At 73.4% G+C, this 56,651-nt stretch carries 47 protein-coding genes and 3 pseudogenes; 30 read left to right on the forward strand and 20 right to left on the reverse strand.

Features of this window, described 5'->3' with window-relative positions; all coding sequences use genetic code 11:
* The first annotated feature begins 125 nt into the window (after positions 1-125).
* The gene (locus tag ACZ5DC_RS35335) at positions 126-1,079 is read left to right on the forward strand and encodes an ROK family protein (protein ID WP_468659710.1); all 954 of its coding nucleotides are present in this window, start codon (positions 126-128) and stop codon (positions 1,077-1,079) included.
* Between the two features lie 664 nt (positions 1,080-1,743).
* Here ACZ5DC_RS35335 and ACZ5DC_RS35340 read toward each other — a convergent pair.
* A complete protein-coding gene (locus ACZ5DC_RS35340; RefSeq protein WP_468659712.1) occupies positions 1,744-3,774 on the reverse strand; it encodes an NPCBM/NEW2 domain-containing protein in 2,031 nt (676 codons plus the stop codon).
* Between the two features lie 197 nt (positions 3,775-3,971).
* Between ACZ5DC_RS35340 and ACZ5DC_RS35345 the strand changes: the two genes are divergently transcribed.
* The gene (locus ACZ5DC_RS35345) at positions 3,972-4,163 is read left to right on the forward strand and encodes a hypothetical protein (protein WP_366751560.1); all 192 of its coding nucleotides are present in this window, start codon (positions 3,972-3,974) and stop codon (positions 4,161-4,163) included.
* A gap of 154 nt (positions 4,164-4,317) precedes the next feature.
* Positions 4,318-5,361: an NUDIX hydrolase gene (locus ACZ5DC_RS35350; protein ID WP_468659714.1), complete on the forward strand. Its 1,044-nt coding sequence runs from the start codon at positions 4,318-4,320 to the stop codon at positions 5,359-5,361.
* Here ACZ5DC_RS35350 and ACZ5DC_RS35355 read toward each other — a convergent pair.
* Together ACZ5DC_RS35355 and ACZ5DC_RS35360 are read right to left on the reverse strand one after the other, a co-directional pair.
* A complete protein-coding gene (locus ACZ5DC_RS35355) occupies positions 5,331-6,065 on the reverse strand; it encodes an MBL fold metallo-hydrolase (protein ID WP_468659715.1) in 735 nt (244 codons plus the stop codon). The genes ACZ5DC_RS35350 and ACZ5DC_RS35355 overlap by 31 nt on opposite strands.
* A 61-nt stretch (positions 6,066-6,126) precedes the next feature.
* The gene (locus tag ACZ5DC_RS35360) at positions 6,127-7,482 is read right to left on the reverse strand and encodes a M20/M25/M40 family metallo-hydrolase (RefSeq protein ID WP_468659717.1); all 1,356 of its coding nucleotides are present in this window, start codon (positions 7,480-7,482) and stop codon (positions 6,127-6,129) included.
* A gap of 127 nt (positions 7,483-7,609) precedes the next feature.
* Between ACZ5DC_RS35360 and ACZ5DC_RS35365 the strand changes: the two genes are divergently transcribed.
* On the forward strand, positions 7,610-8,851 hold the full coding sequence (locus ACZ5DC_RS35365) for a geranylgeranyl reductase family protein (RefSeq protein WP_468659719.1): 1,242 nt from the start codon (positions 7,610-7,612) through the stop codon (positions 8,849-8,851).
* Here ACZ5DC_RS35365 and ACZ5DC_RS35370 read toward each other — a convergent pair.
* A complete protein-coding gene (locus ACZ5DC_RS35370) occupies positions 8,841-9,290 on the reverse strand; it encodes a nitroreductase family deazaflavin-dependent oxidoreductase (RefSeq protein WP_366751555.1) in 450 nt (149 codons plus the stop codon). The two genes, ACZ5DC_RS35365 and ACZ5DC_RS35370, sit on opposite strands and share 11 nt — an antisense overlap.
* 147 nt (positions 9,291-9,437) lie before the next feature.
* Between ACZ5DC_RS35370 and ACZ5DC_RS35375 the strand changes: the two genes are divergently transcribed.
* Both ACZ5DC_RS35375 and ACZ5DC_RS35380 read left to right on the forward strand, forming a co-directional pair.
* The gene (locus tag ACZ5DC_RS35375) at positions 9,438-10,130 is read left to right on the forward strand and encodes a TetR/AcrR family transcriptional regulator (protein WP_468659721.1); all 693 of its coding nucleotides are present in this window, start codon (positions 9,438-9,440) and stop codon (positions 10,128-10,130) included.
* 115 nt (positions 10,131-10,245) lie between these two features.
* A pseudogene (locus tag ACZ5DC_RS35380) lies at positions 10,246-10,646 on the forward strand (LuxR C-terminal-related transcriptional regulator); the annotation flags it as partial.
* Here the strand turns inward: ACZ5DC_RS35380 and ACZ5DC_RS35385 are convergent.
* The gene (locus tag ACZ5DC_RS35385) at positions 10,607-10,891 is read right to left on the reverse strand and encodes a DUF6332 family protein (RefSeq protein WP_468659723.1); all 285 of its coding nucleotides are present in this window, start codon (positions 10,889-10,891) and stop codon (positions 10,607-10,609) included. The pseudogene ACZ5DC_RS35380 and the gene ACZ5DC_RS35385 sit on opposite strands and share 40 nt — an antisense overlap.
* An 87-nt stretch (positions 10,892-10,978) precedes the next feature.
* Positions 10,979-12,505 (reverse strand): MFS transporter, encoded by a 1,527-nt coding sequence (locus ACZ5DC_RS35390; RefSeq protein ID WP_468659725.1) that lies wholly within the window; start codon positions 12,503-12,505, stop codon positions 10,979-10,981.
* A gap of 86 nt (positions 12,506-12,591) precedes the next feature.
* Between ACZ5DC_RS35390 and ACZ5DC_RS35395 the strand changes: the two genes are divergently transcribed.
* Entirely contained in the window at positions 12,592-12,993 is a 402-nt protein-coding gene (locus ACZ5DC_RS35395) for a MarR family winged helix-turn-helix transcriptional regulator (RefSeq protein WP_468659727.1), read from the forward strand.
* Between the two features lie 240 nt (positions 12,994-13,233).
* Here ACZ5DC_RS35395 and ACZ5DC_RS35400 read toward each other — a convergent pair whose 3' ends face one another.
* Complete coding sequence (locus ACZ5DC_RS35400; protein WP_468659729.1) at positions 13,234-14,595, reverse strand: C1 family peptidase; 1,362 nt, start codon at positions 14,593-14,595, stop codon at positions 13,234-13,236.
* Between the two features lie 230 nt (positions 14,596-14,825).
* Between ACZ5DC_RS35400 and ACZ5DC_RS35405 the strand changes: the two genes are divergently transcribed.
* The gene (locus ACZ5DC_RS35405; RefSeq protein WP_468659731.1) at positions 14,826-15,221 is read left to right on the forward strand and encodes a luciferase domain-containing protein; all 396 of its coding nucleotides are present in this window, start codon (positions 14,826-14,828) and stop codon (positions 15,219-15,221) included.
* A gap of 35 nt (positions 15,222-15,256) precedes the next feature.
* Here the strand turns inward: ACZ5DC_RS35405 and ACZ5DC_RS35410 are convergent, their stop codons facing one another.
* Positions 15,257-16,036 (reverse strand): DeoR/GlpR family DNA-binding transcription regulator, encoded by a 780-nt coding sequence (locus tag ACZ5DC_RS35410; RefSeq protein ID WP_468659733.1) that lies wholly within the window; start codon positions 16,034-16,036, stop codon positions 15,257-15,259.
* Positions 16,037-16,160: 124 nt separating this feature from the next.
* On the opposite strand from ACZ5DC_RS35410, the gene ACZ5DC_RS35415 reads away from it, so the two are divergent.
* Together ACZ5DC_RS35415 and ACZ5DC_RS35420 are read left to right on the forward strand one after the other, a co-directional pair.
* On the forward strand, positions 16,161-17,042 hold the full coding sequence (locus ACZ5DC_RS35415) for an SIS domain-containing protein (RefSeq protein WP_468659735.1): 882 nt from the start codon (positions 16,161-16,163) through the stop codon (positions 17,040-17,042).
* A gap of 34 nt (positions 17,043-17,076) precedes the next feature.
* Positions 17,077-17,937 (forward strand): class II fructose-bisphosphate aldolase, encoded by an 861-nt coding sequence (locus ACZ5DC_RS35420; protein ID WP_468659737.1) that lies wholly within the window; start codon positions 17,077-17,079, stop codon positions 17,935-17,937.
* A gap of 24 nt (positions 17,938-17,961) precedes the next feature.
* Here the strand turns inward: ACZ5DC_RS35420 and ACZ5DC_RS35425 are convergent, their stop codons facing one another.
* Positions 17,962-19,095: a methyltransferase gene (locus tag ACZ5DC_RS35425; RefSeq protein WP_468659739.1), complete on the reverse strand. Its 1,134-nt coding sequence runs from the start codon at positions 19,093-19,095 to the stop codon at positions 17,962-17,964.
* Positions 19,096-19,162: 67 nt separating this feature from the next.
* Here ACZ5DC_RS35425 and ACZ5DC_RS35430 point away from each other — a divergent pair, with 67 nt between their 5' ends.
* The 3 genes from ACZ5DC_RS35430 to ACZ5DC_RS35440 all read left to right on the forward strand — a co-directional run bounded on the left by ACZ5DC_RS35430 (position 19,163) and on the right by ACZ5DC_RS35440 (position 23,345).
* Positions 19,163-19,813, forward strand: a complete 651-nt coding sequence (locus tag ACZ5DC_RS35430; protein ID WP_468659741.1) for an alpha-ketoglutarate-dependent dioxygenase AlkB family protein — start codon at positions 19,163-19,165, stop codon at positions 19,811-19,813.
* 49 nt (positions 19,814-19,862) lie between these two features.
* The gene (locus ACZ5DC_RS35435; protein ID WP_468659743.1) at positions 19,863-21,110 is read left to right on the forward strand and encodes an ROK family protein; all 1,248 of its coding nucleotides are present in this window, start codon (positions 19,863-19,865) and stop codon (positions 21,108-21,110) included.
* Positions 21,111-21,368: 258 nt separating this feature from the next.
* A complete protein-coding gene (locus ACZ5DC_RS35440) occupies positions 21,369-23,345 on the forward strand; it encodes a lamin tail domain-containing protein (protein ID WP_468659745.1) in 1,977 nt (658 codons plus the stop codon).
* Between the two features lie 547 nt (positions 23,346-23,892).
* Here the strand turns inward: ACZ5DC_RS35440 and ACZ5DC_RS35445 are convergent.
* Both ACZ5DC_RS35445 and ACZ5DC_RS35450 read right to left on the reverse strand, forming a co-directional pair.
* Positions 23,893-24,423 (reverse strand): annotated as a pseudogene (locus tag ACZ5DC_RS35445) (ATP-binding protein); the annotation flags it as partial.
* A gap of 275 nt (positions 24,424-24,698) precedes the next feature.
* Positions 24,699-25,022: a hypothetical protein gene (locus ACZ5DC_RS35450; RefSeq protein WP_103816157.1), complete on the reverse strand. Its 324-nt coding sequence runs from the start codon at positions 25,020-25,022 to the stop codon at positions 24,699-24,701.
* Positions 25,023-25,327: 305 nt separating this feature from the next.
* On the opposite strand from ACZ5DC_RS35450, the gene cds1 reads away from it, so the two are divergent.
* The 8 genes from cds1 to ACZ5DC_RS35490 all read left to right on the forward strand — a co-directional run bounded on the left by cds1 (position 25,328) and on the right by ACZ5DC_RS35490 (position 33,019).
* Positions 25,328-26,452 (forward strand): L-cysteine desulfhydrase Cds1, encoded by a 1,125-nt coding sequence (gene cds1, locus ACZ5DC_RS35455; RefSeq protein WP_468659747.1) that lies wholly within the window; start codon positions 25,328-25,330, stop codon positions 26,450-26,452.
* A 250-nt stretch (positions 26,453-26,702) separates the two neighbouring features.
* The gene (locus tag ACZ5DC_RS35460) at positions 26,703-27,908 is read left to right on the forward strand and encodes an ATP-binding protein (RefSeq protein WP_468659749.1); all 1,206 of its coding nucleotides are present in this window, start codon (positions 26,703-26,705) and stop codon (positions 27,906-27,908) included.
* A complete protein-coding gene (locus ACZ5DC_RS35465) occupies positions 27,905-28,306 on the forward strand; it encodes a roadblock/LC7 domain-containing protein (protein ID WP_366751537.1) in 402 nt (133 codons plus the stop codon). The genes ACZ5DC_RS35460 and ACZ5DC_RS35465 overlap by 4 nt, the downstream gene beginning before the upstream one ends.
* Positions 28,303-28,677: a DUF742 domain-containing protein gene (locus tag ACZ5DC_RS35470; RefSeq protein WP_366751536.1), complete on the forward strand. Its 375-nt coding sequence runs from the start codon at positions 28,303-28,305 to the stop codon at positions 28,675-28,677. Before ACZ5DC_RS35465 ends, ACZ5DC_RS35470 begins: the two co-directional genes overlap by 4 nt.
* A complete protein-coding gene (locus ACZ5DC_RS35475) occupies positions 28,652-29,254 on the forward strand; it encodes a GTP-binding protein (protein ID WP_468659751.1) in 603 nt (200 codons plus the stop codon). Before ACZ5DC_RS35470 ends, ACZ5DC_RS35475 begins: the two co-directional genes overlap by 26 nt.
* Positions 29,255-29,429: 175 nt before the next feature.
* On the forward strand, positions 29,430-30,788 hold the full coding sequence (locus ACZ5DC_RS35480; protein ID WP_468659753.1) for a cytochrome P450 family protein: 1,359 nt from the start codon (positions 29,430-29,432) through the stop codon (positions 30,786-30,788).
* Positions 30,789-30,889: 101 nt separating this feature from the next.
* On the forward strand, positions 30,890-32,152 hold the full coding sequence (locus ACZ5DC_RS35485) for a cytochrome P450 (protein WP_468659755.1): 1,263 nt from the start codon (positions 30,890-30,892) through the stop codon (positions 32,150-32,152).
* Between the two features lie 81 nt (positions 32,153-32,233).
* The gene (locus ACZ5DC_RS35490; RefSeq protein WP_468659757.1) at positions 32,234-33,019 is read left to right on the forward strand and encodes an enoyl-CoA hydratase/isomerase family protein; all 786 of its coding nucleotides are present in this window, start codon (positions 32,234-32,236) and stop codon (positions 33,017-33,019) included.
* Here the strand turns inward: ACZ5DC_RS35490 and ACZ5DC_RS35495 are convergent, their stop codons facing one another.
* A complete protein-coding gene (locus ACZ5DC_RS35495; RefSeq protein WP_468659759.1) occupies positions 33,020-33,493 on the reverse strand; it encodes an SRPBCC family protein in 474 nt (157 codons plus the stop codon).
* A gap of 85 nt (positions 33,494-33,578) precedes the next feature.
* The gene (locus ACZ5DC_RS35500; RefSeq protein WP_468659761.1) at positions 33,579-34,412 is read right to left on the reverse strand and encodes a DeoR/GlpR family DNA-binding transcription regulator; all 834 of its coding nucleotides are present in this window, start codon (positions 34,410-34,412) and stop codon (positions 33,579-33,581) included.
* A gap of 261 nt (positions 34,413-34,673) precedes the next feature.
* On the opposite strand from ACZ5DC_RS35500, the gene ACZ5DC_RS35505 reads away from it, so the two are divergent.
* Positions 34,674-37,157, forward strand: coding sequence for a hypothetical protein (locus tag ACZ5DC_RS35505; RefSeq protein WP_468659763.1), 2,484 nt, complete (start codon positions 34,674-34,676; stop codon positions 37,155-37,157).
* Between the two features lie 21 nt (positions 37,158-37,178).
* On the opposite strand, the gene ACZ5DC_RS35510 is transcribed toward ACZ5DC_RS35505, so the two are convergent.
* From ACZ5DC_RS35510 to ACZ5DC_RS35525, 4 genes are all read right to left on the reverse strand, one after another.
* A complete protein-coding gene (locus ACZ5DC_RS35510) occupies positions 37,179-39,617 on the reverse strand; it encodes a right-handed parallel beta-helix repeat-containing protein (protein ID WP_468659765.1) in 2,439 nt (812 codons plus the stop codon).
* A gap of 230 nt (positions 39,618-39,847) precedes the next feature.
* Positions 39,848-40,453, reverse strand: coding sequence for an Rv1733c family protein (locus ACZ5DC_RS35515; protein WP_468659767.1), 606 nt, complete (start codon positions 40,451-40,453; stop codon positions 39,848-39,850).
* A 201-nt stretch (positions 40,454-40,654) separates the two neighbouring features.
* Positions 40,655-41,479: an MOSC domain-containing protein gene (locus tag ACZ5DC_RS35520; protein ID WP_468659769.1), complete on the reverse strand. Its 825-nt coding sequence runs from the start codon at positions 41,477-41,479 to the stop codon at positions 40,655-40,657.
* Positions 41,480-41,524: 45 nt separating this feature from the next.
* Entirely contained in the window at positions 41,525-41,968 is a 444-nt protein-coding gene (locus tag ACZ5DC_RS35525) for a DUF6643 family protein (protein ID WP_468659771.1), read from the reverse strand.
* 293 nt (positions 41,969-42,261) lie between these two features.
* Between ACZ5DC_RS35525 and ACZ5DC_RS35530 the strand changes: the two genes are divergently transcribed.
* Positions 42,262-43,494, forward strand: coding sequence for a TerD family protein (locus tag ACZ5DC_RS35530; protein WP_468659816.1), 1,233 nt, complete (start codon positions 42,262-42,264; stop codon positions 43,492-43,494).
* A 6-nt stretch (positions 43,495-43,500) separates the two neighbouring features.
* Here ACZ5DC_RS35530 and ACZ5DC_RS35535 read toward each other — a convergent pair whose 3' ends face one another.
* Positions 43,501-44,694 (reverse strand): glycosyltransferase, encoded by a 1,194-nt coding sequence (locus tag ACZ5DC_RS35535; RefSeq protein WP_468659773.1) that lies wholly within the window; start codon positions 44,692-44,694, stop codon positions 43,501-43,503.
* A gap of 39 nt (positions 44,695-44,733) precedes the next feature.
* Here ACZ5DC_RS35535 and ACZ5DC_RS35540 point away from each other — a divergent pair, with 39 nt between their 5' ends.
* The 3 genes from ACZ5DC_RS35540 (at position 44,734) to lnt (ending at position 47,983) form a co-directional block, all read left to right on the forward strand.
* A complete protein-coding gene (locus ACZ5DC_RS35540; RefSeq protein ID WP_468659775.1) occupies positions 44,734-45,519 on the forward strand; it encodes a glutamate racemase in 786 nt (261 codons plus the stop codon).
* A 105-nt stretch (positions 45,520-45,624) separates the two neighbouring features.
* Positions 45,625-46,170, forward strand: a complete 546-nt coding sequence (locus ACZ5DC_RS35545) for a hypothetical protein (RefSeq protein ID WP_468659777.1) — start codon at positions 45,625-45,627, stop codon at positions 46,168-46,170.
* A gap of 205 nt (positions 46,171-46,375) precedes the next feature.
* Positions 46,376-47,983, forward strand: a complete 1,608-nt coding sequence (gene lnt, locus ACZ5DC_RS35550) for an apolipoprotein N-acyltransferase (RefSeq protein WP_468659779.1) — start codon at positions 46,376-46,378, stop codon at positions 47,981-47,983.
* Between the two features lie 135 nt (positions 47,984-48,118).
* Here lnt and ACZ5DC_RS35555 read toward each other — a convergent pair.
* Positions 48,119-48,614, reverse strand: a pseudogene (locus tag ACZ5DC_RS35555) (IS5 family transposase); the annotation flags it as partial.
* A 77-nt stretch (positions 48,615-48,691) separates the two neighbouring features.
* Here ACZ5DC_RS35555 and ACZ5DC_RS35560 point away from each other — a divergent pair.
* From ACZ5DC_RS35560 to ACZ5DC_RS35570, 3 genes are all read left to right on the forward strand, one after another.
* Positions 48,692-49,171 carry an NUDIX hydrolase gene (locus tag ACZ5DC_RS35560; protein ID WP_468659781.1) on the forward strand — a complete coding sequence of 160 codons (480 nt, stop codon included), beginning with the start codon at positions 48,692-48,694 and terminating at the stop codon, positions 49,169-49,171.
* A gap of 54 nt (positions 49,172-49,225) precedes the next feature.
* Positions 49,226-50,047 (forward strand): 3-hydroxybutyrate dehydrogenase, encoded by an 822-nt coding sequence (locus ACZ5DC_RS35565; protein WP_468659783.1) that lies wholly within the window; start codon positions 49,226-49,228, stop codon positions 50,045-50,047.
* Positions 50,048-50,135: 88 nt separating this feature from the next.
* Positions 50,136-52,055: a helix-turn-helix domain-containing protein gene (locus tag ACZ5DC_RS35570; protein WP_468659785.1), complete on the forward strand. Its 1,920-nt coding sequence runs from the start codon at positions 50,136-50,138 to the stop codon at positions 52,053-52,055.
* Between the two features lie 87 nt (positions 52,056-52,142).
* Here ACZ5DC_RS35570 and ACZ5DC_RS35575 read toward each other — a convergent pair whose 3' ends face one another.
* Positions 52,143-53,522, reverse strand: a complete 1,380-nt coding sequence (locus ACZ5DC_RS35575; protein ID WP_468659787.1) for an MFS transporter — start codon at positions 53,520-53,522, stop codon at positions 52,143-52,145.
* 250 nt (positions 53,523-53,772) lie between these two features.
* Between ACZ5DC_RS35575 and ACZ5DC_RS35580 the strand changes: the two genes are divergently transcribed.
* The gene (locus ACZ5DC_RS35580; protein WP_468659789.1) at positions 53,773-56,571 is read left to right on the forward strand and encodes a helix-turn-helix transcriptional regulator; all 2,799 of its coding nucleotides are present in this window, start codon (positions 53,773-53,775) and stop codon (positions 56,569-56,571) included.
* Positions 56,572-56,651 lie beyond the last annotated feature (80 nt).

Below are 56,651 nucleotides of genomic sequence, written 5' to 3' on the forward strand. Positions count from 1 at the left end.
AGAGCCTGGACAACGTTGTCAGATGCGCGAGAGACTGTCCACCGCTGTCCCCGGCCTGCGCCCCCACCGCTCGACCGGCCTGCCTCTCTTTGATTTTCAAGCTTGAACGGGGAGATCTGACTCTGATGCACACCGACCTCGTGGCGGCCCTGGACATCGGCGGCACCAAGATCGCCGGCGCGCTGGTGGACGGCGGCGGCCGGATCCTGGCCAGGACCCAGCGCGCCACGCCCGCCCAGCAGGACGGCGAAACGGTCATGCGGGCCGTGACGGAGGTGCTCGGCGACCTCGCCGGGTCGCCCCTGTGGGAACGCGCGGGCTCGGTCGGCATCGGCAGCGCCGGTCCGGTCGACGCCTCCGCGGGCACCGTCAGCCCGGTGAACGTGCCGGGCTGGCGCGACTTCCCGCTGGTGGACCGGGTGCGTACGGTCACCGGGGGCCTGCCGGTGGAGCTGATCGGCGACGGTGTCGCGATCACCGCGGCCGAGCACTGGCAGGGCGCGGCGCGCGGCCACGACAACGCGCTGTGCATGGTGGTCTCGACGGGCGTCGGCGGTGGCCTGGTGCTGGGCGGACGCCTGCATCCCGGTCCGACCGGCAACGCCGGGCACATCGGCCACATCAGCGTGGACCTCGACGGCGATCTCTGCCCGTGCGGCTCGCGTGGCTGCGTGGAGCGGATCGCCAGCGGCCCGAACATCGCCCGCCGGGCCCTGGAGCACGGCTGGCGTCCGGGGCCGGACGGTGACACCTCGGCCGCCGCGGTGGCCGCGGCGGCCCGCGCGGGCGACCCGGTGGCCGTGGCCTCCTTCGAGCGGGCGGCGCAGGCGCTCGCCGCCGGCATCGCGGCCACCGCGACCCTGGTCGAGATCGACATCGCGGTGGTCGGCGGGGGCGTCGGCAAGGCGGGCGAGGTCCTGTTCACGCCCCTGCGCAAGGCCCTCACCGACTACGCGACCCTGTCCTTCGTGCGGCGCCTGACCGTCGTCCCCGCCCAGATGGGCACCGACGCCGGCCTGGTCGGCGCGGCAGCGGCGGCCCTGACCCGCACCCCGGACCCGGCGACGGCAAGCCGGTAGGCTCCGCCGGTTGACGGCAGCGAGGCGCCCGGGGCGCCGGGCGGGGCGTGAGGCTTCCAGGCGGGGCCGGGTCGGGTGGCGAGCCGTCCGACGTTGCTGGGCCAAAGTCGCCGGGAGCTGCTGGTGGAGCGGGCGGCGAGCCGTCAGGGTTCGCCGGTTCGGGCAGCGAGGCGGAGCCGGGACTGCGCCGGGCCCGATCAGGCGGCGACCTGGCGAGGCGCCGGGTTCAGCTTCCGACGGCGGCCGGACACAGCTCTCGGTGAGCCCCGGGGCCGACACCGGGCGGGGTTTCGACGGGGACGGTTGGTGAGTCGGCGGAGTCCCGGGCCCGCCTTCCTTCAGCTCTCGCTGGTGCCCCTGGATGCGGCTCTGGACGGGGGATCGGCGGGGTGGACTGCTGAGTCGGCGAAGTCCTGGGCCCGGTTCCGGACCGAGCCCAGGGGCCGGCGCCGGGCGGGGGCTCGGCGGTCCCGGTTTCCGGAGGACTCCCGGGTTCAGCTCTCGGTGGAGCCCCTGGATGCGGCTCTGGGCGGGGGATCGGCGGGGTCGACTGGGGCGTTGGCGGAGCCCCTGGGCGCGGTCTCCGACCGAGCCCAGGGCCGGCGCCGGCTCCCGGTGAACCCCGGGTCCAGCCCCCAGGCCGGCGGCCGGTGGAGTCGCGGGATCAGCAGCTGAGGCGGGCGTCTGCCCAGTCCGCGTGGTCGGAGTCGACGCCGTCGTTCCCGTCCGTGACGACCAGCCGTACCACCTGGGCGCCGGTGACGTCGGCGGTGAGCGGCTGGGCGGGCATCGCGTTGGTGAGGACGCCGGTGGACGCGGCCTTCCTGCCGTCCGCCCAGATCTCGAAGGCGACGGTGCCCTTCGTGCCCTTCTCGTCGTCCACGCCGACCTCCGCCGTGACCTTCTCGCAGGCCTTGCCGGTGTAGAAGGAGATGTCGCTGGGCGCGTGGACGCCGAGCCCCTTGGCGTACACCGTCCCGCCGATGGTCAGCGGGTTGCCGTCGCCGGCGGCGCTCTCCCCGTTGCTGGTGTTCCGCTCCACCGGCCCCCAGCCGTTGGTCGCCGACAGCCACGGCAGGTCACCGAGGTACGACGTCCCGGCGGGCGGCGGCACGACGACGGACGCGGTCAGCGCGAGGGTGCTGGTGACCGGTGTGCCGGACGGCGAGCGGTAGTTCGTCGTGAGCGTGAGGCCGTAGGAGCCGGCCGGGGTTCCGGACGGCGCGGTCACCTGCCAGCCGGTGCGCAGCGTCCCGCCGGGGGCGAGCGCGGAGGCCGAGGTCGCCGAGGTGGGCCGTACCGTCCAGCCGGCGGGGCCGGTCAGCGACACGGAGACCCGTCGCGCGGGTGTCCGGCCGAGATCGGTGACGGTGCTGGTGAGCGTGGCCGGGCGGGCCGCCTCCAGCAGCGTGCTGCCGTCCAGGCCGAGGTCGACGGCCGGCGGGTGGGCGGCCCAGCGCGGGTCGGCCGCGACGCGCAGCAGGACCGTGCCGTGCGCCGGGACGGTGGCGGCGATGGCGCCGGCGGTGTTGTACGTGCGGTGCTGCCACAGGTCCCGCAGGGCGTAGGCGTCGGCGTCCGGCAGGCCGACGGCACGCGCGCTGGTGGCGATCCGCTGGGCGGTGCCGGACTCGTTGAAGAGGGCCACCGCGCGGCTGCCGTCCTCCATCTCCTTGGCGACGACCCAGCGCCCGCCCTCGGAGGAGACGACGGTGCCCTGCTTGCCGAGCGGGTCCTGGTCGACGGCGATGACCTCCTTGTTGCCCAGGATGTCGTAGGTCGCCGGGGTCGCCTTGCGCAGGTCGGTGCCGATGAGCAGGGGCGCGGCCATCACCGACCAGAGCGAGAAGTGCGAGCGGTACTCGGTGTCCGTCATGCCGCCGTTGCCGACCTCCAGCATGTCGGGGTCGTTCCAGTGACCGGGGCCGGCGTAGGGGGCGAGCGGGAGGTTCTGCTTCAGGATCGACAGCATCGAGCCCCAGTTGTCGCTGATGTCGCCGGTGGTCCGCCACAGGTGGCCGACGTCCGAGGCCCACTCCCAGGGCTTGTTCTGCCCCCACTCGCAGATGCTGTAGACGATGGGCCGCCCGGTCGCCTTCAGCGCGTCCCGCATGGTCCGGTAGCGCTGCTGGGCGTCCACGCCCTGGTTGTTGCAGTTGTCGTACTTGAGGTAGTCCACGCCCCAGTCGGCGAACTGCCGTGCGTCGCTGTACTCGTGGCCCAGGGCGCCCGGGAAGCCGGTGCTGTCGCAGGTCTTGGTGCCGGCGCTGGTGTAGATGCCGAGCTTGAGGCCCTTGGCGTGGACGTAGTCCGCGACCGCCTTGATGCCGTCGGGGAAGCGGGCCGGGTCGGGCACCAGCTTGCCGTTCGCGTCACGGTCGGGCAGGGCCCAGCAGTCGTCCAGGTTGACGTACTGGTAGCCCGCGGCCTTCAGGCCCTTCTCCACGAAGAGGTCCGCGATGCCCTCGACCATGGACGCGTTGAACTCGGCGCGGCAGTGGGTGGAGTTCCAGTTGTTGAAGCCCATCGGCGGGGTGAGGGCGAGCCCGTCGGCGAGGGCGGGCGCGGCGGGGCTCCGGGCGGGCGCCGCCAGGGCGGGGGCGGCGAGGCCCGTCGCGCACAGCAGCGCGGCGGTGAGCGCTCCGGCCACTCTTCGGCGTGTGGTGCGGGTCGTGCGGGTGTGAGGGTGACGCATCGTCGACGTTCCTCCGACTCGCGATACCGGGATGACTGCGTGTACGCGTCATCAGTGCGCGTTTACGGTAGGACGTGTCTGACTGTGTTGGAAGAGGGTTGTCGAATGTTCGGCTGTGTTTGTTTGGGGAAGGCCGCAGCCCTGGTGCACGGGAGCCACAGCGTGACTCCTTCCCCCTCCGCGCAGTTGATCAGCGCATGAAGAAGCGCAGCATGCTCGCCCTCGCCACCCTCGCGGCCGGGTTCGTCGTGGCCGCCGTCACCCCGTCCCACGCGGCGGACCAGGCACCCCTCGGCGACCTCAACGTCTCGGACACCCTCGACTCGGCCGGCCATCTCGTCGCCCAGGACAGCCTGGACGTCGACCACGGCGCGCTCGGACACGAGTAACCGCCGACGGCGTACGGCGTGCGTGCCGGTGTCCCCGCCGCAGGGGGCGCCGGCACTCCCGTGCGCGCGCGGACAGGCGCCCTCAACGGGAGGGGGTTTCCGTGGCAGGGTGGAGCGGGCAAGCCTCAGGGGGCCGACACAGGAGGGGGAGTCCGTGACCGTCGTCTGGATCAACGGCGCGTTCGGTGCGGGAAAGACCACCACGGCACGCGAACTGATCGAACTGATCCCGAACAGCGCGCTCTTCGACCCCGAGGTCATCGGCGGGGCGCTCACGCACCTGCTGCCGCCCAAGCGCCTGGCCGAGGTCGGCGACTTCCAGGACCTGCCGATCTGGCGCCGGATGGTGGTCGACACCGCCGCCGCGATGCTCGCCGAGCTGGGCGGCACCCTCGTCGTGCCCATGACCCTGCTCCGCCAGGAGTACCGGGACGAGATCTTCGGTGCTCTCGCCGCCCGCCGGATCACCGTGCACCATCTGCTGCTGGCCCCGGCCGAAACGATCCTGCGCGAGCGGATAGCCGGGCGGGAGATCCCGCCCGGCCTGCCCGACGGCGAGATACGCGTACGGCAGTGGTCGTACGACCACATCGAGCCGTACCGCGCCGCCCTCGCCTCCTGGCTCACCGCCGACGCCCACCCGGTCGACACCAGCGACCTCACCCCGTACGAGACCGCCGTCCGCATCGCCGACGCCGTCGGCGCCGGGGCCGTGCCCGCCTGCGACATCGTCCAGACCCCCGAGCCGACCGCCGAGACGCTCGCCGCCGGCGTGCTGCTCTTCGACGAGCACGACCGGGTCCTGCTGGTCGACCCCACGTACAAGCCCGGCTGGGAGTTCCCCGGTGGTGTGGTGGAGCGGGGCGAGGCTCCGGCCCGCGCCGGGATGCGCGAGGTCGCCGAGGAGACCGGGATACAGCTGCGCGAGGTGCCCCGGCTGCTCGTCGTGGACTGGGAGCGGCCCGTTCCGCCCGGCTTCGGCGGGCTGCGCCTGCTGTTCGACGGGGGCCGGCTGGCGTCCGCGGAGGCGTCCCGGGTGCTGCTGCCCGGCCCGGAACTGCGCGCCTGGCGGTTCGCCACGGAACAGGAGGCCGCCTCGATGCTGCCCCCCGTCCGGTACGAGCGGCTGCGCTGGGCGCTGCGCGCCCGGGAGCGGGGCAGCGCGCTCTACCTGGAGGCGGGCGTACCGGTCGGCTGACCCGGCGCCGCGACGATCGAGCGGAGCGCGGCGGTGGCGCCGCTCAGCACCGGATCGCCGTGGCCGAAGCAGGCCACCTCCGCACCGAGGTCCGCCAACCGTCCGATCGAGGCGAGCAGCCGGGCCCGGTCCAGGTTGAACACCCCCGCCACCGGCGTCCCGTCGTCCGGCGCCGCCGCCACCGTGTCCCCGGTGAAGAGCACGCCGTGCGCGGGCAGGAACAGCGCGATGCTGCCGTCGGTGTGGCCCGGGACGTGCACCACCCGTGCCCCGCCGCCGAAGCCGAGCACGTCTGCGTCCGTCACCTCGGTGAGGGCGGCCGGAGGCACCCGGGGGCCCTCGGGCAGGTGCCGGGCCGCCTCCGCGTGGACCGGCAGCTCCCACTCCTCGAAGCGCGGCGCCGGACCGGGCCGCTCACCCCGCACGAAGGGGGCGTCCAGAGGGTGCGCCAGCACCTCCGCCCCGCTCAGCGCGGCGAACTCGCCCGCCCCGCCCACGTGGTCCTCGTGGAAGTGGGTCAGGACGACGCGTCGTACGTCCCGCGGGGCGCGCCCCGAAGCGGTGACCGCGTCCGCGATCGCCCGGCCGGAGCCGATCAGGCCCGCGTCGATCAGGGTCAGTTCGCCGCCGTCGCGCCAGAGGTAGGCCTGGCCGACCGGGAAGCGCAACAGGTGCAGGCGGGGCAGCAGTTCGATGACGTCCATGCGCCGATCGTGGGAAGGGCCCCCGCGGGTGGCGAGGGCCCTCTGCCCTGGGCAGAACGGTTCAGCTCGCCGCGTAGTTGCGCAGGAACAGCGCCTCCGCGACCGACAGCCGCTCCAGTTCCTCGGGGGAGACGCTCTCGTTGACCGCGTGGATCTGCGCCTCCGGCTCGCTCAGCCCGATGAGCAGGATCTCCGCCTGCGGGTAGAGACCGGCGAGCGTGTTGCACAGCGGGATGGAGCCGCCCTGGCCCGCGTAACTCATGGTCTCGCCGGGGTAGGCCACCGCCATCGCGTCGGCCATCGCCTGGTAGGCGGGGCTGGAGGTGTCGGCGCTGAACGGCTGGCCCTGGCCGATCTGCTCGGTGCTGACCCGGGCGCCCCACGGGGTGTGCGCCTCGATGTGCGCCTGGAGCAGCTTGCCCGCCTCCGCCGCGTCCACGCCCGGCGGCACCCGCAGGCTGACCAGGGCGCGGGCGCTCGACTGCACCGAGGGGGTGGCCCCCACGACCGGCGGGCAGTCGATGCCGAGGACGGTGACCGCCGGGCGGGCCCAGATGCGGTCGGCGACCGAACCGTCACCGATCAGCCCGACCCCGTCCAGCACCTTGGCGTCCGCGCGGAACTGCTCCTCGTCGTACTCCAGGCCGTCCCACCCGGCCGTGGCGTCCAGGCCGTCCACCGTGGTGGAGCCGTCCTCGGCGCGCAGCGAGTCCAGCACCCGGATCAGCGCGGCCAGCGCGTCCGGCGCGGCGCCGCCGAACTGGCCCGAGTGCAGGTTGCCGGCCAGGGTGTCGATCCGCACCCGGAGCAGGATCATCCCGCGCAGCGTGGTGGTCACGGTCGGCAGACCGGCCCGGAAGTTGCCCGCGTCACCGATGACGATCGTGTCCGCCTCCAGCAGCTCGGGGTGCTGCTCGGCGTACCGCTCCAGGCCGCCCGTGCCCTGCTCCTCCGAGCCCTCCACGATCACCTTCACGTGCACCGGGACGCCGCCGTTCGCCTTGAGGGCGCGCAGCGCGAGCAGGTGCATGATGAAGCCGCCCTTGCAGTCGGCGGTCCCGCGGCCGTACCAGCGGCCGTCCCGCTCGGTCAGCTCGAACGGCGGGGTGGCCCAGCCGGCCTCGTCCAGCGGGGGCTGCACGTCGTAGTGCGCGTACAGGAGAACCGTTTTCGCACCCTCCGGGCCCGGGAGGTGGCCGTACACGGACCGCGTGCCGTCCGGGGTGTCCAGCAGGGCCACGTCCGTGAAGCCCTCGGCGCGCAGGGCGTCGGCTATCCAGCCCGCGGCGGCGTCGCTCTCGCTCTTCGGGAACTGCGTGAAGTCCGCCACCGACTTGAAGGCGACGAGTTCGGTCAGCTCCGCCTTCGCCCGGGGCAGCAGCGAGGCGACGGTCTCGGCGACCGGATTCGACGGCATGGGCACGCTCCTCGTAGGTGCGACGTTGTACGGCGTAGACCGATCCTCCCACAGTGGCCTGCGCGGACGGCCGCCGTAGGATGCGACAGGACACTCGGCAACGGCTTGATCGGAGCGGTAGACCATCGTGAGCGGCGAGAACTCTTCGGCGGACGACGTGCAGCGGGTCTGGGACGTCGTCGTGGTGGGCGCGGGCCCCGCGGGCGCCTCGGCCGCCTACGCGGCGGCGGTCGCGGGACGGCGCGTGCTGTTGCTGGAGAAGGCCGAGTTGCCCCGTTACAAGACGTGCGGCGGCGGCATCATCGGCCCCTCGCGCGACGCGCTGCCGCCCGGCTTCGAGCTGCCCTTCCAGGACCGGGTGCACGCGGTCACCTTCTCCAACAACGGCCGCTTCACCCGCACCCGCCGCTCCAAGCAGATGCTGTTCGGGCTGATCAACCGCCCCGAGTTCGACCAGCAACTGGTCGAGCACGCCCAGAAGGCGGGCGCCGAGCTGCGTACGGGAGTCACCGTGCAGCGGGTGGAGCAGCACGGCTCGGCGGTGCCGGACCGGCGTACGGTCGCCGTCGTCCTCCAGGGCGGGGAGACCGTGCTGGCCCGCGCGGTCGTCGGCGCCGACGGCAGCGCCAGCCGGATAGGCGCCCACGTCGGTGTGAAGCTCGACCAGGTCGACCTCGGCCTGGAGGCGGAGATCCCGGTGCCGGAGACGGTCGCCGAGGACTGGAAGGGCCGGGTCCTCATCGACTGGGGTCCGATGCCGGGCAGTTACGGCTGGGTCTTCCCGAAGGGCGACACGCTGACGGTCGGCGTGATCTCCGCGCGCGGTCAGGGCGCCGCCACCAAGCGGTACCTGGAGGACTTCATCGCCCGGCTGGGCCTCGCCGGCTTCGAGCCCGCCATCTCCTCCGGGCACCTGACCCGCTGCCGCGCCGACGACTCGCCGCTGTCCCGGGGCCGGGTGCTGGTCTGCGGGGACGCGGCCGGCCTGCTGGAGCCGTGGACCCGCGAGGGCATCTCCTTCGCGCTGCGCTCGGGCCGGCTGGCGGGGGAGTGGGCGGTCCGGATCGCCGAGGCGCACGACGCCGTCGACGCCCGCCGCCAGGCCCTGAACTACGCGTTCGCCATCAAGGCGGGGCTCGGCGTCGAGATGAGCGTCGGCAAGCGGATGCTCGCGGTGTTCGAGAAGCGCCCCGGTCTCTTCCACGCCGCCCTCACCGGGTTCCGCCCGGCCTGGCGGGCGTTCCGGGACATCACCCAGGGTTCGACCTCGCTGGGCGAGCTGGTCCGCTCCCACCCGATCGCCCAGCGCGCGCTGGCCGCGTTCGACCGGAGCCAGGCGGCCCCGGCGGAGGAGCCCGTCAGTTCGTGACGGTGATGCGGAAGACCGGGTGGTCGGGGGCGATCCGGCGCAGCTCCGCGTCCGGGGAGTCGGGGCCGACGCCGTTGAAGAAGACCCCGACCTCCGCCTTCCAGCGCTTGAGGTAGGCCCGCAGCAGCGGGACCTTGTCGTCGTCGGCGACCTCGGCCGCGGTGAAGACGTCCACGTTCTTGCCGAGCCGCAGCTCGCCGCCGCCGGCCGCGCGCATGTTCCGGGTCCACTGGACGTGGCCGCGCGGGGCGAGCAGGTACTGCTGCCCGTCCACCGTCAGCAGGTTGACCGGCGTGGTGCGCCACTGCCCGCTCTTGCGCCCCCGCACCGCGAGGACCCGGGAGCCCCAGATGCTGATGCCGCGCCGGGTGAGCCAGGAGACGGCCCGGTTGAAGACGTTGACGGTGAACCAGCCCGGCTTGACGACGTGTGTCGGCATGGAGACCCCCCGCGGTTTGAGAGAGCGGTGCTCTCGGTTGGCTCCAGTGTGGGGGAGATGGGTGCTCCAGCGCAAGAGCGGTGCTCTCTTTTTGGGGCGCCGCTCTCGTCCGTGTGCGCCGCTCTCTCCGCGTGGCACACTGCTGGCATGACCACCGCACAGGGTGCCCGCGCGCGGGCCAGGCAGGAAGTCACCGCGGCCATCAAGGAGGCGGCACGCAGACAGCTGGCGGCGGAGGGCGCGGCCAAGCTTTCCCTGCGGGCCGTGGCCCGCGAGCTGGGCATGGTCTCGTCGGCGCTGTACCGCTACTTCCCCAGCCGGGACGAGCTGCTGACCGCCCTGATCATCGACGCGTACGACTCCGTCGGCGAGGCGGCCGAGCGGGCCCGGGACGCGGCGGCCGACGCCCCGCCGCCGGACCGCTGGACCGCCGTGTGCGCGGCGGTACGCGACTGGGCGCTCGCCCATCCGCACGAGTACGCGCTGATCTACGGCTCGCCCGTGCCCGGTTACTCCGCCCCCGAGACCACCGTCCCGGCCGCGGCCCGCGTCGGCATGGTCTTCATCGGCATCGTGCGGGACGCCCACGAAGGCCCGGGCCTCTCCCCGCTCTCCCTCCCGGCCGGCCTGCGTCCCGAGGGCGCGCGCATGGCCGCCGACTTCGCCCCCGACGTGCCGCCGGAGGCCGCGGTGGCGCTGGTGGCGGCCTGGGCCCAGCTGTTCGGACTGATCGGCTTCGAGCTGTTCGGCCAGTTCAACCGGGTGGTGGAGGACCGGGAGGCGTTCTTCCGCCACGCGGCCGGCCGACTGGCGGAGGGGGTGGGTCTGGGGCGGGGCTGAGCGGGGCGCCGCCTGCTGCGGGGTGGCTCGGGCGGGGTGCCTTGCCGGGCGGGCCACGGGTCGGCGGTGGCCGCCGTGACCGTCGAGACGCTCGACGCGTTCCCTGCTGGTGCCGGACGAGTACGTCTTCGAGGCGATCCGCGCGGGCGCCTCCGGCTTCCTCGCGAAGGACACCGAGCCGGAGGAACTCCTGCGCGCGTTACGGGCGGTGGTCGAGGGGGACGCACTGCTGCCGCCGGGTGTCACGCGCCGGCTCATCGCCGAGTTCGCGGCGCGGTCCAGGCAGCCCGCGGCCGCGGACGCGCTCGCCCGGCTCACCGAGCGGGAACGGGAGGTGATGGCGCTGGTGGGCATCGGTCTGTCCAACGAGGAGATCGCCCGCCGGCTGGTGGTCAGCCCGCTCACGGCCAAGAGGCACGTGAGCCGGACCATGGTGAAGTGGGCGCCCGGGACCGCGCCCGACTCGTCGTCCTCGCCTACGAGTCGGGGCTGGTGCGGCCCGGCCGGCTGGGCTGAGCCGTCCGCCGGAAGCGCACCAGCACGCTGACCACCCGGGCGACGAACACGACCGCCGCGACCGTCATGCCGAGCCGCGGCAGGACCTTCGACGGCAGGTCGGGCAGGTCGAAGAGGAGCGCGGGGCCGGCCACGGCCCCGAACAGCACCGCCGCCGCGAACGCGGCGCTGACGAGCGCGTAACCGGTCTCCACCGTCGCCGCGTCCCGCTCCGCCTTGTTCCGGCGTCCCCCGTCCGCGTACATCCCGTCAGTCTCACAGGCGTGCGCCCGGCGGGGCAAGCGGTCCCCCCGGGCGCACGCGGAGGTGTCGCCCTCTTCGCCCGGTCTCGCCTAGTCGCGGACCGGTACGCGATCCGCGTCCGCCTCGGTCACGGTGCCCGCCCCGGTCATGGTGCTCGCCTCGGTCACGGTGGACCTCGCGACCACCACCGAGCGTCCCCGGCGGGTACGGCGCAACCCGGTGAGCGACAGCAGCAGTCCCACGACGGCCATGGCCGCGACCACGACCAGCCCGGGCCGGTAGCTGTCCAGGACGGCCTGCGGGGTGGCCTTCGCGGGAGCGTGCGCGGTCACCACCGCCGTCACTACGGCCAGGAAGAGCGCGCCGCCCACCTGCACCGAGGTGTTCAGCAGGCCGGAGACCATGCCCTGCTCGTGCTCGTCCACGCCGTTGGTGGCCTGCACGTTGAGGGACGGGAAGGTCAGCGCGAAGCCCGAGCCGACCAGCAGCATGGTCGGCAGGATCACGGCCGCGTAGACCGGGTGCAGGTCGACGCGCAGGAACAGCACGTACCCGACCGCCAGGAGGACGAAGCCGACCACGATCAGCCGCGCGGTGCCGAACCGGTCGATGACGGCCCCGACCTTGGTCGCGGAGAGCGCCACCAGCGCGCCCGCCGGCAGGAAGGCCAGCGCCGTGTGCAGGGCCGACCAGCCCAGCACCTGCTGCATGCAGAGCGTGACCAGGAACTGGAACCCGGTGTAGCTGCCGACGAACGTCAACGCGCCCAGCTGGGCCCGGACCTGCGGCCCGGAGCGCAGCACCCCGAGCCGGATCAGCGGGCTCGGGCTGCGCAGCTCGACCAGCACGAAGGCGACCAGCATGACGGCCGCGGCGGCGAAGGACAGCAGCGTCCGGGCGGAGGCCCACCCGGCGCCGGGCGCCTCGACGACGGTGAACACCAGCAGCAGCATCGAGGCGGTGCCGAGGACGGCGCCCGGGACGTCGTAGCCGCCGTGGTCGCGTTCGCGCTCGCTGCGCGGCAGCAGCCTCGTGCCCACGAGCAGGGCGAGGAGTGCGACGGGGGCGGGCAGCAGCATGGTGAACCGCCAGCTGGCCTCGGTGAGCAGCCCGGAGAAGACCAGGCCCATGGAGTAGCCGGCGGCGGCGCAGGTGGTGTAGATCGACAGGGCCCGGTTGCGCAGCGGGCCCTCCGGGAACGTCGTGGTGATGATCGACAGGCCCGCCGGTGCCGTGAAGGCCGCGCTCAGGCCCTTGATGAAGCGGCTGGCGATCAGCAGCGGTCCGGAGTCCACGAGTCCGCCGAGCAGCGAGGCCAGTGCGAAGACGCCGAGCGCCACCAGGAACACCTGACGCCTGCCGAGCAGGTCGGCGGTCCGGCCGCCGAGGAGGAGCAGGCCGCCGTAACCGAGGATGTAGCCGCTGACGACCCATTGCAGGGTCGACGTGGTCAGGCCGAGATCCGAGCCGATGGACGGCAGCGCGACGCCGACCATCGACACGTCCAGTGCGTCCAGGAACATCGCGGCGCAGAGCACCAGCAGGGTGCCCCACAGTCTGGGCGTCCAGCGGACCGCCGGGGACGGGGTCGCGGAGGTGGTGAGCGGAGAGGTCATGCCGCGTACATTTACATGCGTGTGCATGAGATGCAAGTGCATTTAATGATGGTGCAATAATCGCGTCGCTCTGCTACGGTGCGGTCATGGCGGCGAAGAAGCAGCCCGAACAGGCGCTCGTGGAGCAGTGGCGGGACATCCTCGCCCTGCACGCCCGCACCCAGTGCGAAGTGGACCGGGCACTGCACGGGCACGGCCTGTGCGCGAGTGACTTCGAGGTCCTCGACCTGCTGGCCGAGGGCGCGGCGGCGGACGGCGGCTCCGCCTACCGGGTGCAGGAGATCTCCGACCGGGTCCACCTCAGCCAGAGCGCGCTGTCCCGGCTCATCGGCCGGCTGGAGAAGGACGGCCTGGTGGAGCGGGCCATGTGCCCGGAAGACCGGCGCGGGGTGCGGGTGGCCCTCACGCCGAAGGGGCGCGCGCTGCACGGCGAGGTACGGCCGGTGCAGCGGGCGGTGCTGGCGAGGATGCTGGCCGAGACGGACTGACGGTCCCGGCGCCGGCAGGTGCCGTAGGCGGCGTCGGCCGTCGTGGCTGTCGTCGGAGCGTGTCCGGGCCGCCTGCCGGGGTGACCTCGCGGAGGCCGAGCGGCACGGCGCGGGGATCGCCGGCCATGGCGACGGCCGGGGTACGGGGATCAGGCCGCGGGAGATCCGCGAAGCGCTCCGGCGGGGCGGCCACCGGCACGGACGTCACCGGCAGGGGGGCGGCGGCCCTCGCCGCCGCGCTCAGCGCGCGAGGGCCCCCATGGGGTCCCAGGCGGGGAGGACGATCGGCGGCCGGTCGAGGGCGGCGGCCAGCTCCGGCGGGAGTGCGGAGCGGCGTACGGCGATCTCGAAGACGTGCTCGCCGAACCACGAGTCGTTCATGGTCCAGAAGCCCTTGTCGGCTCTCGCCTCACCCCAGCTGTTCTCCACCCGCCAGCGGCGCGGGTCGCCGTCCACCACGTCGACGCCGGTGAACAGCATCGCGTGGGTCATCTGCGTGTCGTGGTGCAGCAGCCGGTCGGCCTTGTCCAGGGTGAACGGGGCGTCATAGACGGCCGCGTAGTCGAACAGCGCGGCGTCCCAGACGCCGGCGTCCGCGCGCATCATCTTGGCCACGTCGCAGCCGAACCACACCGGCTCGCCGCCGACGACCGCCTCCATGGCCAGCCGCTTCAGCAACTCCACCGGCGCGTTGAGGTAGACCACCGGTGGGGCGTCCACGACATTGCCCAGGTACTCGACGGTGAACGTGCGGCCGACCGGGCTCGACTCCCGCGGATCGTGCACCAGGCAGACGTACTCGTCCAGCGGCAGCTCGACGTACTCGGCGGCGAACTCGGCCGGGGTCAGCCAGCCGGCGCGGTGGAACTCCCTGTCCCTGTCCTCCCACTGCCACAGGAACCGCTGCGGAGGCGTGCCGAGATGGATGCTGAGCACCCGGTGGACGGCGGCCAGCACCTCCCGCTTGTGCCCCCGCTGTGCCCCGACCCCCTCGGCGGCCAGGCCGCGCAGGTCGCGGGCGCCCTGGCGGAGCAGGGTCTGCAGGGCCCGGTTCATCGCCCGGGTCGAGGAGGAGCTGTCGGTCTCCGGCATGGCCGGCTTGGGGACCAGGCCGTGCTTGGCGACCAGGGCGACGAACATGTTCCACTGGCCGCCGTCACCGATCGGATCCGCCAGCAGGTGCGCCACCGTGCGGTCGTCCACGTCCCGGTCGGAGGTCTCGACGACGGCCTCCAGGAAGTGGTTCGCGCGCTCGAACTTGTCCCACCACAGCAGGTAGTTCTGCGAGAACTCGAAGTCCTTCACGCCCAGCTTCCGTGCGGCGCCGACCCTGAGCAGGTTGAGCCCCGCGAACATCCAGCAACGGCCGCTCTGCTTCTGGTCGGTGACCTTCCAGTCGTCCAGGTGGTGGGAGACCGAGTGGTCGATACCGGTGAGTATCCGCCGGTCGAGGGCGACGTCGTCGACCGGCGTCTGGGTGACCGCGTTCTGCATCAGCCGGTTCACCGGGCGAGCGGCGAACTCCTTCTCGAACAGCTCCAGCTGATCGGGCGTCAGAGCGCGCTCCATGGGCCGGCGGGAGTCGTCGTTTCCGAAGGTCACGGTGGTCCGCCTCCAGTTCCCAGGGATTCATGACAGGAGCGCGCCCTCACCGTCGCACGGTGGTTCGGCCGCAGTCAACGGAGTGTCGAAGCACAGCGCCCGCCATCCGTGGCGCCGGCCTGTTCGGCACGTGGACTCCTGTGCGCATTCCTGAACGCCCGGCGGAAACAGGTCGGTTAATGCTTGCTCACGAACTGGTTGCGGACGGGTGAGCGCGTCATGATGGGCCCATGACGTTGGCCTCGCGCGCGCTCGCGCAACTGGCGACCTGGCCGGACCTGAGACGGGCCGTCCCGAGCTGCGGTCTGGGACAGGCGGTGCGGTCGGCCCAGGGGGAGATCGCGCACTTCCACTCCGAGCGTGATGTGGATCTGCGGCTCACCGACCGGGCCATCCGGCGGTTCGCCAAGGACCTCAGGGGCTCGGACGCCATCCGGGTCGTGCCCGGCTCGCAGTGGGTGACCCTGCGCCTGGACGCCGCGAGCGACGTCGACCTGCTGCTGACGCTGGTCAGTGTGGCGCTCCAGGCCCCCCAGACGTGGCCCGATCCGGCGGACCGGGCGGTCGCGGGCTGCAACGACCAGCGCGGCGCGGGGTTCGTGAAGGCCGACCTCGGCGGTTTCTGAGGCGGTGGCGGGGGCCGGTCCGGCCGGGGGCCGTCTCAGACCGCCAGCACCCGGACGCCCGCCTCCTCGAACCGCCGCACCGTCTCCCGTTCCGCCGCCGTGTCCGTCACCAGCGTGTCCACCAGCTCGGTCCCGCAGATCCGGGCGAACGCGCGGCGGCCCAGCTTGCTGGAGTCGGCGGCGACCACCACCCGCTCGGCGCGCTCGCACAGCAGCCGGTTGATCGCGGCCTCCGCCTCGTCGTGCGCCGCCGCCCCGTGCGTCACGTCGAGGCCGACGACACCCAGCACCGCCACGTCGAGCGTGATCTGGCCCAACACCCCGTCCGCGAGCGGTCCGACGAGTTCGTACGACTGCGCACGCGCCACCCCGCCCGTCACCACGATCTTGAACTGGGGGCGTACGGCGAGCTCGTTGGCGATGTTGAGCGCGTTGGTGACCACGGTGAGCGCCGGTGCCCCGGTGGCCAGGTCGCCGCGCACGGCGAGCGCCCGGGCGACCTCCGTGGTGGTGGTCCCGCCGGTCAGTCCCACCGCCTCGCCCGGAGCGAGGAGTTCGGCCACCGCCTTGGCGATGCGCTGCTTCTCCGAGGCGCGCCGGGCCGTCTTGTAGCGCAACGGCAGTTCGTAGGACACCCCGTGCACCACGGCCCCGCCCCGGGTGCGGACCAGCATCTGCTGCTCCGCGAGCTGGTCGAAGTCCCGGCGGATCGTCGCCGCCGACACCGCCAGCTCGGCCGCCGCCTCCTCGACCTCCAGCCGGCCGCGCTCGACGAGCAGTTCCAGCAGCGCCTGCCAGCGGGCGTCCCGGGACATCCGCCGCTCCCTTCCGTTCGATCCACCGGCGACCCTAGCGCACCCGGTCTGCGCGTCCGAATGCTTGATAGTGCTCGAAAACTCGCTATATCTTGCAGGAACAATCAGCCGGGAGGGTCTGGGCATGACGTATGTCGAGGACGAGCTGAACAGCCAGCCCGAGTGCTGGACACGGGCGGCCGAGCAGGCGGGACGGCACCGCGGCGCGCTGCCGGAGCCGGGGGAGCGGGTCGCCGTCGTCGGATGCGGGACCTCGTACTTCATGGCCCAGGCCGTGGCCGCCCTGCGCGAGGGCGCCGGACAGGGCGAGACCGACGCGTTCCCCGCCTCCGAGTTCCCGCACGGGCGGCCCTACGACCGGATCCTCGCCCTCACCCGGTCCGGCACCACCACCGAAGTGCTGGAACTGCTGGGCGAGTCGGCGGGGCGGACCCGCACCACCGCCGTGACCGCCGACCCGCACACCCCGGTCGTGTCGGCCGCCGACGACCTCGTCGTCCTCGACTTCGCCGACGAACGCTCCGTCGTCCAGACCCGGTTCGCGACCACCGCGCTCACCCTCCTGCGCGCCCACCTCGGCCTGCACACCGACGCCGTCGTCGCCGACGCGCGCACCGCCCTCGCCGCTCCCCTGCCCGAAGGGCTCGTGGAGTGCGCGCAGTTCACCTTCCTCGGGCGCGGCTGGACCGTCGGACTGGCGCACGAGGCCGGGCTGAAGATGCGCGAGGCATCCCTCTCCTGGACCGAGTCCTACCCGGCGATGGAGTACCGGCACGGCCCGATCAGCGTCACCACCGGGGGAACGGCCACCTGGATGCTGGGCGCGGCGCCCGACGGACTCGCCGACCAGGTCCGCGCCACCGGCGGCCTGTGGATCGAGGGCGGGCTCGACCCCCTCGCCGAACTCGTCCGGGTCCAGCGGCTCGCGGTCGCCGTCGCCGCCGCCCGCGGTCTCGACCCCGACCGGCCGCGGCACCTCACCCGCTCGGTGATCCTCGCCCCCTGATGAACCCGCCGGCCCTCCCGGAAGGACACCTCACGTGCCCCTCGCGTCCACCGGCGAGCTGATCACCCGGGCCGCCGCCGCCCGCTGTGCCGTCGCCGCGTTCAACGTCATCACCCTGGAACACATCGAGGCGGTCGTCGCCGGCGCCGAGTCGGCCGGCGCACCCGTGGTCCTCCAGGTCAGCGAGAACGCCGTCACGTACCGCCACGGACGGCTGCGGCCGCTGGCCCGCGCCGCCGTCGCCGCCGCCGAACGGGCCGCCGTACCCGTCGCCCTGCACCTGGACCACGTCCAGAGCGACGACCTGCTGCGCCAGGCGCCCGGCGCCGGGTTCAGCTCGGTGATGTACGACGCGGCCCGCCTGCCGTACGCCGGCAACCTGGCCGCCACCCGGGCCGCCGTCGACTGGGCGCACGCCCGAGGCCTGTGGATCGAGGCCGAACTGGGGCAGATCGGCGGCAAGGACGGCCGGCCCCCGCTGGACGCGCACGCGCCCGGCGCCCGCACCGACCCCGACCAGGCGCGGGACTTCGTCGCCGGCACCGGCGTCGACGCCCTGGCCGTCGCCATCGGCAGCGCGCACGCCATGACCACCCGCACCGCCGTCCTCGACCTCGGCCTGCTGGCGCGGCTGTCCGCCGCGCTGACCGTGCCGCTGGTCCTGCACGGCTCCTCCGGGGTGCCGGACGACGGTCTCGTCGCGGCGGTCGGCGGCGGCATCGCCAAGGTCAACGTCGGGACCGCGCTCAACGCGGCCATGACCGGGGCGATCAGGGAGTTCCTCGCCGCCCGTCCCGAGGCCGTCGACGCGCGCACCTACCTCGGCGCGGGCCGGGAGGCGATGGCCTGCGAGGTACGGCGGATCATCGGGGTCCTCTCCCGGACCGGCGGCTGACCAGCCCGGCTCCCCGCAGCGCGCCTAACCCCTCTTGACCGCCCTCAGCACCACGAACTTCGGGTCGGACGCCACCAGTTCACTGTTGCCGAACAACCGCCTCAGCTTCACGTGGTAGCCCAGGTGCCGGTTCCCGATCACCCACAGCTCACCCCCCGGCCGCAGCGCGCGCAGCGCCCCCGTGAACATCCGCCACGCCACCGCGTCCGTGGTCGCCTGGTGGGAGTGGAACGGCGGGTTGTTCAGGACCAGGTCCACACTGCCGGGAGCCACCCCGGCCAGCCCGTCCCCGACCCGGAACTCGGCGTGCCCCGGCACCCCGTTCGCCTTGTACGTCGCCTCCGCCGAGGCCACTGCCTGGTACGACTCGTCCACGAACAGCACCTCGGCCCCCGGATCGGCCAGCGCCACCGCCGTACCGACCACGCCGTTGCCGCAGCCGAGGTCCACCACGCGCCCGGCGCCGGGGCCGGGCAGGTGCCGGAGGAGGAAGCGGGTGCCGATGTCCAGCCGCTCGGCGCAGAAGACGCCCGCGTGGTTGACCACCGTGCGCCCCGACACCGCGCCGACGCCGTCCGGCAGGGCGTAGCTGTACGGCCACGGGTTCGCGGGCCGCTCCAGCGCCGGGTCCGGGGTGCAGAAGATCAGCCGGGCCTTCTGCCGGGCCAGCGAGGTCCGGGTCGGGCCGAGGATCCGCTCGAACAGCCGCAGCGTCGAGGTGTGGATCTCCTTCACCATCCCGGTGCCGACGACGACCGTGCCCGCGTGCACGGCGGGCGCCAGCCGCAGCAGCTGGTCCTCCAGCAGCGCCAGGCTCTTCGGCACCCGCACCAGCAGCACGTCCACCCGCTCCGGCGGCGGGTCCTGCGTGGTGAGCAGGCGTACGGCACCGGGCTCCACGCCCGCCCGCGCCAGGTTCGCCCGGGTCGCCTCCTGGCCGAGGAAGGAGTCGGTGATCTGCGTCGGCCGGTGCTCCGCCAGCGCGGTCACCAGCGCGCCCCAGCGGTCCCCGACCACCATGACCGCGCCCGTGAGCGGTACCTTCTCCTCCGCGAGGTGGCGCAGCAGGTACACGTCGGAGGCGTCCCAGGCGCGCAGCGGGTCGCGGGGGTCCTCGGGGAAGCGGGTCAGCCCGACCTCGCCCCACGGTGTCGTCATACGGTCGCTCATCGTGCGTCCAGGCTAGCGGAGCCGCAGATCAGAGGGCGTGGGGCAGGATGGGGGCATGGAGGACGAGCTGTTCGGCCGGGAGCGCGCGGAGGTCGCTCCGGGCGCCGTGCACGTCCCGGACTGGCTGGACGGCGAACGGCAGCGCGCCCTGCTCGCCGCCTGCCGCGACTGGGCCCGGCCCCCCGCCGGACTGCGCACGGTGCGCACGCCGGGCGGCGGCACGATGACCGCGCGCCAGGTCTGCCTGGGCTGGCACTGGTACCCGTACGCCTACGCCCGCACCGTCGTCGACGGCGACGGCAGCCCCGTAAAGCCGTTCCCGGACTGGCTCGACGCGCTGGGCCGCCGCGCGGTGGCCGACGCGCTCGGCCCGGACGCCGTACCGGCCACGCCGTACGACATCGCGCTGATCAACTTCTACGGCGGTGACGCCCGCATGGGCATGCACCGCGACGGCGACGAGAAGACCGACGCGCCCGTGGTCTCGCTCAGCCTCGGCGACACCTGCGTCTTCCGCTTCGGCACCACCGGGACGCGCGGCAGGCCCTACACCGACGTGGAACTGCGCAGCGGCGACCTGTTCGTCTTCGGCGGCCCGTCCCGGTTCGCCTACCACGGCGTGCCGCGCGTCCGCCCCGGCACGGCCCCGGCCCGGCTGGGCCTCGACGGACGGCTGAACATCACCCTGCGGGTCAGCGGCCTGTAGCCGGCGGGCGCAGGCCGCCCGGGGGGCGGATCATGGGAGACTCGCCCTCATGAGCGGCAAGGCGGATCCCCGGGCAGCGGGGGAGAGGACCACCTCGAGGGGGCGGCTGGACCGCGGGCGCGGGGCGCTCGGGCCGGCGCTGGAGCTGGTGCACACCGGACGGGCGCCCACCCGCGCCGTGCTCACCGCCGAACTCGGCGTCACCCGGGCGACGGCCGGCGCGGTCGCCGCCGAGCTGGAGGCGCTGGGCCTGATCCGCGTGGACGCCCGGCCCGGCTCGGCCGCCGGCTCCCAGGGGCGTCCCTCGCACCGGCTGGAGGTCGCCGAGGACGGTCCGGTCGCACTCGCGGCGCAGATCCACGCCGACGGCTTCCGGGCCGCGCTGGTCGGTCTCGGCGGACGGATCGTGGCGACCGCGCCCGGCTGCGAGACCGTCGACGCCGACCCGGCGAAGGTGCTCGGCTCCGTGGTCGAGGCGGGCGCGGAACTGCTGCGCCGCACCGGCCGGCGCTGCGTCGGCGCCGGACTCGCCGTGCCGTCCGCCGTAGCCGAACCCGCCGGACTGGCCCTCAACCCCCTGCACCTGGCCTGGCCCGCGGGCGCCCCCGTCCGGGAGATCTTCGCGGAACGCGTGCGCGCCGCGGGCATCGGCGGGCCCGCGTTCGCGGGCAACGACGTCAACCTCGCCGCACTCGCCGAGCACCGGCACGGCGCCGGCCGGGGCGCGCGGGACCTGCTGTGCGTCGCCACCGGGCACCGGGGCGTCGGCGGCGCGCTCGTCCTGGACGGCCGCCTGCACACGGGCAGTTCGGGACTCGCGCTGGAGGTCGGCCACCTCACGGTCAACCCCGAGGGCCGCCCCTGCCACTGCGGCAGCCGGGGCTGCCTGGACGTCGAGGCGGACCCGCTCGCCCTGCTCGTGGAGGCGGGGCGGGAGCCGGGCCCCGAGGTGTCGCTGGTCCAGCAGGCGGGTGACCTGCTGCGCACCCAGTACGACGACCCGGCCGTCCGCAGGGCCGCCGAGGTCCTCATCGACCGTCTCGGCCTCGGCCTGGCCGGCCTGGTCAACATCCTCAACCCCGACCGCATCATCCTCGGCGGTCTGCACCGCACCCTGCTGGACGCGGACCCCGGCCGGCTGCGCGCGGTGGTCGCCGACCGCAGCCTGTGGGGCCAGAGCGGCGGCGTCCCCATCCTGCCGTGCACCCTTGACCACAACAGCCTGGTCGGCGCGGCGGAACTCGCCTGGCAGCCGGTGCTGGACGATCCACTGGAGGCGCTGGCCGGGAGCGACTAGATGTGCTGTCCGGGGATGTTGGTGACACGCGTGCTGGGGGCTTGAACGGGTGCGGGCAGCGTAGGACACGGCACTGACCTTGATGCTGATACTCGGGTTCCGGTGGTCGTGACCCGGGCACTGGCTGACGCTCTGCTGGGCTGTCCTCGCGTTGTGCCGATCGTGGCGGTGACGCGGGCGTGGCGTTCCGGTGTTGAGCAGCCGGCATTCAGCCGGAGTACACGCTGCTTCCACCTCGGTTCTCCAGAGTTCCGCCTCGTGCCTACTTCACACTCACGCGTCGGCGTCGCCTCCGTATGCGCCGCGGCTTTGACGTTCTCAGGTCTGGTTGCCACCGGGCTGTTCGCCGCTCAGCCCGCGGCTGCCGCTGACCCGGCCGGCTACCAAAACGTTCGCATCAATGAGGTCACCTCTTCGAACAGCGACACGGTGGAGCTGTACAACACCGGCTCCACCGCGGTGAGCATCAGCGGCTGGAAGATGTCCGACGACAGCTTCTCGCCACAGTCGTTCACCCCGTCCGCCACCACGATCACGGCCGGCGGCTTCGTCACCTTCAACTCGCCCAAGGGGCTCGGTGACTCCGACAAGCTGGTGATCTACACGGCCGACGGCACGGTCGTCGACCGCGTGGAGTGGGCCGCCAACGGGGCGAAGCCGGCGATGGCCCGCTGCGGGGGCGACGGCACCGGCGCGTGGGTGACCACGACCAAGGCGACCACGTTCGGCGCCGCGAACGTCTCCGGCTGCCCGTCGTCGATCCCGTCGGCCAGCCAGGTGCGGATCAACGAGGTCACCTCCGACGGCGCGGACACCGTGGAGCTGTACAACGGCGGTACGAGCGCAGTCGGCATCGGATCGTGGAAGTACGTGGACAACGACACCAGCCACTCCCCGGTCTCGGTCGCTTCCTCCTCGCCGAACGCGACGAGCATCCCCGCGGGCGGCTACGTCACCTTCGACTCCGCTCTCGGCCTGGGCGACGCCGACTCGCTCTTCCTCACCGACAGCAGCGGCAACTCCGTGGATTCGGTGACCTGGGCCACTGGCGGTGCCAAGCCGTCCGAGGGACGCTGTGCCAACGGCACCGGCTGGTTCCAGACCTCCACGACCGCGACGCTCGGAAGCGCCAACTCCTGCTCCGGCGGCGGAAGTGGTGGCGGTGGCGGGCAGACCGGCCATCTGCTGGGCGGTGGGGGCTCGCTGACCAGCGGCTGCACCCCTGAGGCGCCCTCCGGTACGGGCACGGTCCCAGCGGGCACGTCGGCGTGGCCGGGCGGGCTGGACGTCACGATCACCGACGACGTCTGCGCTTTCACCACGTCCACCGGACCTGAGGGCCGTGACGTGAGCGGGCTGGCGTTCGACCCGGCGAACCCGTCGGTGCTGTGGGCGGCGAAGAACAAGAACTGGCTGTACAAGCTGGTCAAGAGCAACGGCAAGTGGGTCCCGGACCCCTCGTGGAGCGCGACCGGCAAGCAGATCCGCTTCGCGGGTGGCTCGGGCCAGCCGGACTCCGAGGGCGTGACGGTCGGCGGCAACGGCCACATCTACGTGACCTCGGAGCGTGACAACGCCAACAACACCGTCCCGAAGGACACGATCATGGAGTTCGACCCGGCCGCGACCGGCTCGACCCTGACGCCGGTCCACCAGTGGGACATGACCTCGCAGTTCCCTCAGCTCGACACCGGCAGCAAGGACGACGCCAACCTGGGCTTCGAGGGCGTCGGGTACGTGCCGGACAGCTGGCTGACCGCGAACGGCTGGACCGACCCGCTCACCCACGCCGCCTACAACCCGGCGAACTACCCGCTGCACGGGTCGGGCCTGTACTTCGCCGGCCTGGAGTGGGACGGCACGCTACGCGTCTACGGGCTGAACTCCGACGGCACGTACACCACGTTCGGCACCATCTCGACCGGCAAGGCGTCCGTGATGGACGTGACGTTCGACGCCGGTACCCAGCGCATCATCGCGACCTGCGACAACACTTGCGGCGAGACGCACACCTTCATGAAGGTCGACGCATCCGGCACGATCGTGCCGGATGTGACCTACACGAACCCGACCGTCATGCCGGTCGACAATCTGGAGGGCTTCGCGATCGCGCCCACGGCGACCTGCGCCAACGGGTTCCGCGAGGCGGTCTGGAGCGATGACGGCATCTACGGCTTTGGCTCCGCGAGCTCCTCCGACGGACACGCCCTCTACAGCGGCACCTTCCCCTGCTGATCGCCCAGATCGCGGGAGACGGCTCACGGGGACTGACTGATCATGAGCCGGTCACGCTCCGCCGGCTGGTCCGTCGCGTCTCGACCGGGCGGCCGCCGGAGCGCGGGGGCGGCCACCACGGGTCACTGGGACACCGACGCCGTGACTTCGAGCGCGGACCGAGCGGCACCGGGTGCGGAGCCGGGCGCGGACCCTGGCCCGGCCGCGCTGTGGTCCGGCGGACTCGTGGCGGGCCCGATGCCCTGGCCGGTCGGCCGGGGGAGTGGCGGGCCGGGAGCCGCCCGTGGGCCGGGTGCCGCCGTGGTCGGCCGGGGGCCTCCGCGTGTCAGGTGGGCACGGCCGACCGGGCGGGTGCCGGTGTTCCGGCCGGTGTGGGGGCGGGCGCCCCCACCGGTGCCGTGGCCGCCGCGGCGACGGCCGGCGTGTCGACGGCGGGCGCGGTACGGCGCAGGGGCGGGGGCGCGGGGCTGGCGAGGGGCGCGGCACTCGCCGGTACGGGGGCGGACGGGGCCACGCGGGGTCCCGCCGGACCGGGTGCCCCCGCGGGGACGGCCGCCTCCGCGGGAGCGGTCGCCCTCGTGGGCACGGCCGCCCTCGTCGCGGCCGGCGCCGGTGTGCCCCGTACCGCTCCGCGCGGCGATCCCGGCGGATGGCTGCGGGGCGTCACCGGGGCCGGGAGCGTGAACCAGACGATCTTGCCGTTCTCGCCGTCCGGGCGGGCGCCCCAGCTCTCGCTCACCGCGGCCACCATGGCCAGGCCCCGCCCGCAGGTGGCCAGCGGCGTGGCCGCCGTCGCCCCCGCGGACTCGGCCGGCACCGGAAGGCGCGGATCGTGGTCGCGCACGGAGACCGTGAGCCGGTCCGGCAGCAGCTCCAGCTCGACGGTGCACGACTTGTCGGGCCTGGCGTGCCGGTGGACGTTGCTCAGCAGCTCCGTCACACCGAGCGCGGCCCGGTCGATCAACGGGTCCATATGCCAGTAGCGCAACTGCGCAGATACGATTCTGCGGACCTGGCCGATCCGCGACGGCAGGGCTTGGAGCTCCACCGTGCAGTGCCTGCTTGGGTGACTGATCACGGCTGCGACTCCCCGATGTGAGGTCCGGAGGAACCGGAGGAACACGGAGAACAACGGATCCAGCAGGGTGCTTGCGTCCAAACGTCCGCCTGCTGTCGTGGCCGGCGGGCTGGTTCGCAGCGTTATCGCCGGTAAACCCAGAGTGACGTGAGACAAGCGTGGCGCAGCGGATGCGCTCCCGCAACTCGCCGCGACCGACCGCTCCCCGGCGTGTGCGACCGGCCGCCGTTCGGCAGGCGCGGCCGGCCGCCGCGGGTCGTGAGCGGGCGCGCTCCTCAGCCGCCGCGTCCCGCCGCCCGGCGGACCGCCTCGACGAACCGCCGTGCCGCGGGCGGTCCGGGCCGGCCCGGCGCGGGATCGCGCGCGCCCATCGTCAGCAGGTACCGCGTGCCGTTGACGTCGGCGAGCGCCCGGTCGTCCGGTACGAACCACGGCTTGGACGCGCGCACCGCCTGCACCGGCGCGCTGTCTATCTCGCTGCCGTAGCTGGTGAGCAACTGGAGCCTGCCGTCGCTGATCCGGACCTGTCCGGCCCGGGTGAGCGAACGCAGGCGTTTGCCGATGCGCACGCCGGTGGCCGTGAACTCCGGTTCCGCCATGTCTGGCCGCCCCCTCGCGGTGTTCCCGTGATTCCCTGTCGCGCCCCCGTCCGGGACCGCGGTCCCGTCGCGTGCAGTCTGCCCCGGCTCGGCGTGGAGCACCAGTACGCGCGGGGCGCGTGCGGCAGCCGCCCGGAGCACTCGCGCCCATGCGCCCCCCTCGGGCTCGCACACCCGTGCCCCAGCGCGTCTTTGGGTGGCTAAAAGATGCGTTTATGCAGGTGGGAAGCGGTGTGAAAGGTGCCTATGCTCGATCTGCCGGCCCGCGCGAGGCGCTGTCGGCGAGCAGCGTAAGGAGCCCCGCCGTGAGCACCACTCCCCAGATCAGCACCGGCGCCACCCTCGACGTCGACCGCAGCGATCCCGCCTACCGTGACTGGCTGAAAGAGGCCGTCCGCAAGGTTCAGGCCGACGCGAACCGATCCGCGGACACGCACCTGTTGCGCTTCCCGCTGCCCGAGCGGTGGGGTATCGACCTCTACCTCAAGGACGAATCCACCCATCCGACCGGCAGCCTCAAGCACCGGCTCGCCCGTTCCCTCTTCCTCTACGGCCTCTGCAACGGCTGGGTCCGCCCCGGCCGCCCGGTGATCGAGGCGTCCAGCGGTTCGACGGCGGTCTCCGAGGCCTACTTCGCGAAGCTGATCGGCGTGCCCTTCATCGCGGTCATGCCGCGCACGACGAGTGCGGAGAAGATCCGCCTGATCGAGTTCCACGGCGGACGATGTCACTTCGTGGACGACCCCCGGAGGATGTACGAGGAGTCCGCACGCCTCGCGGTGGAGACCGGTGGTCACTACATGGACCAGTTCACCTACGCCGAACGCGCGACGGACTGGCGCGGCAACAACAACATCGCCGAGTCGATCTTCCGTCAGATGCGGCTGGAGCGGTTCCCGGAGCCGGCCTGGATCGTCGCCACGGCGGGCACCGGCGGCACCTCCGCGACCCTCGCGCGCTACGTCCACTACATGCAGTACGACACCCGCGTCTGCGTCGCCGACCCGGAGAACTCCTGCTTCTTCGAGGGCTGGACGACCGCCGACCCGGACGTCACCTGCGACTGCGGCTCCCGGATCGAGGGCATCGGCCGGCCGCGCATGGAGCCGAGCTTCGTGCCCGGCGCGATCGACCGGATGATGAAGGTCCCGGACGCGGCCAGCGTCGCCGCCGTACGGGCCCTGGAGGCGGCCATCGGCCGGAAGGCGGGCGGCTCGACGGGCACCGGTCTGTGGAGCGCGCTCAGGATCGTCGCCGAGATGGTGGCCGGGGGGCGTACGGGCAGCGTCGTCACGCTGTTGTGCGATCCGGGCGACCGGTACCTGGACAAGTACTACTCGGACGCGTGGCTCGCGGCGCAGGGCCTGGACATCGCGCCGTACACCGCCGCCGTGGACACGTTCCTGGCCACGGGCGTGTGGCCGGTCTGAGTCGTCCTCCACCCCTGCTCGGGCGGCTCCTTCCCGGGCAGCCGGCGCGCGTCAGCTCGGTTGCGGTGTTGTGAGGGTTTGGTGACGTCTCAATTGGGGCCCTCGGAAAGCCGGTTGGATCTAAGCGGCTGATAAGATCATCCCACTTTTCAGTGGACTGACGGCGTGTCATGAACGCGTCTGGGGGACAGTCTCGAAGGCACCGTCGCGCTGTCACCTTCCCGGCGCGATGCGACTTGAAGAGAGTCTCATGACGTCATTGACTCAGGATCCACTGCTGTGGGTCTTGTTGGTGGTGCTCGTCGCCGCGGTCGCCGCGGTGATGCGGGCCCGGAGAACCAATATGGCGCTCCGAAGAACGAAGAAGGACCTGGAGGCAGGACTCGGCGAGGCCCGCGGCGATGTCGGAGAGCTCCACGCGCACATCGCCACGCTGACCGCCCAGCACCAGCGCGACCTGGCGGACGTCCGGGCGGACGCGGAGGCGGCGACCAAGGCGGTGCTCAAGTCCGCGATGGGAACGCTCCAGTCGCTCGCGGAGGAGCAGCAGGTGCTCCTCGACAGCCTGCTGAAGAAGTACGGCGACACCACCGAGGTCCTGGCCGACCTGATGACGGTCGACCACACCGGCAGCCAGTTCGGCCGCCGCGCCAAGGGCATCTCCGTGCTGTGCGGCGGCTGGCTGGGCCGGCGGGAGGGCGCCGCCACGGTCTACGACGTCGCGCGCAGCGCCCAGGGCCGGATCAAGGACTTCAACCGGGTCGGCGTCCACTCGCAGGTGAACGTCTCCCTCGTCGGCAAGGCCGTCGAGCCGGTGGCCGTCGTGCTGGCCGAGCTGCTGGACAACGCGACGAACTACAGCGCGCCGGGCACCCCGGTCGAGGTCAACATCCAGACCGTACCGACCGGTGTGTGCTTCATCGTCGACGACGCCGGGCTCGGCATGGACCAGGAGACGAAGGACCGGGCGGCGGCCCTGCTGTCGGTCGACGGTCCGGTCGACATCACCGGTCTCGGCGATCCGCCGCGGTTCGGCTTCGCCGTGTGCGGCATGCTCGCCGCCCGCTACGGCTTCGCCGTCTCCGTCGGTTCCGTGTCCCCCTACGGCGGAGTGCGTGCAGTGATCCGTGTGCCCGAAAGTCTCCTCGCGCCCGACGCGCCCGCCCCCGCGGCCGACGCCCAGGACGCCACGGGCCCGGAGGCGGCCCCCCAGCGGCTGGCGCCGGTCCCGGTGGTCGGCCCCACCCACGTCGTGGGGACGACCTCGGGAGGTCTGCCCAAACGCCGCCGACGCAGCGGCCCCGTCACGGTCGTCCCGGCACTCGACGCCACTGCCGGTCAGGAGGTCACGCCCGAGCCCGTCAGCGAGGTGACGGCGTCCCGGCTCGGCGCGTTCGCGCGCGGAACCCAGCTCGGGCGCACCACGAACACCACGGAAGGACCTGACAACAAGTGAACATCGACCTGTCCTGGGTGCTGAACGACGTGCTCGAGGTGCGCGGAGCCCGGCACGCGATCCTCGTCTCGGGCGACGGCCTGCTGCTGCAGCGCTCGGACGAGATCGGGCGGGACGACGCCGAGACGAACGCCGCCGCGATGAGCTCCATGCAGTCGCTGAGCCGGGCCGTCGCCGGGTTCGTGGGAGCGGGACACGGGATCTGGAAGCAGACGCTGCTGGAGTACGACGGCGGCTGGATCTTCCTGATCGCCGCCGGCCAGGGCTCCTACCTCGCCGTCTCCGCCGCGCTGGACGTCGACATGGAGGCCATGTCGTTCCGCATGCAGAAGACGGTCACGGGCCTGAGCAAGGCGATGAGCGTGGCGCCCCGCTCTGACAACGGTGCCGGCGCATGACGACCCCCGGCGAGGAAGCCTCCGTCACCAGCGACTTCGTCCGCTCCTACGTCATCACCGGCGGCCGGACGCTGCCGGACTCGGACGACCTGGCGCTGCACACCCTGGTCACCATCGCTCCCGACCGGACACCCCCGCTGGGAGCCGGCCCCGAGGTGACGGCGATCTGGAAGCTGTGCGCGGGCGGCTACCTGTCGGTCGCCGAAGTGGCCGGCCACCTGGGACTGCCGGTGGGGGTGGCCCGGCTGCTGCTGACCGATTTATTCGAGCAGGGACACCTCCTGCGCCGCGCCGAGCCGCCCCGGGCTCAGAACGTTGACAGAGCGACCCTGGAAAAGGTTCTGAATGGACTCCAATCCCTCATCGGCTGAGACGGCCCCCGGCTCCATCTACGTCTCCAGCGCGGTGACCAACGCTGCCAAGATCCTGGTCGTCGGGCATTTCGCCGTGGGCAAGACGACCTTCATCGGTTCCTTGTCGGAGATCACCCCGCTGCGCACCGAGGAGAAGATGACGCAGGCGTCGCTCCACGTGGACGACCTCAGAGGCGTGGCCGACAAGACCACCACCACCGTGGCCCTGGACTTCGGCCGGCTCACGCTCAGCGACGACCTCGTGCTGTACCTGTTCGGCACCCCCGGACAGCAGCGCTTCATGCAGCTGTGGGAGGACATGGCCCGCGGGGCGCTGGGGGCGCTGCTCCTGGTCGACCCCGCCCGGCTGGAGGAGACGTTCCCCGTCATCGACCTCGTCGAGCGGTACGGCCTGGAGTACGCCATCGCGGTCAACAGCTTCGAGGCGGGCTCGGTGTACGAGGAGGCGGAGGTGCGCGAGGCCCTCGACCTGCTTCCCGACACCCCCGTCGTCTACTGCGACGCCCGCGACCGGCAGTCCTCCGCCCACGCGCTGATCGCGCTCGTGCGGCACCTGCTCACCCGGGCCGCCTGACACGGCCGCCCCGCACGCCCATCCCCGATCCCGGGCTCAGGCCCTCCGCCCGGGCCCGGGACCTCTGCCGGGACCCCGGCCCGGCACCACCCCCCGGCCCCCGGCCCGGACGGCCCCGGCCCCGGCCGGACCCATCCGCCCGGAGCCTCGGCCCGGAGCCAGCAGAAGGAACCCCATGGACCGCCAGTCAGCCCCCGCCCCCGCCGGCGCCAGATGCCCCATGCACGACGCCGCGTTCGCCGCCGATCCGCAGCAGGTCTACGACCGGCTGCGCGCCCACGGTCCGGCCGGACCGGTCGAACTCGCCCCGGGCGTCGACGCGACCCTGGTCGTCGGCCACGAGATGGCACTGCGCGTGCTGCAGAACTCCACGCTCTTCGCCCGGGACGCCCGCCGGTGGAAGGCGCTCAACGAAGGGCGCGTCGGGCTGGACAGCCCGGTGCTGCCGATGATGGCGTACCGGCCCAACTGCCTGTTCACCGACGGCGCCGTGCACCTGCGGCTGCGCAAGGCCGTCACGGACAGTCTGGCCCGGCTCAACATCACCCGCATCCGCCGCGACGTCGAGCCCATCGCCGACTACCTCATCGACCAGTTCAGCGAGCGCGGCCGGGCCGACCTCCTCAACGACTACGCCAAGCTGCTGCCGCTGCTGCTGTTCAACAAGCTCTTCGGCTGCCCGGCGGACATCGGCGACACCCTCACGAGCGCCATGTCGGCGATCTTCGACGGCAAGGACGCCCTGCGCGCCAACGAGGAACTCACCGCCTGCCTGATGGAGCTGATCGCCCTCAAGCGCCGCCAGCCCGGTGACGACGTCACCTCCTGGCTGATCCAGCACCCCGCCGGGCTCACCGACGAGGAACTCAAGGACCAGCTGGTCATGCTGATGGGCGCCGGCGTGGAGCCCGAGCGCAACCTCATCGGCAACGCCCTGCTCCTGCTGCTGTCGCCCGACAGGAGCGGGCGCGACTCGGGGCTGCTGGTCGAGGAGGCGATCGACGACGTGCTGTGGAACCAGACGCCCATCGCCAACTACGCCACCCACTACCCGGTGCAGGACGTGGACCTCGGGGGAGTGGTGGCCGAGGCCGGCACGCCGGTCGTCATCAGCTTCGCCGCGGCCAACAGCGATCCGGCGCTGGCCGAAGCCCGCCTGAAGCGCGGCAAGGGCGCCCACCTGGCCTGGGGGGCCGGCCCGCACGCGTGCCCGGCCAAGGACCCGGCGCAGGTCATCGCCGTCACCGCGATCGAGAAGATCCTCAATGCCCTGCCCGACCTCACCCTCGCCGTCGCCGAGAAGGAGCTGGCATGGCGGCCGGGGCCGTTCCACCGGGCCCTGGTCGCGCTGCCCGTGGCCTTCAGCCCGACCCCGGCCACCCGCATGGTCAACGCCCTCCGGAACCGCACCGGCTCCGCCGCGGCGGAGCAGCCGCTGCCCACGGTCCCGGCCTCCGCCGCTTCCGCCGGTCGCCACGAGCCGGCCAGGAAGAAGGGATTCTGGAGCAGTTTCCTGGACATTTTCCGGGTCTGATGTGCGGCATGTGACAGGAGCAACACTGACAGGCGCATGACGAAGGAGAGGGGAAGGGTAGGTTCCGGCGGTAACGGTAGCGCCCAGCAGAGGAGCTTCGCGTGACCGCCGTTGGCGTCATACGCGGTACCACCCCCGACCGCCGAGTCGTCATCCCCCTCCTTCGCCGCCTGAGGTCCGGCGAGGGACTGGCCGACCCCCGCCCCGTCTGGGAGGAACTGCGCGCACTGGGCGATGTGGTGCCCGCGCCCTGGGGCGGGTACTTCGTGACCGGATTCGAGGCGTGCAGCCAGGTGCTGCGCGGCAGGAACTGGCGCGTCCCCGACTTCGACTGGCAGGAGCGCCAGCCCGACCCGAGGCGCTGGCGGGAGCCGGCGACGCGGGAGATGACGCGGACCCTCTCCCGCCTCAACCCGCCCGTGCACACCTTCCAGCGGCGCGCTCTGGGCAACCTCTTCGACCGGGGCACCCTGGAGGCCATGCGGCCCCGGATCGCCGGCCACGTCACCCGGCTCCTGGACCGCCTCGCCCTGCAACTGCGCACCCGCGGCGAGGCCGACTTCGCCGGCACGGTCGGCGACCGGCTGCCGATCCACACCGTCGGACAGTGGCTCGCCATCCCGGCCGAGCACTACCCGCGGATCCTGGACTTCACCCACCGCCAGGTCCACGCCCAGGAACTCCTGCCCACCAAGAGCGAACTGGCCGTCTCCGCCCAGGCCACCCTGGAGATGAGGACCTTCTTCACCCGCCTGATCGCCCACCGTCGCCGCCACCTTGGCAACGATGTCCTCTCCGGCTGGATCCGCTACTGGGACGCCCAGTACCCCGACGACCGCGCGGCGGCGGACCAGACGCTCTACGACCTGACGATGTTCATCACCATCGCGTCCCTGGAGACCACGGCCACCCTGCTGACCAACGCCGTGTGGTTCCTCACCCGGGACCCGGCCCTGGCCGACCGGCTGCGCCGGCACCCCGAACACATCGACGCCGCGATCGACGAGGTGCTGCGCTACGACCCGCCCATCCACCTCAACTCCCGGTACGCCGCCGACGACACCGTCCTCGCCGGCGTCCCCGTCGCCAAGGACACCACCGTCCACGTCCTCTACGGCGCCGCCAACCACGACCCGCGCCGCAACGCGAATCCGCACGTGTTCGACATCGGCCGCAAGGGCGCCCACCTCACCTTCGGCGGCGGGGCCCACTACTGCCTCGGCATGGCCCTGGCCCGGCTGGAGGCCCGCCTGCTCCTCAGCGAGCTGCTGGAACGATTCCCCACCCTGCGGCCGACCGCGGGCCCGACGTATGCGCGCCGGATGGTCTTCCGGCGCGTCACCTCCCTCATGGTGACCGCGTGACCCCCTGGAGGCGAACTCCCCGCACCTGACGGCAGACCCGCCCGGAACCGACGACGACACGACTCCCCGGAAAGCGACGACATGACCGCCCTCCCCCTCACGGCTCTCCCGGCCGGCCCCGTACGGCAGACCCTGCGGACCCACCGGGAGGGGCCGGTCCTCACCATCGAGCTGAACACCCCCGAGCACGGCAACACCGTCACCGACGCCCTGCTGGACGACCTCCTGGCCGTCCTCCAGGACCAGGACCCGGCGGTCCGCGTGCTCGTCCTCACCGGGAGCGGCGACGACTTCAGCCTCGGCGGGGACCGCGGCGAGTTCACCCGGCACCTCGCCGCCGACCCCACCGGCAGCGGCATCCGCGTCTCGGGGACCAAGGCGCGGCGGGTCTGCGACGCCCTGACCGGGAACCCGGCCGTCACCATCGCCCGCGTCCACGGCAAGGCCATCGGGGCGGGCATGGCCCTGGCACTCGCCTGCGACCTGCGGGTCGGCTCCGAGGACGCGACCTTCCGGCTGCCCGAACTCGCCCTCGGGCTCCCCACCGCCTGGGGCGGCCTGCTGCCCCGGCTCATCAACGAGGTGGGCGCCGCCCGCGTCCGCGAACTCGTCCTCACCGGCCGGGCGTTCGGCGCGGCGGAAGCCCACTCCCTGTCCATCCTGCAGAAGGTCGTGCCGGCTCACCAGCTGGACGCGGCCGTCGACGCCTGGGCCAGGCCCGTCGTCCGCCGCCCCCCGGCGGCGCTGCGCGTCACCAAGACCCTGCTGAACTCCCTCTCGGCCGCTTCCCGGATGGCCGACGTCTCGGCGCTGGACGCGGAACTGATGGCAGCGGTCCTGTCCGAGGCGCGGCACGCCGGCGGCTGATCACCGCTGGGCCACGTACCTGTCCAAGGACGTCACCGCGTCGCGGAAGGCGCGCCCCAGGCCCGCCCGGGCCAGCGTGAGGACGAACCGGAACGGCGCCGTCCCGTCGGCGGCGAAGGTCCACTGCACACGCGTGCCGGTGTCCCGGGGCGTCAGGCGCCACTCCTCGGCCAGGGCACGGGCGCCCGGCGCGTTGGTGCTGTCGACGCGGTAGGCGTACACCTCGGGGGCCTTCGCGACGAGCACCGTCTCCGCGAACCGCCCCCCGCCCCAGAGCCGGATCTCCCGCCCGGAGCCGCCGTCGGTGGCCCGGGCGAGCGTCACCGCCGCGAACCACTCGGCCCAGCCGGGCACATCCTCGGCGAGCGCGCGGAAGACCCGCTCGGGCGGGGCGGAGATGTTCCGCGCGAAGACCATGCGTACGGGGGCGGTCCCGATGAAGCCGGGATCCACCGGGCGCAGCCGACGAGCCATGGACGAAAACCCCCTCGTGACACGGGCGCGGGTCGGTTGACCGGGCATCGTCAACCGGACACCCGTCAGCCTAGCTGACGGGCTCTCAGCTGTCTGTGCCGTCCTCGTCCCCGGGCTCGCCCGCCACCAGCACCCGCAGATGCTCGGAGATCTCCGCGCGCGCCTCGGCGGGCAGGCCGGCGTCGGTCACCAGCGTGTCCACCTGCTCCAGCGCGGCGAACGAACTCAGGCCCACCACACCCCACTTGGTGTGGTCCGCGACCACCACGACCCGGCGCGCGGAATGCACCAGCCGCCGGTTGGTCTCGGCCTCCGCGAGGTTCGGCGTGGACAGACCGGCCTCCACCGATATCCCGTGCACCCCGAGGAAGAGCAGGTCGAAGTGGAGCGCGGCGATCGCCTGGTCGGCCACCGGCCCCACCAGCGAGTCCGACGGGGTGCGCACCCCGCCGGTCAGCACCACCGTGGCCGACCCCTGCCGCTGCCCCGCGGTGCGCTGCGCCGAGTGGAAGACGTCCGCGACCCGCACCGAGTTCGTCACCACGGTCAGGTCGGGCACCTCCAGCAGGTGCTGCGCGAGCGCGTACGTCGTCGTACCGCCGGACAGCGCGATCGCCGCCCCCGGGCCGACCAGGCCGGCCGCGGCGCGCGCGATGTCCTCCTTGGCGGTCAGCTCCAGACCCGACTTCGCCTCGAACCCCGGCTCGTGCGTGCTCGCCTCGACCACCGGCACCGCGCCGCCGTGCACCTTCTCCAGCACGCCCTGGCGGGCGAGCGCGTCCAGATCGCGGCGCACCGTCATGTCCGAGACACCGAGCTTGCGGGTCAGCTCGTTGACCCGTACCCCGCCCCGGCGCCGGACCTCGTCCACGATCAGGGCGCGGCGCTGCTCCGCGAGGAGGTTCTGATTCTCGCTCACGTACGCTCCGGTCCTTTCGCCGCCATCCGTCCGACACGCCCGGCGCACCGGCTCCGACCAGGAACGTCCATCTGTCCGGCAGTGTGCGGGCGTCCCATCTTTTCACGGGTCGGCACCGGTTGCGCCACCGCGTCGCGACCCGTCCGGCGGCACTCGGTTCGGGGAGATTCCGTGACGAGAGGTGTACCCGGCCGCCGGACCGGAGATCCTGGAGCGCGCACGGCACAGGCGTCAGGGCGTCATGGGGGAAGTGCGAGAACAGTGGAACGCGCGCGGGAACACCCGGTGGGGCAGCGGGAGCGGCGTCCCGCCGGACCGTACGAGGGCCGGTCCGGGGAGCCGCCGGAGACCGAGCTGGAACTGCTGGTGCACGGGGTCGGCGGGACCACGCCGGAGAAGATGCTCGGTGACCCACGCACGGTCCGGGTCACCGGCGACGACACGGCCGCCGTCTTCCGGCGCGCCGGGGACACCGGGGCCGCCCCGGACGGGAGCGGGGCCGGGGGAGCAGCGGGGCGGCAGCGCGGGCGGGAGCCGCGGAGCGGACCGGTCCGGGAGGCGTACGTCTGGTGCAACCTCACCTCGGGCGACGGCAGCCGCGCCCTGTGGCTGTTGCTGCTGCCGTTCATGGTGGTGAACCTCGCCCACTGGATGCGCCCCGCCGCACCCGGCCGGCCGCGTGTGGTCCGGCTCTACGGCCTCCTGGTGCGTCTGTCCGCCCTCACCCTGACCGTGCTGCTGGTGGCCGCCGCCTGCGAGGTGGCGCTCGACCTGGTCGCCTGGCAGTGCGCCGGCGTCCAGGCCTGCCTCCGCCGGCACTCCTGGCTGGACTTCCTGTCGCCCGCGGCCGGCGGCTGGTGGGGTGCCCCCGGCCGCCGGCTCGCCCTCGCGTCGGCATTGCCGCTCTCGCTGACCGGCCTGCTGTGGTACCTCTCCCACCGCACCTGGCGCGCCTACGAGTCCCACCGACCGCTGCCCCGTGCCCCGGGACCGGCCGGTGACGAGCAGGGGCCGGCCGGCGGCGGAGCCGGCTCGGGCGGGGCGGAGCCGCCCGGTGACGACGCCGGACCCGCCGCCCACGGCAGCGCGCTGGTGCGGCCCGGGTTCTGGTACGGGCGCCGGCTGGTCGCCCGGCTGCGCGCCGCGCACACCGCGGCCGGCCTGCTCACGGTGGCCGGCGCCGTCACCGCCCCGGCGGTCCGTTTCGACCACCGGCCCGGCGGGCCCGCGGCCCCGGACCTGCTCGGCCTGCTGCTGGCGGCGGCCCTGCTCGTCTGCGGGGCGGCGGTGGTCGCGGTGGTCTGCCGCCGGGGCCGCAGCGAGAGGCGGCCGGACCAGCGGCTCGACCGGCACGTCGTACGCGGCCTGCCGCTCGCCGCGCTCGCCCTGCTGGTGCTCGCACTGGTGTACGCCGGCTGGTCCCGGCCCGGCTGGCGGTCCACCGGCCGGCTGCCCGGCGACCCCTCCTTCGGCGCCCTCATGCTGGGCCAGGGCGTGCTCGTCGTCGCCCTCGCCGCCGTGGCCGGATACCTGCACCGGCGCCGCCCCGAGCCGCGCGCCGCGATGCACGGGCTCGGCGGTCCCGCCGTCACCCTGCTCGCCTGTGCGCTGGGCGGCGTGATCTCCGGCGGGGTCGCCCAGCGCGTGGCCGACTGGCTGGACGGCACCCGTGCCGTGCTCACCGGCCCGCCGGTGCTGCTGACGTGGCAGGCGTCCGTCATCCCGCCGCTCCTCGCCATCCTGCTGCTCCTGACCGCCGGGCTCGCCCTGCACACCGCCCGGCTCGCCCGCGCCGAACGCGACCGGGTCCGCCGCGAGCACCCCGGCGAGCCCGAGGACCCGTCCCGCACCCGCGCCATCGCCCACGCGCGGGCCATGGCCACCCTCACCGACCGGGCGCCGCTCGTCGTCGCCGTGCTCACCGCCGCCACCCTGGTCCTGGGCTCCGTGGCGCTGGCCGGAGCCCTGGTCACGAGGAAGACGCCCGACGGGGCCGCGCACCACACCCACCACCTCGTGCGGGCCGTGGCCGAGACCTCGCAGGCGCTCGGCTCCTGGCTGGTCGGCCTCGGCTTCCTGCTCTTCGTGACCTGGGGCAGGCGCGCCTACAAGGACGCCTCGGCCCGGCGCACCATCGGCATCCTCTGGGACGTCGGCACCTTCTGGCCGCGCGCTGCCCACCCCTTCGCACCGCCCTGCTACGCCGAGCGCGCGGTACCGGACCTGACCTGGCGCATGGCCACCTGGACCCGGCGCACCGGGGGCCGGCTGGTGCTGTCCGGCCACTCCCAGGGCAGCGTCCTCGCCGCCGCGGCGGCCTGGCAGCTCCCGCCGTCCGTACGCGGACGGGTCGCCCTGCTCACCTACGGCTCCCCGCTGGAACGCCTGTACGGCCGCTGGTTCCCGGCCCACTTCGGCCCGCCGGCCCTGGCCGCCCTGCACCACGACATCGACTGCTGGCGCAACCTCTACCGGCGGACCGATCCCATCGGCGGCCCCGTCCGCGTCCCCGACGGCACCTCCCCCGACGTGGACCACGAGCCCCTGCGGGACCCCCTCGCCTACGGCCGCACCCCGGACCACCCGCTCCCGGCCCCGATCCTCGGCCACTCCGACTACCAGTCGGACCCCGCCTTCACCCGCGAGCGGACCCGCCTGCTGACCCGCCTCCAGCCGGAGCTGCCGGGCCAGCGCCCCAAGACCGAGCCCGAGCCCGGGGACGAGGCCGCCGGTCCCCCGGCGTGACCTGGCCGGCCGCGGGACGGCTCAGGGCAGGTCCGGCAGGTCCTCCGCGTAGAGCAGCGTCAGGTCGTCGGTGGTCGGGTCGGGCAGCTGGGCGACGCGGCTCGCGTGGCGCTCCACCATCGCCTCGAAGGTCTGCCGTGCGGTGCGGCCGTTGCCGAACGCCGGGCCCTTCGGGATCACCGTGAAGTACTTCAGCAGCGCCTCGGCCGCGCCCGGCGCCAGCCGGTACTCGTGCTCGTCGGCCTGCTGCTCCACGATCCGCAGGAGTTCCTCGGGGCCGTAGTCACCGAAGGTGATGGTGCGGGAGAAGCGGGAGGCGACGCCCGGGTTGACGGACAGGAAGCGCTCCATCTCCGCGGTGTACCCGGCGACGATCACCACCACCGCGTCGCGCTGGTCCTCCATCAGCTTCACCAGCGTGTCGATGGCCTCCTTGCCGAAGTCCCGCCCGGCGTCCTCCGGGGACAGCGCGTACGCCTCGTCGATGAACAGCACGCCACCGCGGGCCCGCTCGAAGGCCTCCTGGGTGCGGATCGCCGTGGAACCGATGTGCTCGCCGACCAGGTCGACCCGGGACACCTCCACGAGATGGCCCTTCTCCAGCACGTCCAGCGAGGCGAGGATCTCGCCGTAGAGCCGGGCGACCGTCGTCTTGCCGGTGCCGGGGGAGCCGGTGAAGACCAGGTGCCGCTTGACGGAGGCCGCCTTCAGTCCCGCCCGCTGCCGGCGCCGGCCCACCTCGATCATGTCGGTCAGCGCCCGCACCTCGCGCTTGACGCTCTCCAGGCCGACCAGCGCGTCGAGTTCACCGAGCACGTCCTTCGAGGTGCGTGGCGGCTCCTCCGGCTCCACCACGGCCACGGGCGGCGCCTGCTCCGCCGCCCGCTGCCCGGGGAGCGCGCCGAGCAGGCCCGCGGGCTGCGTCACCGTCTCCACGGCCGCCTCCCGGACCGCGGGCGGCCGGACACCGCCGCTCTCGTCGCTGGTGCAGTCCTCCACGACCGGTCCGGTTCCGGGCCCGGCGTCCGGGCCGGCGTCGGCGAACTCGTACCCGCCGCGCGCGCACCGCTCCGTACGGCATTTGCGCAGCGTCGTACGGCAGCCGTCGATCACGTGGAAGCCGTAGCCGCCGCTGCCGGTGACCCGGCAGTTCAGGAAGCTGCCCCGGCCGCCCGCGGAGACGTAGAAACCGGCCTCGGCGGGGGAGTCGACCGTGCACCGCTCGATGGTCGGGTCGGCGCCCTTGGTGACGATCACACCGGTCTGGGTGCCGTCCAGACTGCAGTTGTGGAGCGTGCCGCCGCTGCCGTGGTCGCGGAACCAGGCACCGGTGGCCGCCTCCCTGATCCGGCAGTCGTCCAGTTGCGCGGTCGCCCCGTCGCTCACCGACACGGCCGTGTTGCGCACCTGCGACAGATCGCTGTCCACGACGTCCGCGCGGGAGCCGCGGTCCAGTACGAACAGCGCGTCCGGCACGTCGTGCACCCGGCAGGACTCCAGTACGGCGGTGGCCCCGTCGCTCACCCACACCGCCGGGTAGTCGCCGGTGCTGTCGAAGATCTCGCACTGGTTGGCGTCCACCCGGGTCCCCGGGTCCCACACCGACAGGCCGTTGCGCCCGAACCGGCGGACCGTCGTCCGGGTCAGCGTGAGCACCGAGCGGGAGCGCAGGTCGACCGCGTTCTCCGGGATGTCGTGGAGGTGGCAGTCGGCGAGCGTGAGCACCGCGTCGGTGTCCAGGGTGATGCCGTCGGCGGTGGTGCGGTGCACCTCGCAGTCGGTCAGGTGCGCGGTGGCCCGCTGGGTGACCTGCACCCCGGAGCCGCGCACCTCGTAGATCTCGCAGCCCACCGCCTCCAGCGAGGAGTTCTCGCCGGTCGCGGTCAGTCCGGTACCGGAGGCGTGGTGCACCCGGCAGCGCTCCAGCCGGGGATGGGCCCCGCCGCGCACCGCCACGCCCGCCTGCCCGGCCGCGACGACCTCGCACTCCTCGAACACCCCGCCCCCGCCGTCGAGTACGGCGATGCCGATGCCGGCCGGGTTGTCGACGGTGCACCGGCGCACGGTCGGGCGGGCGCCGCCGCGCACCTCGATGCCGGCGGCGGACCGCGTGACGATCCGCACGTCCATCAGCTCGGGCGTGCCCTCCTCGACGAGCAGCGCGGGCGCCGCCGCGTCCTGCCCCTCCACGTGCAGGTCCTGCACGACGGCCGAGGCCCGCACGGTGAGCGGGACGCCGTCCACCGGCGCGATCCGCACCGAGCCGGACGAGCCCTCGGGCCCACGGAGTGTCACCGCCCGCTGGACGACGAGGTTCTCCCGGTAGGTGCCGGGGGCGATGGTGAGGACGTCGCCGTCGGCGGCGGCCTCCAGGGCGGCGGCGAGCGATGCGTACTCACCCGTGCGGCGCCGCCACCGCGAAGTACCGGTGTGCGTCACCTGGACCGTGCCCTGTGCCATGGCGTTGCTGTGCCCCCACCTCGTCGTACTGATGGCTCGCTGTCCGCCGGGGCGCTGCCGCCGTGCCTGGACCGCGGCCGTGCTCGGTCCCCCTGGACGTCAGCGCGTCGGCGCCCCTGGAGTCCTGTGCGCCCCGGGGTTCACGCACCCGCGGGTTGTCGCCGAATGCGCTTCGGCCGGTCCACCGTAGCGCGTGCGTGCACGCCGGGTTGACCAGAGCCGGAAGGCCGTCAGCTGCCGGTGCCCGCCTTGCCCCAGTCCGGGCCCGCCCGGTCCCAGGCCTGGTCCCAGCGCGCGTAGCGCCGGCGGACCAGGCGCCAGACGGTCAGGCGCCGGCCGCCCTCGACCAGGGCGGCGGTCAGCAGGGCCGCGCCGGCTCCCGCGAGCACGGCGTGCGTCGTCGCCGTGGCGGAGTCCAGCGGGCGGGTCGTTATTCGGCCGTGCGGATCGGTCCAGAGCCGGAAGTGGTCCCCCTGGTGCGGGGACTTGAGGTCCGCGAGGACCGGGCCGTGCCGCGGTGTGCCGTCCGGAGCGGTCCAGTCGGCGAGGACGCGGCTGCCGGTCCGGCGCGTGGAAGCGGCGTCGGGGTCGGTCTCCGGCAGGGCCCCGCCCATGTCCCGCACCACGGTGGCCGTGACCGGATGGCGTGTGTGCCGCTGTTCCAGTACGGACCGCTGGAGCGAGTCCCGGGCGGCGGCACCGACCAGGCAGCCGGTCACGGGCGCGGCCACGGCGATGAGCAGCAGCGCCACCAGGGCCGCCCACGCCTCGGCCAGATCGGTCGCGCGGCACAGCGGATTGTGCCGCCAGCGCCACAGCCCACTGAGTGCTCGCATGCCCCACCCCCTTCCGGTCCGTCACGACCCCGGCATCCGCGCTCGGCCCCGGACCGGACCGGGTGAGAGCGCTTCACGTCCGCCGCGGCACCTGACGCACGCGGCTCCTCACGAATTTCTCACGCTTGCCCAACGACCGGCACCCGCCCCCCGGTTCCCGGTCCGCCGGATCATCACCGGCGGCTGTGCGCGGGCCGGTGCCTACCCCAGCACCCGCACCGGGTCGCCGACCCTGATCGTGCCCGGGGAGAGGGGCACCAGGTTCAGCCCGAACAGCAGTCTGCCGCCGATCCTGCGGTGGCGCGCGAGCGTGCGCAGCGGTTCCCGGCCGCGTACCGCCGTGGCCTGGTCGGTGGTGGTCACCACGCACCGTCCGCTCGGCTTCGGGACCCGGAAGACGACCTCGCCGACGGCGATCCGCTCCCAGTGGTCCTCGGCCCACGGTTCGGTGCCCGCGACCACGACGTTCGGCCGGAACCGGTTCATGGGCAGCGGGCCCTCGTGCGCGTCCGGCCCCTGCGCGATCAGGGAGTTCAGGGCGTCCAGCGAGGCCACCGTGGTGACCAGCAGGGGATAGCCGTCGGCGAAGCTCACCGTCTCGCCGGGCAGCGCGTACTCGGGGTCGACCGGGCGGCGGGTGGCCGGGTCGTCCAGGTGGACCAGACGGACCCCGTACCCGAGGAAGGCGCTGCACCAGGCGTCCGCGGCCGGGTCGGCCGGGACCCCCTCCACCTTCGTGCCGAACACGTCCATCGGCACGGTCCCCGCCGGCTCCGGCACCGCGACCGTCAGCGGCGGCAGACCGGGCGCGGACAGACGCAGGCCGCCGCCGGCCAGAGGCTCGGCGGCGGCCAGGGCGAGACGCGGCCGGTCGCGCTGCGTGACGACCTTCCCCCCGTGGTCGATCAGCGCCCAGCGCCGGTCACCGGCCAGGCCCCAGGGCTCCACGACGGCCTCCCGGGGCGAGAGGCCCCGGAACGCCTTGACCGGGTGGACGTGGATCGACTCCACTTCGGCATGTCCCATGCCGTCCATCGTGCCAGGCGGCACGGGCAGCCGGGACGCGGGCGGTCAGTACCCGCGGTACTGCTGGTTGTTGTACGGGTCCTGGTAGGGAGCCGGCGCGGGCCGCGGCGCGGCCGGGCGCATGGCCTCGTACCCGTTGCCCGGCGCCATCGGCCGCTGCTGCTGCGGGGCCTGCGGGCCGGGGTAGCCGCGCGGGGCGCTCGCCTGCTGCGGGATGTACGCCGTGGGCGCCTGCTGCAGCGGTGCGGGCTGCTGCTGCGGATAGCCGTAGGCGGGGGGCTGCTGCTGTGCCGGTGCCGCCGGGAGGGCGGGGAGGGCCGACGGCAGGGCGGGCAGGCTGTTGCTGCTGCCCGTGTCGTAGGCGGCGGGGACCCGGATCGGGGCGATCTGCGGGGTGCCACGCTCGGCGACGAGCGAGTCGTAGATCGGGGTGTCCGGGAAGGAGGCGGAGTAGTAGCCGCCACCATAAGTGGAGCGGGGGGAGGTCATGGCACATAAGTTAAGCCCACGATGTGCTGGTTGGGGAGACCGATAAGAGGGTTGTTTTCCGTGTCGGTGGGAGCCTGCGATCCTCAATACGAGCGAACTTGGCAAAAAGGGACGCCGATCAACGTTTGGATCGTGTAAAGGCCGGGTTCGTCCCGGGTTACCGGCGGTTGACCGGCGATCTTCCTGCGCCGCTCGTGGGCGTGCGGCGCACCCGGCCATAGGTTGGGCGGGAAGGGGTGACCCGGACGCGGGGCGAGACCCGGAAGCCGACACGTGAGGGGGCGGACATGTCAATGCCCAAAGGAGCCAACACAGCGGTGCCCACCACGGCACTGCGCGTCGAAGTGGGCCGGCGCTCCGGCCCCGGGGTTCCGGACGCCGACGCCTCGGCACTGCTGCTCGCCGACGGAAAGGTGCGCTCCGACGGGGACTTCGTCTTCTACAACCAGCCCGCCCACTCCTCCGGCGCGGTACGCCACGAGGGCAAGCGGACGACCGGCGGACGGGTCACCGACACCCTCTGGGTCGACCTCGCGCGCGTGGAGGGCGCCGTCGAACGCATCGTCCTCGCCGCCTCCGCCGACGGCGGCACCTTCGGACAGGTCCCGGACCTCTCCGTCGAGGTGACGGACGCCGCCTCGGGCCAGGTGGTCGCCCGCTTCGACAGCTCCGGCGCGACCGTCGAGACGGCCTTCGTGCTCGGCGAGTTCTACCGCCGCCAGGGCGGCTGGAAGTTCCGTGCCGTCGGCCAGGGCTACAGCAGCGGACTCGAGGGCCTGGCAACGGACTTCGGCATCACCGTGGACGAACCGCAGCACACCGCGCCGCCGGCCGCGCCGGCCCCGGCCGCCACCCCGCCGCGCCCCGCCGCGGCGCCCACCGCGCCGCCCCCGGCCCAGCCCGTCCGCCTCTCCAAGGTCACCCTCACCAAGGCGTCGCCCTCGGTCTCGCTGGCCAAGCAGGGCGGCACGTCCGGCGCGATGCGGGTGAACCTCAACTGGCAGACGCGCAAGCGGTCCACGGGCCGGGGCCGCCGGGGCGGCGGTGGCGACATCGACCTCGACCTGTGCGCGCTGTACGAACTCGCCGACGGCCGCAAGGGAGTCGTACAGGCCCTCGGCAACGCCTTCGGCTCGCTCCACCGGCCGCCGTACATCCACCTCGACGGCGACGACCGCACCGGAGCCGCCGCGGCCGGCGAGAACCTCACCGTCAACCTCGACCACACGCGGGACTTCCGGCGCGTCCTCGTCTTCGTCACCATCTACGAGGGCGCCCGGTCCTTCGCGGACCTGCACGCCACCGTCACCCTCCAGCCGCAGCACGGCGCCTCCATCGAGTTCTCGCTGGACGAGTGCACCGTCGACTCCCCGGTGTGCGCGCTCGCGCTGATCACCAACACCGGCGGCGACCTGCTCGTCCAGCGCGAGGCCCGGTACCTGGTGCCGGACCGCGGGGTGAGCCCGCAGCGGACCGTGGACCGCGCCTACGGCTGGGGCATGAACTGGACGCCCGGCCGCAAGTGACCGGGCTCAGCCCTCGTCGGCCACGGCGTGCGGACGGGCGTAGGTGCGGCCCTTCCACGCCGCCCCGCGCCCGCGGTAGTGCTGCACGGCCGAGTCGACCGTCATCAGCAGATAGAGGAACGCGGTGAACGGCAGCAGGGGGGCGAGCCACAGCGGCTGCCGGTAGTAACGCAGCATCGGCACGTACGTCCCCGCCATCACCGCCCACGCCGCGGCCCCCACGACAGCGACCGCCGCGGCGCCGCCGGCCGCGCCCCCGACGACGGCGGCCGGCGGGACCAGGTACACCAGCGCGAGCCCGGCGACCGTACCGAGGAGCAGCGGGGGACTGTGCCGCAGCTGCGCGTAGGCGCTGCGCGAGACCATGCGCCACAGGTCGCGCAGCCGCGGATAGGGGCGCACGCTGTCCACCCGGTCGGCCAGCCCCAGCCAGACCCGGCCGCCCGCGCCCTTCACCGCGCGCGCGAGCGCGACGTCGTCGATGACGGCGTGCCGGATGGCCTCCGGGATGCGTGCCTTCTCGGCCATGTCCGCGCGCAACAGGACGCAGCCGCCCGCCGCCGCGGCGGTGCGCGAGCCCGGCCGGCCGATCCAGCGGAAGGGATACAGCTGCGCGAAGAAGTACACGAACGCCGGGACCACGAGCCGCTCCCACCGGCTCGCCACCCGCAGCCGCGCCATCTGCGACACGACGTCGAAGCCGCCGGTGCCGGCCGCCGCCACCAGCTCGCGCAGGCTGTCCGGCGCGTGCGCGATGTCGGCGTCCGTGAGCAGCAGGTATTCGGGGTCACGCGCGCGTGCCAGCCCGATGCCGTACCGCACCGCCCACAGCTTGCCCGTCCAGCCCGCCGGCGGCTCCCCGGGCGATCCCACCGTGAGCGGCAGCCCGCCGTGCCGCCGGGACAGCTCGCGGGCCAGGTCCCCGGTGCCGTCCGTACTGCCGTCGTCCACCAGGAAGACCTCCGCGCGTCCCGGATAGTCCTGCGCCAGCAGCGACGGCAGGCCGGCGGGCAGCACGGCGGCCTCGTCACGGGCCGGTACGACCACACAGACCGACGGCCACACGTCCGGGTCCCGGCGCCGCGGCAGGCGGACGTCCGTGCGCCAGAAGAAGCCCTGGCCCAGCAGCAGCCAGCACCAGGCGGCCAGTGATACGACGGTGATCCACAGGAAGGCGCTCACGGCCGCAGTCTGCCCCACCCGGACGGCCCACGAGGCCCCATCGTCTATCGTGGCCGGGTGAAGATCGCGCTCATGGACTCCGGAATCGGCCTGCTGCCCGCCGCCGCCGCGGTACGTCGACTGCGACCCGACGCGGATCTCGTGCTCTCGTGGGACCCGGACGGCATGCCCTGGGGACCGCGCACTCCCGAGGACATCACCGAGCGGGCCATCGCCGTCGCCGCGGCCGCCGCCGCACACGCCCCCGACGTCCTGATCGTCGCCTGCAACACGGCGTCGGTGCACGCCCTGCCGGCGATGCGGGCCCGTTTCGAGCCGGACCTGCCGATCATCGGTACCGTTCCGGCGATCAAGCCGGCCGCCGCGGGCGGCGGGCCCGTCGCGATCTGGGCGACCCCGGCCACCACGGGAAGCGCCTACCAGCGGGGCCTGATCGAGGAGTTCGCGGCGGGCGTGACCGTGACCGAGGTGGCCTGCCCCGGTCTCGCGGACGCCGTGCACCACGCGGACGACGCGGCGATCGACGCGGCCATCGCCTCGGCCGCCGCCCGCACCCCCGACGACGTCACCACGCTCGTCCTCGGCTGCACCAACTACGAGCTGGTTGCCGAGCGCATCCGGGCGGCCGTCCAGCGGCCCGGCCGACCGCCGCTCATCCTGCACGGCACCGCCGGGGCGGTGGCCGCCCAGGCCCTGCGCCGGATCGGAGCGGAGTCGGTCCCGGCCGCCGTCGCCGGCACCCCGCTCACGGTGCTGCTGAGCGGCCGCGAGGCGACCCTCCCGGACACGGCGCTCTCCTACGAGGAGGGCCGCTTCCTCCAGGCCGTCAGCCCCGTCCGCTGACCGGCGCGTAACCGGCCCGGCCGCACGGTCCGCCGTGCCCCGGCCGGGCCAGTCACCCCGTGCCACGCCCTACCGGCGGTGCGAAACGTGAGTAACCTCGTACACATGAGGGACCACCCCGACGCCGACGACACCCCCCGCCCGGACGTCTGGACGGGACGCGCCACCAACCGGGTCCAGTGGCTGCTCGCGCTGGTCGGAGCCGCCTGCATGGCGCTCGGCATCGAGCTGGCCGTCGACTCGGCCTGGGGCTCCGGCATCGCCCCGCTCGTGATGTCCGTCGTGGGCTGCATCGCGGCCGGCCTGCTGGTCATCTTCGGCACGCTCGCCTTCGTGCACGTCGACCTCAAGCTCGACAAGGAGTGCGTCGAAGTGCGCTGCGGGCACATGGGCCTGCCGCGCCGCCGCATCCCGCTCTCCCACGTGGCCGGCGCCGACTTCACCGCTCTCGTCACCCCCCGGCACTGGGGCGGCTGGGGCTACCGCTGGCGTCCCGAGAAGGGGACCGCGGTCGTCGTACGCCGCGGCGAGGGGATCGTGCTGCGCCTGTGGGACGGCCACACGTTCACGATCACCGTGGACAACGCGGAAACGGCGGTACGGGTCATCAGGGACCGCCTGCGGACGATCAAGCCGGGGACGGCGGCCTGACCCGTCGCACCGCGTGCCCGGCTCCGGCGGCCGGCACCCACGGCGCCCGTCGCCCGCCGTACCCGGCCCTCCGGCCGGTGGCGGGCCGGCTCACCCACGGTTCGCCGGACGTGCGCGGAGCAGCACCGTGACCAGCGGCGGACGCCGGTGTGCGGGGCCCGGCCGCGCTGTCGGCGGTGAGGTCACCCGCCGTACACTCACCCGGGTGACCGTCACCGCAACTTCCGTGGACCAGTCGGACCAGCTCCAGCCGCGCCGGGCCTCCGGTGCGCGCGGCCGGCTGCTGCGCCTGGTCCCGGCCGCCGCCTCCGCGCTCTGCGGGGTGCTGCTCTACGTCAGCTTCCCGCCGCGCACCCTGTGGTGGCTGGCCCTGCCCGCCTTCGCCGGTTTCGGCTGGGTGCTGCGCGGCCGGAGCTGGAAGGCCGCCCTGGGCCTCGGCTATCTCTTCGGGCTGGGTTTCCTGCTGCCGCTGCTGGTGTGGACGAGCGTGGAGGTCGGCCCGCTGCCCTGGCTGGCGCTCGTGGCCATCGAGGCGGTCTTCATCGCGCTGGTCGGCGTGGGCGTCGCCGCGGTCTCCCGGCTGCCCGCCTGGCCGGTGTGGGCAGCGGCCGTGTGGACGGCGGGCGAGGCGGCCCGCGCGCGGGTGCCCTTCCAGGGCTTCCCGTGGGGCAAGGTGGCGTTCGGGCAGGCCGACGGCGTCTTCCTGCCGCTCGCCGCGCTGGGCGGCACCCCCGTGCTCGGCTTCGCGGTCGTCCTGTGCGGCTTCGGCCTGTACGAGGCAGGCCGGCTGATCGCCGAGCGGCGCCGTGGCCGGGTCGTGCGGCGCGCCGCCGCGACCGCGGCGCTGCTCGGCGTGACGGTACCGGTGGCGGGCGCGGTCGCCGCCCGCGCGCTGGTGAGCGACTCCGCGCAGCACGGCACCGCGACCGTGGCGCTCGTCCAGGGCAACGTGCCGCGCGCCGGGCTGGAGTTCAACGCCCAGCGGCGGGCCGTGCTCGACTACCACGCGCGCGAGACGCACAAGCTCGCCGCCGACGTCAGGGCGGGCAAGGCTCCCAGGCCGGACTACGTCCTGTGGCCGGAGAACTCCTCCGACATCGACCCCTTCGTGTACCCGGACGCCGCCGCGGTCATCGAGCAGGCGGCCAAGGACATCGGCGCGCCCATCTCCGTCGGCAGCGTGGTCGAGCGGGACGGCAAGCTGCTCAACGAACAGATCCTGTGGGACCCGGTCAAGGGACCGACGCAGACCTACGACAAGCGGCAGATCCAGCCCTTCGGCGAGTACCTCCCGCTGCGCTCGCTGGTCGGCGCGATCAACAAGAGCTGGACCGAGATGGCCCGCCAGGACTTCAGCAGGGGCGCCAAGCCGGGTGTCTTCGACATCGACGGCGCCAGGGTGGGCCTGGCCACCTGCTACGAGGCCGCCTTCGACTGGGCGGTGCGGGACACGGTGACGCACGGCGCGGAGATGATCTCCGTGCCGAGCAACAACGCCACCTTCGACCGCAGCGAGATGACCTACCAGCAGCTCGCCATGTCCCGCGTCCGCGCCGTCGAGCACAGCCGCACCGTGACCGTGCCGGTGACCAGCGGGGTCAGCGCGGTCATCATGCCGGACGGGCGGATCACCCAGAGGACCGGCATGTTCGTGCCCGCCTATCTCGTCCAGAAGGTGCCGCTGCGCACGTCCACGACCCCCGCCACCGAACTGGGCATCCTTCCGGAGATCGCCCTGGTGCTGGTCGCCGCGGGCGGGATCGGCTGGGCGATCGGGTCCGGACCGCGCGCCCGGCGCGCCGGTGGCGCGTAGCCGTGGGCGTGCGGTGCGCGGTGCGCGCGACCGCCGTACGAGCCGCCGTATGAGCGCCGTACGACCGTCATACGACTCCCGAAGCGGCCCTGACGCGGCGCACCGGCCCGCTGGGGTCTGTTGTGAAAGTGCTGGTCACAGCCACTCGTTGATGGCTGCGACCAGCACGGTCGCTTCGTAGCGGACGGCGAGTTTGTCGTACCGGGCGGCGACGGCCCGGTGGCGTTTGAGCCGGTTGATCCCGCACTCGACCGCGTGCCGCTGCTTGTAGTCGTCCTTGTCGAACGCCGGTGGACGCCCGCCACGCGATCCGCGCTTGAGGCGGTTGCGGACCCGGTCCGCCGGAACCGGGATGGTGGCCTTGATCCCTCGTCTGCGCAGGTAGGAGCTGATTGCCACGGGAGTCGTACGCCTTGTCGGCCCGGACCCGGTCCGGGCGCTTGCGCGGCCTGCCGAGCCCCAGCCGGGGAACCCGGATGGCTTCCAGGACCAGCTCGAACTGCGGGGAGTCGCCCCGCTGCCCGGCCGTGATCACGACGGACAAGGGCTTCTGCCCCTGCTCGACGGCGAGGTGGATCTTGCTGGTCAGTCCGCCACGGGAGCGTCCGAGGCCGTGGTCGGCCGGCTCGACGAAGATCCCGCCGGGTGGCTCCTTCTGCAGGTCCCCCTTTTCACCGCGCTTTCGCAACAGACCCTAGGGTCGGGATCATGGCTACTCCCGATTTCATCCGCACGCTCAGGGCCACCGCCGGTCAACAGCTGCTGTGGCTCCCCGGCGTCACCGCGATCGTCTTCGACGACGAGGGCAGAGTGCTGCTCGGACGGCGGTCCGACACGCGCGAGTGGTCGGTGATCGGCGGCATCCCGGAGCCGGGCGAGCAGCCCGCGGCCTGTGCGGTGCGGGAGGTCTTCGAGGAGACGGCGGTGCACTGCGTCGCCGAGCGGGTCGTCCTGGTGCAGGCGCTGGAGCCGGTGACCTATCCCAACGGCGACACGTGCCAGTACATGGACGTCACCATCCGCTGCCGGGCGGTGGGCGGCGAGGCCCGGGTCAACGACGACGAGTCGCTGGAGGTCGGCTGGTTCACGGTCGACGCGCTGCCCGACCTGGATGAGTTCGGGCTCTTTCGGATCAAGCAAGCCATGTCGGATGCACCCACATGGTTCGACCCTATGACTGCCAGCTGAAGTATGGGTGGTCACCACATGTGGTGACCGTGGGGCTCCGCTTAGGGTCGGCACATGACCTCGTCCACCCCCCTTCCGGGGCCCGGCCCCCGATCCCGGCCCCCCAGCCTCGACCTCGGCGGCCGCACCGCCCTCGTCACCGGTGCCGCCGGCGGCATCGGCCGCGCCTGCGCGCTGCGGCTCGCCGCCGCCGGGGCCGAGGTGCGCGCCGTCGACCGGGACGCGGCCGGCCTGGCCGAACTGGCCGAGCAGGCGGAGCGGACCGGCGACCTCGCGGGCACCGTCGTACCCGTGGTCGTGGACCTCACCGACCTGGACGCCGCCGAACGCGCCGCCGCCGGCACCGACGTGCTGGTCAACAACGCCGGCCTGCAACTCGTGCGGCCCATCGAGGAGTTCCCGCCCGAGGTGTTCCACACGGTCCTCACCGTGATGCTGGAAGCCCCCTTCCGCCTGATCCGGGGCGCCCTGCCGCACATGTACGCGCAGGGCTGGGGCCGGATCGTCAATGTCTCCTCCGTCCATGGTCTGCGGGCCTCGGCCTATAAGTCCGCCTATGTGGCCGCCAAACACGGCCTCGAAGGGCTGTCCAAGACGGCAGCGCTGGAAGGCGCCGCCCATGGAGTGACCTCGAACTGTGTGAACCCGGCCTATGTGCGCACCCCGCTGGTCGAGAAGCAGATCGCCGACCAGGCCGAGGCGCACGGCATCCCCGAGGACCGCGTGCTCGCCGAGGTCCTGCTGAAGGACAGCGCCGTGCGGCGGCTCATCGAACCGGAGGAGGTCGCCGAGGCCGTGGCCTACCTGTGCGGCCCGCAGGCGTCCTTCGTCACCGGCACCTCGCTCGTCCTGGACGGCGGGTGGACGGCCCACTGACCGGCCCGGCGGCACCGGCACCGGCAGCGGCACCGGGAGTTTTCCACAGGGCTGCCGGGCCGGGTGGCCCATACGGAATCCTGTGACCATGTCCCGCGATCATCTCCAGTCGGCACCCAGCGGCAGCGCCGAGGCCCCGTACCTCGGCCTGCTGGCCCGCGACGCCTCCGTCGAGGCCTACGAGCAGCCCGTGCTGCGCGCCCGAGCCGAGGGCGAGCCGGCGGACCGCGTCGCCGCGCTGGAAGAGGCCAGACTGCTCGCCCTGCGCGTGCGCGCGGAGCTGGAGGGCCGCCGACGCCGCGAGGCGGAACTGTCGGCGCTCTTCGAGACCGCCCACGACCTGGCCGGACTCCGCGATCTGGACGCCGTCCTCCAGGCGATCGTGCAGCGTGCCCGTTCCCTGCTGGGCACGGACGTCGCCTACCTGAGCCTGAACGACCCGGCCCGCGGCGACACCTACATGCGGGTCACGGAGGGCTCCGTCTCGGCCCGCTTCCAGCAGCTGCGCCTCGGCATGGGAGAGGGACTCGGCGGACTCGTCGCCCAGACCGCCCGGCCGTACGTCACCGACGACTACTTCCAGGACGGCCGTTTCCAGCACACCCTCACCATCGACGCCGGCGTCCGCGACGAGGGGCTGGTCGCCATCCTCGGCGTCCCCCTGATGCTCGGCCCGCACGTGATCGGCGTCCTGTTCGCCGCGGACCGGCGCGCGAGGGTCTTCGAACGCGGGCAGATCGCCCTGCTCGGCTCCTTCGCGGCCCTCGCCGCGGCGGCCATCGACACCGCCAACCTGCTCACCGAGACCCGCGCCGCCCTGGCCGGCCTGGAGCACGCCAACGAGATCATCCGCGACCGCAGCGCCGTCATCGAGCGCGCGTCCGACGTCCACGACCGGCTCGCCGAACTCGTCCTGCGCGGCGGCGGGGTCCACGACGTGGCCGCCGCCGTCTCCCAGGTCCTCGCCGGAACCGTCGAGTTCGCCGAGGCCACGGCGGCACCGGCCGAGGCGCTGGAGGCCTCCCGCGCCGAGGGGCACGCGGTACGCCACGGCAGCGACTGGATCGCCGCGGTGACCGCCGGCGGTGAACTCCTCGGCGCGCTGGTCCTGCGCGGCCACCCCGGCCTCGACCCCGTCGACCAGCGCACCCTGGAGCGCGCGGCCATGGTCACCTCCCTGCTGCTGCTCGCCCGCCGCTCCGCCGCCGAGGCCGAACAGCGCGTGCGCGGTGAGCTGCTGGACGATCTGCTGGACGCGCGCGACCGGGACCCGCGGCTGCTGCGCGAGCGCGCCAGCCGCCTCCAGGCGGACCTGGACGCCACCCATGTCGTCCTCGCCGCCCGCCTCGACGGCCCGGCGGCCGACGCCGACGAGGAGGCCGCGGCCCGCCGCCGGCTCTGGTCCGCCGCCTCCCACCTCGCGGCCACCCGGCACGGCCTGGCCGCGGCCCGTGACGGCGGCACGGTCCTGCTGCTGCCGCTCGGCGCCGGCGACACCGCCACGGACGTGGCCCGCCGCACCGCCCGCCAGCTGGGCACGGCCGTCCACCAGCCGGTCACGGTCGGCGCCTCCGCACCCGTCACCGACCTCGCCGGGAACCCCGAGACCGTGACCGCCGCCTATGCCGAGGGGCGCCGCTGCCTGGACGCGCTGCACCTGCTGGGCCGGGCCGGGGACGGCGCGGCGGCCGAGGACTTCGGCTTCCTCGGTCTGCTCCTCGCGGGTGAACGGGACATCGCCGGGTTCGTCGAGCGGACCATCGGCCCGGTGGTGTCGTACGACGAGCGGCGCGGCACGGAACTGCTGCGGACCCTGGACGCCTACTTCGAGGGCGGGATGAGCCCGGCACGCACCAAGGACGCGCTGCACGTCCACGTCAACACCGTGGCGCAGCGGCTGGAGCGCGTGGGCCGCCTGCTGGGCGAGGACTGGCAGACACCCGCGCGGGCCCTGGAGATCCAACTGGCCCTGCGGCTGCACCGGCTCGCCGCGCCCGGACGCCACTGAGCGGTCCCCGCGCGGGGACCGCTCAGTGGCGTCGGTACGGTGCCGGCGCGAAGGCCGGCCGGGATGCGGGCGGGGCGGGGGCGCCGCTCAGACGGTGCGTGCCTCGGCGGCCGGGCTCGCCGCGGGGGTGTCCCCGTCCTCACCGTCGACCCGGGCCAGATCGCGGTGCCGCGTCTCCCGCCCGAGGCCCACCGCGATCAGGGTCAGCACGGCGGCGGCGATCACGTACAGCGCGATCGGGGTGGAGCCGCCGTAGTCCTTGAGCAGCGCGGTGGCGATGAGCGGGGCGGGCGCGCCGGCGGCCACGGAGGCGAACTGAGCGCCGATGGACGCGCCCGAGTACCGCATCCGCGTCGCGAACATCTCGGCGAAGAAGGCGGCCTGGGGCGCGTACATGGCGCCGTGCAGCACGAGTCCGACGGTGACGGCGAGGATCAGGTACCCGAACGAGCCGGTGTCCACGAGCGCGAAGAAGGGGAACATCCACAGCCCGACACCGGCGGCGCCGAGCAGGTACACGGGCCGCCGGCCGACCCGGTCGGACAGCGCGCCCCAGGCCGGGATGACGGCGAAGTGCACGGCCGAGCCGATGAGGACGGCGTTGAGGGCGGTCTGCTTGGAGACGCCGGCCGAGGTGGTGGCGTAGACGAGGATGAAGGCGGTGATGACGTAGTAGCTGATGTTCTCCGCCATGCGGGCGCCCATCGCCACGAGCACGTCCCGCCAGTGGTGCCGGAGCACGGAGACGAGCGGCAGCTTCTCCTGCGCGCCGTCGCGCCGCGCCTCGGCCCGCTCCCTGGCCTCCTTGAAGACGGGCGATTCATCGACAGACAGACGAATCCACAAACCGACGAGCACGAGCACACCGGAGAGCAGGAACGGGATCCGCCACCCCCACGTTCCGAAGGCGTCGTCGGACAGCACGGCGGTGAGCAGTGAGAGCACGCCGGTCGCCAGCAGCTGTCCGGCCGGCGCGCCGGTCTGCGGCCACGATGCCCAGAAGCCGCGCCGCCGCGCGTCCCCGTGCTCCGACACCAGCAGGACGGCACCTCCCCACTCGCCGCCGAGCGCGAAGCCCTGCACCAGGCGCAGCACGGTGAGCAGCACGGGCGCGGCGGCGCCGACGGTGGCGTGCGTGGGCAGCAGGCCGATGGCGAACGTGGCCCCGCCCATCAGCAGCAGGCTGAGCACCAGCAGCTTCTTGCGCCCCAGCCGGTCACCGTAGTGCCCGAAGACGAGCGCCCCCAGCGGGCGGGCCGCGAAGCCCACGGCGTACGTCAGGAACGACAGCAGCGTGCCGACGAGCGGGTCGGAGTCCGGGAAGAACAGCTTGTTGAACACCAGCGCGGCGGCGGAGCCGTAGAGGAAGAAGTCGTACCACTCGATCGTGGTCCCGATGAGGCTGGCGGCGACGATTCTGGGGAGGCTGGCGGGGGGTGGGGGAGCGGTGGTGGTTCCGGATGCCATGTGCGCCACTTCCTCGTGTGCGGTGGGGACGGGTACGTGTCGGCACACCGTAGAAACACGCTCGTCAGCCGCACATGTGGTGAGGCACCATAGTTAGGGGGTCGGCTATGCGTCCAGCCACCATGATGGCTCTGGGCAGGGCGGTTCTGGGACGCAAAGGCTCGGCGCTGACCGGAAGTCCCGCACGCCGCGGTCGGGCCCCTGGCACAGATATATGCAGCGACGAAGCCCACGGAGTCGTCGCTGTGGCATGTGGCTCAGACGACGTGGATATGCATGTGGCGGGAATGCTGACCGTACGGGGGGAGAAACGGTGGACATCAACGGGGGGTTGTCCTTACCTGATCGAATTGTCCGAACATCCGAGTTCGCCAGGCTGACCGATTTCATTCAGTTGGTGAGAACACGCGGTCACGGCGGCGTGGAGGTACTGGGGGACCCCGGCAGCGGCAAGACGTGGCTGCTCGACGCCGCCGCCCGTGACGCGCGCCGTCGCGGCATGTGGGTGCTGCGGGCACGGTGTTCGATGGCCGAGGCGGAAGTACCGCTCCATCCCTTTCTCCAGGCGCTCAACGCCTGGGTGGCCTCCGCCGACGGCGCGCCGGGCGGTGATGCGAAGCGCACCGAGAGGGCGCGGGCGCTGGCCCGGACCCTGGCCCAGTCGGCCGGTTCGCTCCAGCCGATGCCGTCATGGGACCGGTTCTTCGAACAGCGCCGTGCGCTGGCCGAGTGCCTGGCCCTCGCCCCGGCCGGCTGCCTGCTGGTGCTGGACGACATGCAGTGGGCGGACGCCTGGTCGATCAGGTTCCTGGAGATCCTGATCCGCTGGCCGGTGGAGGAGCGGCTCGCCCTCGTCGTCGCACACCGGCCCCGGCAGAGCCCGGTGGGGCTGCGGGCGGCGCTGCAGGAAGGCATCGACCTGGGGTTCATCGGGCAGGTGCACCTCGACCCGCTCACCGTCTCGCAGAGCGGCGCCCTGCTGGACGTGGACCCGGCCTCCCCGGACCTCGCCCGTCTGCACCAGGAGGGTGACGGCCTCCCGCTGTACGTCACCGCGCTCGCCGGCAAGGAGAGCCCGCGCCTGGACAACGCCGAGACCTGGGCGCAGAGCCCCCTCGGCGCCCGACTGCTCACCGAGGTGTCCCGGCTCGACAGCGAGGCCCGGTTGGTGGCGCACGTGGCGGCGGTGCTCGGCGACTCCTTCGACGTGCCGGCGGTGGCGGCCACCGCCCAGATGAAGGTGTCGTCGGCGTCCAGGGCACTGAGCGAGCTGCGCCGGCACGACGTCGTGCGGATGCTCGGCGCCGGCATGATGATGTTCCGTCACCCCTTGATGCGGTACTGCATCTACGGCTGCACCAGCACATGGTGGCGGCACGACCTGCACCGGCGCGCCCTGGAGTACCTGACCGAGCGCGGCGAACCCGCGACGGTACTCGCCCTGCACATCGAGGCGATCGGCGCCGAGGACCCGGCGGCCGTGCGGACACTGGTCGCCGCCGCGAGCGCGGCACTGCACTCCGGCCGGTCGGAACTCGCCGTCCGCTGGCTGGTGGGGGCGTTGCGTGCGCAGCGGGCACGCGGCGGAGGGGCACGGCACGGGATGGTGGACACCGCCGTCTGGCGCCGAGTGGCGCAGGCAGCCGCCGCGGACGGTGACCGCGAGCGGCTGATCGAGCTGGGCGGCGAACTGCTGTCCCTGCTGGACGAGTCCACCGGGGCGCGGGCCACCGCGGCGGCCACGCTGGCCTGTCTGCACGCCTCTCTCGGTGACGCCGAACGAGGGCAGGCCCTGCTCGGTCAGGAGACCGCCAGGCTCGGCCGCGCCGACCCCGCGGTGCGCGCGGTGATGGACCTCTCGGGGGTGCTGGTCAAGCTGCTCACGGGCACGGTACCCAGCCGCGCCGAGCTGGACTCGCTGGGCTCGTGGGCGAGGCAGGCGCACCCGGTGCACGGCTTCGGCGCCGAGGCCGTGCGCGCGTTGTGCGTGATGTTCGAGGGCGACCGCGCGGAGGGGCAGCGTCTGCTGGCCGGGTGCGCGCAGGCGCTGGCGAACTGCTCCGACGGGGACGCGGAGACGCCGGGGTTCGCCGAGTTCCTGCTCATCATGGCCTGGGCGGAGGCGCTGGTGGGGGAGTACGAGTCGGCCCAGCGCCATGTCCGCGCGGCTCACGAGTCCATGCACAGGACCGGCGGCAGGCACCAACTGCCCCTGCTGTTGCTCGTGCTGACCGGCATCCACTACGGCCAGGGCGAACTGCCCGAGGCGTACGACGCGGCCAAGCGGGCCGAGGCGGCGGCCAGGCAGATCGGCCGGCACGACTACGCCGCTGTGGCGGACGCGTTCGCGGCGGCCGCCGCGGGCCGGGCGTGGCACCGCCATCCGGCGCCCTCGGCACCGCGGTTCCGGCACGGGCTGGACGAGGGCAACTTCTGGGCGCCGGTCGCCGTGATCCTCCACGCGGAGGCGTCGCTGTCCGTCGGCGACAACGTCGGCGTGCTGGAACTGCTGGCCGCGCAGCAGGACATGTGGGAGAGCCCCGGTCCCGCGAAAGTGCACCGGGCGCGGGTGTACGAGCTGCTCGCCGCCGCGGCGGAGGGCCTCGGGGACAAGGCCGCGGCGGGACACTGGGAGAGCCTGGCGGCGAAGGCCGTACGGTCCCGCCCGGGGCGGCGCGAGGCGTCGGACGGTAGCGGGACGGGGCCGGCCCGGACGGACGCCGCGGCGGCGGAGGAGCGGAGCGAACCCGCGCAGGACGAGGGAGACGCTCCCGGTGGCTCCGCGCCGGGACGCACGGCCGAGGAGAGCCCGCTGCCCACGGCCCTGCTGACCACGAGGGAGCGCCAGGTCGCGCAGCTGGCCGGCGAGGGCATGCGGACGAAGGACATCGCCACCTCGCTCGGCGTCAGCCCGCGCACCGTGGACACGCATCTGGCCCGGATATACAGCAAAATGGGCGTTCATTCGCGTGCCGAGCTGATGCGCAAGGTCTTCCTCGAGGGCGATGGCGAGAGTGCCGCGCGGCCACTGGCTCCGCGTCGTTCGTGACACGGCCGCCGCCACCGATCACGGGCAGTGGCGCGCCGGACACGGAATCCACCTCATCGCGACCAGATGGTGAGAACGTC

Source organism: Streptomyces sp. NPDC031445 (assembly GCF_055581365.1).

Coding starts and splice junctions, on each gene's coding strand:
- ACZ5DC_RS35530 (WP_468659816.1), top strand. CDS start 42,262: ATGCCCAAAGGAGCCAACACAGCGGTGCCCACCACGGCACTGCGCGTC.
- ACZ5DC_RS35510 (WP_468659765.1), bottom strand. CDS start 39,617: ATGGCACAGGGCACGGTCCAGGTGACGCACACCGGTACTTCGCGGTGG.
- ACZ5DC_RS35435 (WP_468659743.1), top strand. CDS start 19,863: ATGAGCGGCAAGGCGGATCCCCGGGCAGCGGGGGAGAGGACCACCTCG.
- ACZ5DC_RS35570 (WP_468659785.1), top strand. CDS start 50,136: ATGTCCCGCGATCATCTCCAGTCGGCACCCAGCGGCAGCGCCGAGGCC.
- ACZ5DC_RS35565 (WP_468659783.1), top strand. CDS start 49,226: ATGACCTCGTCCACCCCCCTTCCGGGGCCCGGCCCCCGATCCCGGCCC.
- ACZ5DC_RS35395 (WP_468659727.1), top strand. CDS start 12,592: ATGGCGGCGAAGAAGCAGCCCGAACAGGCGCTCGTGGAGCAGTGGCGG.
- ACZ5DC_RS35430 (WP_468659741.1), top strand. CDS start 19,163: ATGGAGGACGAGCTGTTCGGCCGGGAGCGCGCGGAGGTCGCTCCGGGC.
- ACZ5DC_RS35450 (WP_103816157.1), bottom strand. CDS start 25,022: ATGGCGGAACCGGAGTTCACGGCCACCGGCGTGCGCATCGGCAAACGC.
- ACZ5DC_RS35520 (WP_468659769.1), bottom strand. CDS start 41,479: ATGGGACATGCCGAAGTGGAGTCGATCCACGTCCACCCGGTCAAGGCG.
- ACZ5DC_RS35490 (WP_468659757.1), top strand. CDS start 32,234: ATGACCGCCCTCCCCCTCACGGCTCTCCCGGCCGGCCCCGTACGGCAG.
- ACZ5DC_RS35515 (WP_468659767.1), bottom strand. CDS start 40,453: ATGCGAGCACTCAGTGGGCTGTGGCGCTGGCGGCACAATCCGCTGTGC.
- ACZ5DC_RS35360 (WP_468659717.1), bottom strand. CDS start 7,482: ATGCCGTCGAATCCGGTCGCCGAGACCGTCGCCTCGCTGCTGCCCCGG.
- ACZ5DC_RS35335 (WP_468659710.1), top strand. CDS start 126: ATGCACACCGACCTCGTGGCGGCCCTGGACATCGGCGGCACCAAGATC.
- ACZ5DC_RS35410 (WP_468659733.1), bottom strand. CDS start 16,036: ATGTCCCGGGACGCCCGCTGGCAGGCGCTGCTGGAACTGCTCGTCGAG.
- ACZ5DC_RS35545 (WP_468659777.1), top strand. CDS start 45,625: ATGAGGGACCACCCCGACGCCGACGACACCCCCCGCCCGGACGTCTGG.
- ACZ5DC_RS35470 (WP_366751536.1), top strand. CDS start 28,303: ATGACGACCCCCGGCGAGGAAGCCTCCGTCACCAGCGACTTCGTCCGC.
- ACZ5DC_RS35375 (WP_468659721.1), top strand. CDS start 9,438: ATGACCACCGCACAGGGTGCCCGCGCGCGGGCCAGGCAGGAAGTCACC.
- ACZ5DC_RS35525 (WP_468659771.1), bottom strand. CDS start 41,968: ATGACCTCCCCCCGCTCCACTTATGGTGGCGGCTACTACTCCGCCTCC.
- ACZ5DC_RS35385 (WP_468659723.1), bottom strand. CDS start 10,891: ATGTACGCGGACGGGGGACGCCGGAACAAGGCGGAGCGGGACGCGGCG.
- ACZ5DC_RS35405 (WP_468659731.1), top strand. CDS start 14,826: ATGACGTTGGCCTCGCGCGCGCTCGCGCAACTGGCGACCTGGCCGGAC.
- ACZ5DC_RS35560 (WP_468659781.1), top strand. CDS start 48,692: ATGGCTACTCCCGATTTCATCCGCACGCTCAGGGCCACCGCCGGTCAA.
- ACZ5DC_RS35415 (WP_468659735.1), top strand. CDS start 16,161: ATGACGTATGTCGAGGACGAGCTGAACAGCCAGCCCGAGTGCTGGACA.
- ACZ5DC_RS35370 (WP_366751555.1), bottom strand. CDS start 9,290: ATGCCGACACACGTCGTCAAGCCGGGCTGGTTCACCGTCAACGTCTTC.
- ACZ5DC_RS35390 (WP_468659725.1), bottom strand. CDS start 12,505: ATGACCTCTCCGCTCACCACCTCCGCGACCCCGTCCCCGGCGGTCCGC.
- ACZ5DC_RS35475 (WP_468659751.1), top strand. CDS start 28,652: ATGGACTCCAATCCCTCATCGGCTGAGACGGCCCCCGGCTCCATCTAC.
- ACZ5DC_RS35340 (WP_468659712.1), bottom strand. CDS start 3,774: ATGCGTCACCCTCACACCCGCACGACCCGCACCACACGCCGAAGAGTG.
- ACZ5DC_RS35480 (WP_468659753.1), top strand. CDS start 29,430: ATGGACCGCCAGTCAGCCCCCGCCCCCGCCGGCGCCAGATGCCCCATG.
- ACZ5DC_RS35355 (WP_468659715.1), bottom strand. CDS start 6,065: ATGGACGTCATCGAACTGCTGCCCCGCCTGCACCTGTTGCGCTTCCCG.
- ACZ5DC_RS35345 (WP_366751560.1), top strand. CDS start 3,972: ATGAAGAAGCGCAGCATGCTCGCCCTCGCCACCCTCGCGGCCGGGTTC.
- ACZ5DC_RS35575 (WP_468659787.1), bottom strand. CDS start 53,522: ATGGCATCCGGAACCACCACCGCTCCCCCACCCCCCGCCAGCCTCCCC.
- ACZ5DC_RS35495 (WP_468659759.1), bottom strand. CDS start 33,493: ATGGCTCGTCGGCTGCGCCCGGTGGATCCCGGCTTCATCGGGACCGCC.
- ACZ5DC_RS35425 (WP_468659739.1), bottom strand. CDS start 19,095: ATGACGACACCGTGGGGCGAGGTCGGGCTGACCCGCTTCCCCGAGGAC.
- ACZ5DC_RS35460 (WP_468659749.1), top strand. CDS start 26,703: ATGACGTCATTGACTCAGGATCCACTGCTGTGGGTCTTGTTGGTGGTG.
- ACZ5DC_RS35580 (WP_468659789.1), top strand. CDS start 53,773: ATGTGGCTCAGACGACGTGGATATGCATGTGGCGGGAATGCTGACCGT.